Genomic DNA, 57671 nt, shown 5'->3' on the forward strand with positions numbered 1-57671 from the left:
TCCACAGGTCGGGGAAGTCCGGGAGGGTCTTCGCCGTCGTCGCCACGTTCTCGATCCGCACCCCCGCGACCGCGAGGCCGATGATCGCGCCGGCGGTGGCCATGCGGTGGTCCTCGTAGGTGTGGAAGACGCCGCCGTGCAGGGGGCGCGGGCGGATGTGCAGGCCGTCGGCGGTCTCCGTCACGTTGCCGCCGAGCTCGTTGATCTCCTTGGTGAGCGCGGCCAGGCGGTCCGTCTCGTGCAGGCGCAGGTGGGCCACGCCGCGCAGGGTCGAGGGGGAGTCCGCGAGGGCGGCGACGGCCGCGATGCCCGGGGTGAGCTCGCCGACCTCGCCCAGGTCGACGTCGATGCCGTGGATCGCGCCGGAGCCGGTGAAGACCAGGCCGTAGTCGGTCAGTTCGCAGGAACCGCCCATCTCGGTGAAGATCTCGCGCAGCCGGTCGCCGGGCTGGGTGGTCCGGGCCGGCCAGTCCGGGATCACGACCCGGCCGCCGGTCACCAGCGCCGCCGCCAGGAACGGCTGGGCGTTGGACAGGTCCGGCTCGATCGTCAGGTCCCGGCCGAGCAGGGCGCCCGGCGTCACTCGCCAGACGCCGGGCTCGCCGCCCGACTCCGGAGTGTCGACCTGGGCGCCGACCGCGCGCAGCATGTCCACCGTCATCCGGATGTGCGGCATCGACGGCAGGGTGGCGCCGGTGTGGCGGACCTCGACGCCCTGGTTGAAGCGCGGGCCGGACAGCAGCAGCGCGGAGACGAACTGCGAGGAGGAGGACGCGTCGACCGCCACCGGGCCGCCGTCCAGGGCGCCGCCGCCGTGCACGGTCATCGGCAGCGCGCCGCGCCCGTCGTCGTCGATGCGGGCGCCGAGGGCGCGCAGCGCGTCGATGACGCCGTGCAGGGGGCGCTCGTACGAACGGGGGTCGCCGTCGAAGCGGACCGGGCCGTCGGCGAGCGTGGCGACCGGCGGCAGGAAGCGCATCACCGTGCCGGCGTTGCCGACGTCGACCGTGGCCGGGCCGCGCAGACCGGACGGGATGACGCGCCAGAACTCGCCGGTGCCGTCCGCGCCGACACCCTCCTCGATCTCGACGCCCATCGCGCGCAGGGCACCGGCCATCAGCAGGGTGTCGCGGGAGCGCAGCGGGCGGCGCAGCCAGCCCGGCTCGGAGGCGAGGGCGGCCAGCACCAGGGCGCGGTTCGTCACCGATTTGGACCCCGGCACATGAACCGTCGCGTCGACGGCTCCGCTCGCGTGCGGGGCGGGCCAGAGGGCGGTGTCTGCGGGGTTCACGGTCATGGGCCCCACTTTAGTGGCTGGGGCCGACCGGAGATCTTGATCAAATGCGGCGAAACCAGAGCGAAACACCGGCGTGGAAAGTGCCGTGCATATATGCAGAGACCTGTCATCCGCTATGCGGAGATCTGTCGTCCGCCTCCGCAGGTGCCGGTTGCTTTCCGTCCGTGGGTGCTGGTCGCTTTCCGCCTGTGGGTGCCGGTTGTCTCCCGCCCGTGGGTGCCGGTCGCCTCCCGTTCGCGGGTACTGGTCGCCTCCCGTCCGCGGGTACTGGTCGCCTCCCGTCCGCGGGGCCCGGTCGCCGCGCCCCGCGCGTTCACAGCTCCAGCAGCCAGCGCCCCCCGCCCAGCAGCGAGCACAGCGACACCGCGTGGAACAGGAACAGCCACAGCCCCGCCGGGGCGTGCGTCAGCCGGGCCAGCTGGTCCGCGTCCGAGTCGCCGGCCTCTCCCCGGGCTCGCCTGACCTGGAGCTCGAACGCCGGGCGCACCCCGCCGAGCAGCAAAAACCACACCACCGCGTACGCGAACGCCGCCTGCACCTGCGGCCCGGTCAGCCAGGACACCAGGAGGAAGAGGGCGCCCGTGAGGACCACGGTGAGCGCCCCGTAGGCGTTGCGGATCATCACCAGCATCGCGGCGAGCAGCGCCGTCGCCAGCCACAGCAGCAGGGTGATCCGCCCGGTCGCCAGCAGGGCGGCGCCGCCCAGGCCGAGCAGCGGGGGAGCGGTGTAACCGGCCGCGGCGGTGAGGATCATGCCGAGGCCGTACGGCTTGCCGCGGCTGACGGTCAGGCCGCTGGTGTCGGAGTGCAGGCGGATCCCGGTCAGCGTGCGGCCGGTGAGCAGGGCCACCAGGCCGTGTCCGCCCTCGTGCGCGATGGTGACGGCGTTGCGCGCCACCCGCCACGGGCGGTGCGGTACGACGACGGCGAGCCCGGCGACGAGCGTCGCGATCACCACCCACAGCTCGGGACCGGGCTGAGTGCCCGTGAGCTCGTCCCAGAGGGAGGCGAGTGACGCCGATGCGGTGCTGTCCATCTGTGGTGCGGGCCCCTCCCGGTCGCGCGCGGTCCGGCGGTGTTGCGCGTCTGTGCGGACGGTAGGGAAGACGCCGGCGCGGCGGCGATCGTTCCCGGGGGACGGAGGCCGCGTCCACCGGACCGCCCCTGCTCCGCGGCCGCCAGGAACCGTTCGGTGACGTGGTCGCTGCCCTCCGGCCGGAAGCGGGACAGCCTGCGCGGCGGCACTTCGGCCGGCACCGGTACGGCGTCCCGTCCGAGCCGCGCGAAGAGGGGTCGGGCAGGGCAGGCGCCCGCACCTGTGCCACCGGGGCGCCGAACACCGCGTACAGGCGGGGCGTGCCCCTGATGTCCACAGCGTCCATCGCGTGACCGCCCTCCGCGGGGACGCCGAGCCGGGGAGACAGGACGACGACAGGACGACGACAGGACGACGACAGGAGGGCGCCGGACAACAGCCATCCCCTGATGTCCCCCTGACAGCGGTCTGCCACTCTTGGACGTGTCCAGCGGTTCGGACACGAGAGCATCGAAGGAAACGGCGGACACGTACGGGCATCTCGCCCCGGACCCGGCGGGCCGGGCGGCGGAGGTGACGGTCCTGGCGCTGACCGAAGCGGCATGATCCAGCGTTTCCGAAGGGCGGAAGGGAGGTTTCGGATGTGCGGACGGTATGCGGCGAGCCGCAGCCCGGAGGAGCTCGCGGGAATCTTCGGTATAGAGGTGGGGGTCCCTCCTGCCCGGGCGGAGTCGGGGGACCGGGGGCGGGAACCGGCGGAGACCCTGGCGGAGGCCGACTACCCCGACTACCCCGACTACCCCGACTACAACGTCGCGCCGACCAAGGAGGTCTTCGCCGTCCTGGACCGCCCCTTGAAGGACGTGCCCGACCCGCGGCCGGTCCGCCAGCTGCGCAGGCTGAAGTGGGGGCTCGTCCCCTCCTGGTCCAAGACGCCCGAGGGCGCCGCCCGCATGATCAACGCGCGCGCCGAGACCGTCCACGAGAAGCCCTCGTACCGCCGCGCCTTCGCCACCCGGCGCTGCATCCTGCCCGCCGACGGCTACTACGAGTGGGTCACCGGCCGGCAGGAGCGGGAGCTGGAAGCCGAGGGGAAGCGGAAGCGGCCCCGCAAGCAGCCGTACTTCGTCACCCCGGCCGACGGGTCGGTGTTCGCCATGGCGGGGCTGTACGAGTTCTGGCGCGACCGGACGCTGCCGGACGACCATCCGCAGGCCTGGTGGGCGACGTGCTCGGTGATCACCACCGAGGCGGAGACCACGCCGCTGGCCGGCGCCCCGGCCGAGGGGCCCGCCTCGCTCGCCGACATCCACCCCCGGATGCCGCTGATGCTCACCCCGGACCGCTGGGACGCCTGGCTGGACCCGGCCCGCACCGACCCGGACGACGTGCGGTCGCTGCTGGCGCCCCCGCCCCCCGGGCTGATGCGCGCCTACCCCGTCTCCACGGCCGTCAGCAACGTCCGCAACAACGGGCCCCAGCTGCTGGAGGAACTGGCGGCGCCCGAGGAGGGCACACTCTTCTGACGTGACCCCCGAGATCAGCGTGACCCCCGAGATCAGAGTGACTCCCGAGAACAGCGTGACCACCGAGACCGTCGACACCGGCGCCGGGACCGCCCGCGTCACCTGGCACCCCGCCCCCGGGGCCCGGCTCGTCCTCGCCCTGGGCCACGGCGCCGGCGGCGGCATCGAGGCCCGCGACCTGCGGGCGCTGGCCGCCGTACTGCCCGGCCACGGCGTCACCGTCGCCCTCGTCGAGCAGCCCTGGCGGGTGGCCGGGAAGAAGATGGCCCCGGCGCCGAAGACGCTGGACGCCGGCTGGCGCGGCCTGTGGCCCGCGCTCGCCGCTCCCGGCCTGCCGGTGATCTCCGGCGGACGCAGCGCCGGCGCCCGCGTCGCCTGCCGCACCGCCGCCGAGCTCGGCGCCCGCGCCGTCCTCGCCCTCGCCTTCCCGCTCCACCCGCCGGGCAGGCCGGAGAAGTCCCGCGCCGACGAGCTGCTCGGCACCGGCGTGCCCACCCTCGTCGTCCAGGGCGGCAGCGACCCGTTCGGCAGGCCCGGGGAGTTCCCCGGCGGGGCGTACGAGCTGGTCGAGGTGGCCCACGGCGATCACGGCTTCGCCGTGCCGAAGAGGGCGGCGACCACGCAGGAGGAGGCCCTCGCGGTCCTCACCGGAGCCGTCGCCGGGTGGACCGCGTCACTCGGGTGAGAGCCCGGGAATGACCGGCCGCCGGCGGCTGTTGTGGCGGACGTGTGTGCCGGGGCACCGGCACCGACGTCGTAGGAGAGGAAGTCCGCCGCATGGGTTCCACCTTCTGCCCCACCCGCGACAGTCGCGCCGGCCTGGACTGGACGGTGCTGACCGCGGCGAAGACCGCCCCCGCCCGGGCGGTGGGCGGACCGGATTGGCAAGCACCGTCGACCACGGGTCGTCTATCCTCCGAAACGAGTGGGACCGGACTCGGTCTCGCGACGGCTTTGGAGGAGGTGGGTCCGGTCACTGGGACCGACGCAGGGACCGACAACAACGGCCAGGCGGAGCAGCCCGAGGGCCGGGGCACGGGCGCGGAGACGACCGCCGAGCGCAGCGCGCGCTTCGAGCGGGACGCCCTCGAATTCCTCGACCAGATGTACTCGGCCGCCCTGCGCATGACGCGCAACCCGGCCGACGCCGAGGACCTGGTGCAGGAGACGTACGCCAAGGCGTACGCGTCCTTCCACCAGTTCCGCGAGGGCACCAACCTCAAGGCGTGGCTGTACCGCATCCTCACCAACACCTTCATCAACTCGTACCGCAAGAAGCAGCGCGAACCCCAGCGCAGCGCGGCCGAGGAGATCGAGGACTGGCAGCTCGCCCGCGCCGAGTCGCACATGTCGACGGGGCTGCGCTCCGCGGAGTCCCAGGCGCTCGACCACCTGCCCGACTCGGACGTGAAGCAGGCGCTCCAGGCGATCCCCGAGGAGTTCCGCATCGCCGTGTATCTCGCGGACGTCGAGGGCTTTGCCTACAAGGAGATCGCCGACATCATGGGGACACCCATCGGAACGGTGATGTCCCGGCTGCACCGGGGGCGGCGTCAGTTGCGCGGCATGCTCGAGGACTACGCCCGCGAGCGCGGGCTCGTCCCGGCCGGTGCCGGAGAGTCGAACGAAGCGAAAGGCTCGGGGTCATGAGCTGCGGAGAGCCGCACGAGACGGATTGCAGCGAAATCCTCGATCATCTCTACGAGTTCCTCGACCGTGAGATGCCGGATGTGGAGTGCTCGAAGTTCGAGCACCACTTCGAGGAGTGCTCGCCCTGTCTGGAGAAGTACGGGCTCGAGCAGGCCGTGAAGAAGCTGGTCAAGCGGTGCTGCGGCCATGACGACGTGCCGGGCGACCTGCGGGCCAAGGTCATGGGGCGGATCGAGCTGATCCGTTCCGGCCAGGCGGTGCCCGAGCACGACGTCACGGCGGCCCCGCCCGCGTCGGCGCCGCCCGCCCCGCAGGAGTCCTGACCCCCGCCGCACGGCGGGCTGTCACCTCGTCCCGCACGAGGGCCGTCCCTCCGTCCCGCACGAGGGCCGTCACCCGTACGTGCTAATGCGGGCCGTCGCTCCGCGTCGTCCCCTTCGGCCCCCCTAGGCTCCGGTGCCTGACGGACCCGGCCGGGGGAGGGACTCATGGAGGCGACACCGGCACGGGCGCACGCCTACGTCTGCGGTGTCGCCCTCGCCGCCTTGGCCTGTCTGCTCGGCCCGTGGCCGCTGCCCGCGGTCCCCGCCCCCTGGTGGGCGGTGGCCCTGCTCGCCGCGGTGTACGCCGGCTGCGAGTACGCCGCCCGGTCCCGCTTCCCCGGGCCCTGCCACCCGGTACTGCTCGCCGCGGCCTTCCTGCTGCCGCCGCCCGCCGCCGCCCTCGTCGCCCTGCCCGGGGCACTGCTGTCCCCCGTCGACCGGGGCCCCGCCGCCCCGCGCCGCGTCTGGCGGGCCGCCCGGCAGACGCTCGCGGTGTGGGCCGCCGCCCGGGTGCACTTGGAGCTCGGTGGGCGGGACGCGGTCGTGGCGCCCGACTTCCCGTACGCGCTCGTCCCGGCCGGAGCCGCGGTCCTCGCCTTCTGCCTGGTACTGACGCTGCTGGACGGCGGCATCCGCGTGGCGGCCGAGCGGGTACCGGCACGCAGGGCCTGGCGAGGACTGTTCCTCCGGTCGCTGGCGCCCTTGGCCGCGCACGGGCTCGCCGGGCTGATGATGGCCGTGCTGTGGCGCAGCCCCTACGGGCCCGTCGCCGCGCTGCTGGTGCTGCTGCCGATGGGCGTGTCGTGGTGGGCGTTCGCCCAGTACCACCGGGAGCGGGCCGCGCACCAGGCCACCATCCGCGCGCTCGTGCAGGCCGTCGACATCAAGGACGGGTACACGCGCGGGCACAGCGAGCGGGTCGGGCAGGCGTCCATGATGATCGCCCGCGAACTCGGCCTGGACGACGAGCGTGTGGAGGTGCTCCGCTTCGCGGGCATCCTGCACGACGTGGGCAAGCTCGGCGTGCCGACCCGGCTGCTCACCAAGGACGGCCCGCTCACCCCCGAGGAACGCCGGGTGATCGAGCTGCATCCCGAGTACGGCCACGAGATGGTGCGAGGGATCGGCTTCCTCGGGGAGGCGCTGGCCGCCGTGCTGCACCACCACGAACGGCTGGACGGCAGCGGCTATCCCTACGGGCTCGCCGGCGGCCAGATCCCGGAGAGCGCGCGGGTGGTGGCCGTCGCCGACGCCTTCGACGCGATGACGTCCACCCGCTCCTACCGCAGGGCCCGGCCGGTCGCCGCCGCGCTGGCGGAGCTGGAGCGGTGCGCGGGGTCCCAGTTCGACCCGCGGATGGTCGCCGCGCTGACGCGGGCGCTGGCGCACCACGGGTGGCATCCGGCGGTGACCGCGGACGAGCCCGCCGCGGCCCCGGACGCCCCGGAACGCTCAGACGCCCCGGATGCCCCGGAGCCCTCAGACGCCCCCGACCCCCCAAGCGCTCCGGACCTCCCAGGCGACCGGGACACCTCGGATGCCCCGGGCACCTCAACCGCCTCGGACGCCTCAAGCGGCCTGAGCACCTCAACCGCCCCGGACGCCTCAAGCGGCCTGAGCACCTCAACCGCCCCGGGCGCCCAGGCCGCGCCGCCCGCTCCGAGCCGCCCGGGGGCCCGCCCGTGAGACCGTCGGCGTGCCGGTCCTTCCGGTCCTTCGTGCTCCGGCCGGCCGCTCGGGGCTGCGCCCGTTCGGTCGCGGGCGCCGCCGGGCCGTCCGGCGGGTCGCCCGTGAAGCCGGCCGTGAGCCGGCCCCTCCGGCCCTGCCTGCTCCGGCCGGCCGTCCGGGGCAGTGCCGCCCTGGTCGCGGTGGTCTGTCTCGGCGCCACCCTGGCCGACGGACCGGCGGAACGGTCCGTCGCACTGGCGTTCGGCGTGCTCGTCGCGCTCGGGGAGCTCGCCCGACGGCCCACGGCCGGGGTCCGGGAGACCGCGCCGCTCGGCGCCGCCGGGGCGCTGTCGTACGCGCTGCTCGGGGACGACGCCGGGCAGCCCACCCAGCACGGCGTCGCCCAGACCGTCACCGTCGTGCTCGCCGCCACGCTGCTCGGCAGCGTGCCGCACGTCGCCCGCGGCGACAGGACCACTCTCGACCACCTGGCGCGGCGCGTGCTCACCGTCGCCTTCGCCGCCGTCTGCTTCCAGCCGCTGTTCAACCAGGGCACTTTCGACGGCTGGGGCGGTCCCGCCTACGCGCTGCTGCTGCTCGCGCTGCTCGCCCTGACCGCCCTGTGCGACGCCGTGCTCACCGCGGCGTCCGCGCACGGGCGCACCGGGTGGCCCTTCGGACCGCTGCTGCGGGAGGAGGTGCGCGGCATGGCCGGCATCACCTCCGCGGTGTGCGCGACGGGCGCGGTGATGGCGCTGGCGGTCGCCGTCGTGGGGCTGTGGGCGCTGCCCGTCTTCTCCGTGCCCCTGCTGCTCGCCCAGCTCTCCTTCCGGCGCTACGCCGCCGTCCGGGCCACCTACCGGCAGACGATCGCCTCCCTGGCGCGGGCCACCGAGATCGCCGGGTACACCCCGGCCGGGCACGCCCGGCGGGTCGCCGCGCTCGCGGTGGCGGTCGGCCGCGACCTGGGGCTGACCGGCCCCGGCCTGACGGTGCTGGAGTACGCGGCCCTCATGCACGACATCGGCCAGCTCAGCCTGGTCGACCCGGTCCCGGCCGGGGCCACCGCCTGTCTGCCCGCCGCCGAGCAGCGGCGGATCGCGCTGCTCGGCGGTGCCGTGGTCCGCCGCACCGGCGTCGACTCCGCGGTCGCCGTGGTCGTCGAGCGGCAGGCCGACCCCTGCCGGGAGCAGCCGCTCGCCGCCCGGATCGTGCGGGCCGTGAACGCCTACGAGGAGAAGGCGCGGGACGCCGGCCCGGGTGGCCCCTGGACGGCCCTGGAGGAGCTGCGGCTGGCGCCCGCCGGTGACTACGCCCCCGAGGTCGTCGAGTCCCTGGCCCGGGTGCTCTCCCGGCAGGAGCCGGGCAGAGGGAGCGGCCGGGGACCGCGACGGCGGGCAGCACGCGGGCTGTCTGATCCGGCCGGGGCTGGGTAACCCATGGGTAATGAGCGGCCCCGCATCCGTACGTGGTTGGATGCGAAGGAGAGGGCGTACGGGGGCACAGACGGGAACAGCCGGCCCACTCCACAAAACTGGCAGGCGGGAATCGTGAGGATCTTCGGCAAGGGACGGCACCGGCCCTCCGCCTCCTGGCGGCAGGCCACCGACCGCGCGTTCACGCTGATCGGCGACGGCCGGTACGAGGACGCGGGCGCGCTGCTGACGCGCGCCGCCGACCTGGAACCCTGGCTGTCGGAGTCCTGGTTCAACCTCGCCCTGCTGCACAAGTTCCGGCACGACTGGGAGCAGGCCAGGGCGGCCGGCCTGCGGGCCGTGGCCCTGCTGGAGCGGGACACCGGGGCACCGGACTGGTGGAACGTGGGCATCGCCGCGACCGCCCTGCAGGACTGGCCGCTGGCCCGCCGCGCCTGGCAGGCCTACGGGCTGCGGGTGCCGGGGGAGGCGACCGGCTCCGGCGAGCCGCTCGGCATGGACCTGGGCAGCGCGGCCGTACGGCTCTCCCCCGAGGGGGAGGCCGAGGTGGTGTGGGGACGGCGGCTGGACCCGGCCCGGATCGAGGTGCTGTCCATCCCGCTGCCGTCGTCCGGGCGGCGCTGGGGCGAGGTCGTCCTGCACGACGGCGTGCCCCACGGGGAGCGGACCACGTCCGCCGGGCACACCTATCCCGTCTTCGACGAGATCGAGCTGTGGGCGCCCTCGCCCGTCCCCACCTGGGTGGTCCTGCTGGAGGCCGCGACCGAGGCCGACCGGGACGCCCTGGAGCAGCTCGCCGCGGACGCCGGGTTCGCCGCCGAGGACTGGTCGTCCTCGGTGCGGCTGCTGTGCCGCATGTGCTCGGAGTCCCGGATGCCGTCCGACGAGGGCGACGGGGAGCACCTCGACCCGCACGACCACAGCGAGCCGGGGCACCCGGGGCCGCTCGGCCACCGCACCGACGGGCAGCTGTGGGTGCCGGAGCGGGAGTGCGGGGTGGCCGCGCCGGCCGCGCTGGTGCGGGGTCTGCTGGACGGGTGGGTCGCGGACAGCCCCGACTCCCGGGACTGGCGGGATCTCGAAGAGGTCTGCTGAAGGTCCGCCGGGGACCCCGGGCGACGGCGAGGGGCGGCCGGACGGACGCCGTACCCTGTATCAGCATCACCCCCTGTTTTCTAGGAAGGCGTACGTCGGTCATGGCTCAGCAGGACACCGATCAGCAGCGCGCGGGCGTGCTCCCCGTGGACGACGAGGGATACGTCATCGACACGGAGGACTGCGAGGAGCGCGAGACGGCCTGGCGCGAGCGCGGCACCTCCCGTCCGATCACCGTGGTCGGCAACCCGGTGCTGCACAAGGAGTGCAGGGACGTCACCGACTTCGGCGAGGAGTTCCAGCAGCTGGTCGCGGACATGTTCGCCAGCCAGCGCACCGCTGAGGGCGTGGGCCTGGCCGCCAACCAGATCGGCGTCGACCTGAAGGTGTTCGTCTACGACTGCCCCGACGACGAGGGCGTCCGGCACGTCGGCGTGGTCTGCAACCCCAAGCTCGTGGAGCTGCCCGCCGACAGGCGCCGCCTCGACGACAGCAACGAGGGCTGCCTGTCCGTGCCGACGGCGTACATGCCGCTCGCCCGGCCCGACTACGCCGAGGTGACCGGGCAGGACGAGAAGGGCAACCCGATCAAGGTGCGCGGCACCGGCTACTTCGCGCGGTGCCTCCAGCACGAGACGGATCACCTGTACGGCTACCTCTACATCGACCGGCTCTCCAAGCGCGAGCGCAAGGACGCGCTGCGGCAGATGGCCGAGAACGAGCCCCGCTACCCCGTGGTCGCCAACGACTGAGACCACCGGTCCGCCCCAGCGGACCCGCCAACTCCCTCGCGCACGGCGCCCGTTCAGGATTCCCTTCCTGGCCGGGCGCCGTTCGCGTACGCCCGCGCATCCGGCGCCGTTCGTCCGTGCGTCACCCGTTCCCTTCCTCCCGCTCCTCCAGTGATCCATAACATGTCACACAAGGGGAGAATTCCGGCACCTCGGGGCGATGAATTGAGCAAATCCGTTCCCATACCGGTCAGTTGTGGTGCTGAATGGGGAGGGCGGGGATACGCGACGGCGCACGCCCCGCACAGCGGGAGGGGTGCGCCGACCGGCGGCTGAGAGGGGTTTGTTCGTGCCTGCTTTCTCACACGGCTCCACAACGACACCGGCGGCGGTCGCAGTTCCACCCTCGCTCGCCCTCCCGGCGGTCGAGGCGGCATTTCCCCGGCGGCTGCATCCGTATTGGCCCAGGCTTCAGCGGAAGACCCGTGGCTGGCTGCTCGAAAAGCGGCTCATGTCGGCGGACAAGGTCGCGGAATATGCCGACGGCCTGTGCTACACCGATCTGATGGCCGGGTACTACCTCGGCGCGCCCGACGAGGTCCTCCAGGCGATAGCGGACTACAGCGCGTGGTTCTTCGTCTGGGACGACCGGCACGACCGCGACATCGTGCACGGCCGTCCCGGCGCCTGGCGGCGGCTGAAGGACCGGCTGCACACGGCTCTGGACTCCCCCGGGGACCATCTGCACCACGAGGACGCGCTGGTCGCCGGGTTCGCCGACAGTGTGCTGCGACTGTACTCGTTCCTGCCGCAGACGTGGAACGCCCGGTTCGCCCGGCACTTCCACGCGGTGATCGAGGCGTACGACCGGGAGTTCCACAACCGCACCCGCGGCGTCGTCCCCGGCGTCGAGGAGTACCTCGAACTGCGCCGGCTCACTTTCGCGCACTGGATCTGGACCGACCTGCTGGAGCCCAGCGCGGGCCTCGAACTGCCGGATTCGGTGCGGAAACACCCGGCATTTAGGCGGGCGGCGCTCCTCAGCCAGGAATTCGCCGCCTGGTACAACGACCTCTGCTCGCTGCCGAAGGAAATAGCGGGCGACGAGGTGCACAATCTCGGAATCAGTCTCATCACCCATGAGGGGCTGACGCTCGAAGAAGCGATCGTGGAAATCCGGCGGCGCGTCGAGGAATGCATCGACGAATTCATCCTCGCCGAACGGGATGCCTTGCGTCTCGCCGACGCATTGGCCGACGACGGAACGGTACGCGGAAAAGAACTCGGTGCCGCCGTGCACGCCTGCGTCGGCAACATGCGGAACTGGTTCAGCTCCGTCTACTGGTTCCACCACGAGTCCGGCCGGTACCGGGTCGACAGCTGGGACGACCGCTCCACGCCCCCGTACGTCAACAACGAAGCGGCAGGTGAGAAATGACCGTCGAATCCTCCCCCAAGTCCTCGGCCTCGCTCGGACGGGGGGTGCCCCCATCCCCTGATGCCCGGTCCCAGGCGGAGCTGCGCGAGCCGCCCGTGGCGGGCGGCGCCGTGCCGTTGCTCGGCCACGGCCTGAAACTGGCCCGCGACCCGCTGGCCTTCTTCTGCCGGCTGCGCGGCCACGGCGACGTCGTCCGCCTCCGGCTCGGCCCGAAGACCGTGTACGCGGTCACCACGCCCGCCCTCACCGGCGAGGTGGCGCTCAGCCCCGACTACATCATCGCCGGGCCGCTGTGGGAGTCCCTGGAGAGCCTGCTCGGCAAGGAGGGCGTGGCCACCGCCAACGGCCCCCTGCACCGGCGCCAGCGGCGCACCATCCAGCCGGCCTTCCGGCTCGACGCCATCCCCGCCTACGGGCCGATCATGGCCGAGGAGGCGCAGGCGCTGGTGGAGCGCTGGCGCTCCGGGAAGGTCCTCGACATCACCTCGGAGTCCTTCCGGGTGGCCGTCCGCGTCTCCGCCCGCTGCCTGATGCGCGGCAGCTACATGGACGACCGGGCCGACCGCATCTGCAGCGCGCTCGCCACGCTGTTCAGCGGCATGTACCAGCGCATGGTCCTGCCGCTCGGGCCGCTGTACCGCATTCCCGTTCCGTCGAACCTGGAATTCAACCGGGCCCTGGCCGATCTGCACCGCCTGGTCGACGAGATCGTCGCCGACCGCCGGGCAAGTGGTCAAAAGCCGGACGATTTGCTGACGGCTCTGCTGGAGGCGAAGGACGAGAATGGCGAGCCCATCGGGGAGCAGGAGATCCACGATCAGGTCATCGCCATCATCACCCCCGGCAGCGAAACCGTCGGCTCCATGCTCATGTCGTTGCTGCTGGTCCTCACCGAGCACCCGGAACTCGGGGACCGGATCCGCGACGAGGTGAAAAGCGTCGTGGGCGACCGCCCCGTCGCATTCGAGGACGCCCGAAAGCTGACGTACACCACGAATGTCATCGTGGAGACTATGCGTCTGTATCCTGCCGTATGGATATTGACGCGCCGCGCGGTGCGCGACACCGAGCTCGGCGGGTACCGCATTCCGGCCGGGGCGGACCTCGTCTACAGCCCGTACGCGATCCAGCGCGACCCGCTGTCCTACGAGCGGCACGAGGAATTCGACCCCGACCGCTGGCTCCCGGAACGGTCCAAGAACGTGCCCAAGTACGCGATGAGCCCGTTCAGCGTCGGCAACCGCAAGTGCCCGAGCGACCACTTCTCGATGGCCGAGCTCACGCTGATCACCGCGGCGATCGCGTCCGCCTACCGCTTCGAGCAGGCGCCCGGCTCCGACCCGAGGCCCCGCATCGGCATCACCCTGCGCCCGCGCCGCCTGCTGGTGCGGGCGCTGCCCCGGTGACGGGGGTGACGGGCTGACAGGGGGCGGGGTGACGGGCCGGCGGCGCTCCGGCGCGCGGCCGGGCGGCCTGCGGGCCCCGGAACGCGCGCCGGCCGGCGACGTCGTACACCGGTAGTCCTGCCGCGCCGGTCAGGAGCGACCGGCGCGGCAGCCGGGGAGGATCAGAAGTCCTCGTCCAGGTCGACGGTGCCCTCCACCGCCACCTGGTACGCCGACGGACGCCGCTCGAAGAAGTTGGTCAGCTCCTGGACGCCCTGGAGCTCCATGAAGGAGAAGGGGTTCTCGGAGCCGTACACCGGCGCGAAGCCGAGGCGGGTGAGCCGCTGGTCGGCGACGCACTCCAGGTACTGCCGCATCGAGTCGGTGTTCATGCCGGGCAGGCCGTCCCCGCACAGGTCGCGCGCGAACTGCAGCTCCGCCTCGACGGCCTCCCGCAGCATGTCGGTGACCTGCTCCCGGAGCCGGTCGTCGAAGAGGTCCGGTTCCTCCTTGCGGACGGTGTCGACCACGTCGAAGGCGAAGGACATGTGCATCGTCTCGTCGCGGAAGACCCAGTTGGTGCCGGTCGCCAGGCCGTGCAGCAGGCCCCGGCTGCGGAACCAGTAGACGTAGGCGAAGGCGCCGTAGAAGAACAGGCCCTCGATGCACGCGGCGAAGCAGATGAGGTTGAGGAGGAAACGGCGGCGGTCGGCCTTGGTCTCCAGCCGGTCGATCTCCTCCACCGAGTCCATCCACCGGAAGCAGAACTCGGCCTTCTCGCGGATGGACGGGATGTTCTCCACCGCGGCGAAGGCGGCGGCCCGGTCGTCCGGGTCGGGCAGGTAGGTGTCCAGCAGCGTCAGATAGAACTGGACGTGGACGGCCTCCTCGAAGAGCTGGCGCGACAGGTACAGGCGCGCCTCGGGGGAGTTGATGTGCTTGTACAGCGTCAGCACCAGGTTGTTCGCGACGATCGAGTCGCCCGTCGCGAAGAAGGCCACGAGCCGGCCGATGAGGTGCTGCTCACCGGGGGACAGCTTCGCGAGGTCGGCCACGTCCGAGTGGAGGTCGACCTCCTCCACGGTCCAGGTGTTCTTGATGGCGTCCCGGTAGCGCTCGTAGAAGTCGGGGTAGCGCATGGGGCGCAGGGTCAGCTCGAAGCCCGGGTCGAGCAGGTTCTTGGCGGGAGCGGTCGTCACTGGCATGCCTCGCAGGACTCGGGGTTCTCAAGGGAGCAGGCGACGGCCTCTTCGGGGGCCGCCTGCGGGACGGGGGTGGTGGCGCGGGCCGCGCGGGCGATCCGCGTCGCCGGGCGCGAGCGCAGGTAGTACGTCGTCTTCAGCCCGGACTTCCAGGCGTAGGCGTACATCGAGGAGAGCTTGCCGATGGTCGGCGTCTCCAGGAACAGGTTCAGCGACTGGGCCTGGTCGAGGAACGGGGTGCGGGCGGCGGCCATGTCGATCAGGCCGCGCTGCGGGATCTCCCACGCCGTGCGGTACAGCCGCCGTACGTCCTCGGGGATCCAGGAGAATCCCTGCACCGAGCCGTTCGCCTCGCGCAGCGCCTCCCGGGTGCGGGCGTCCCACACGCCGAGCCGCTTCAGGTCCTCGACCAGGTAGGAGTTGACCTGGAGGAACTCACCGGAGAGCGTCTCGCGCTTGAACAGGTTGGACACCTGCGGCTCGATGCACTCGTAGGCGCCCGCGATGGAGGCGATGGTCGCGGTCGGGGCGATGGCCAGGAGCAGGGAGTTGCGCAGGCCGACGGCGGCGATCCGCTCCCGCAGCGCCGCCCAGCGCTCGGGCCAGGTGAGCTCGGTGTCGTAGTGGTCGGGGTGCAGGACACCTCGGGCGGTACGGGTCTTCTCCCAGGCCGGGAGCGGGCCGTTGCGCTCGGCGAGGTCGGCGGAGGCCTCGTACGCGGCGAGCATGATCCGCTCGGCGATGCGCGTGGACAGCCGCCCGGCCTCGGGCGAGTCGAAGGGCAGGCGCAGCTTGAAGAAGACGTCCTGCAGGCCCATCGCGCCCAGGCCCACCGGGCGCCAGCGGGCGTTGGAGCGGCCCGCCTGTTCGGTCGGGTAGAAGTTGATGTCCACCACCCGGTCGAGGAAGGTGACGGCCGTGCGGACGGCGGCGTCCAGCCGCTCCCAGTCGATGTCGCGGGCGGCCGGATCGACGAAGGCGCCGAGGTTGATCGACCCCAGGTTGCACACGGCCGTCTCGCCGTCGCTGGTGACCTCCAGGATCTCCGTGCAGAGGTTGGAGGAGTGGATGACGTGGCCCGGCTCGGCGGTCTGGTTGGCGGTGCGGTTGGCGGCGTCCTTGAAGGTCATCCAGCCGTTGCCGGTCTGGGCGAGGGTGCGCATCATCCGGCCGTACAGCTCGCGGGCGGGGAGCGTCTTGCGCGCCAGCCCCGCGGCCTCCGCCTTCCGGTAGGCCGCGTCGAACTCCTCGCCCCACAGGTCGACCAGTTCGGGCACGTCGGAGGGGGAGAACAGCGACCACGGCGCGTCGGCCTCCACCCGGCGCATGAACTCGTCCGGCACCCAGTGTGCGAGGTTCAGGTTGTGGGTGCGGCGCGCGTCCTCGCCGGTGTTGTCGCGCAGCTCCAGGAACTCCTCGATGTCCGCGTGCCAGGTCTCCAGGTAGACCGCCGCGGCGCCCTTGCGCCGGCCGCCCTGGTTCACGGCGGCCACGGAGGCGTCGAGGGTCTTCAGGAACGGGACGATGCCGTTGGAGTGCCCGTTGGTGCCGCGGATCAGCGAACCCCGGGAGCGGATGCGGGAGTAGGCGATGCCGATGCCGCCGGCGTGCTTGGACAGGCGGGCGACCTGGTGGTAGCGGTCGTAGATCGAGTCCAGCTCGTCCTTGGGGGAGTCCAGGAGGTAGCAGGACGACATCTGGGGGTGGCGGGTGCCGGAGTTGAACAGGGTGGGGGAGGAGGGCAGGTAGTCCAGGCGGCTCATCAGCCCGTAGAGCGCGGCCACTTCGTCCAGCGCGCGGTCCGTGTCGTCCTCGGCGAGGCCGGCGGCGACGCGCAGCAGGAAGTGCTGGGGCGTCTCGATCACCTTGCGGGTGATCGGATGGCGCAGCAGGTAGCGGCTGTGCAGGGTGCGCAGGCCGAAGTAGCCGAAGCGGTCGTCGGCGTGCGGGTCGGCCAGCGCGTCCAGGCGGTCCGCGTGGCGGCGGACGAACGCGGCGGTGCGGTCGGCGATCAGGCCCTCGCGGTGGCCGGTGGCGACGGACTCGGTGAACGCGGTGACGCCCTGGGAGGCGGCCTCGGCGCGGATGCCGAGGGTCAGCAGCCGGGCGGCCAGCTTCGAGTAGGCGGGGTCCTCGGCGATCAGGCCGGCCGCCGCCTCCGTGGCCAGCTCGCGCAGCTCCGTCTCGTCCGCCCGCGCGGACCGGCCGCGCAGCGCCGCGGCGGCGACCCGGCCGGGGTCGGCGTCGGGAAGGTCGGCGGTCAGCTCGGTCAGGGTCCGCAGCAGCGCGGCACCGGGACCGTCGTGCTCCGGCTGGATCACTGAAGCCGGGTCTGCTGGCGCGATGGTCACGTGAGGCACTCCCTCGCTCGGCACGGGGCCTTGCGGAGGGCAGGAGGCAGCTCACGAGCGCACGCGGCGTCGCGTCCACCGGCCCATTCCGCGAGGCCCGGACGTCATGGCACACGGGCCGGACGGCCCGTGTGCACTGCCGGCAGGTCCTCGGACTGACGCTCGACGCCCGGATGCGGGTCTGCGGGTATGCAGGCATACGGGCATGAGTACACCGTTGCGGGACAGTTCCGGATTCACACCGGATTCCCCTGCGGCGACAGCGAGCATGAGCATACATCTTGTGCCGGGCCTCGGGACCACCCCCAGATGTTGTGTCGCCGCCGAGTCAGCGGAGGGTCAACGCGTAGGTGAGGAGAGTGATGTCGTCCACCTCCGGCAGCGGGTTCCAGTCCCGCTCGGGGGTGCGGACGAAGCCCAGGCGCTCGTAGAGGCGGTGGGCGGTGCGCATGGTGCGCTGGGTCGACAGGACGACCCGTACGCAGCCCTCGACGGCCCGTGCCCGCTCCACACAGGCGCGGACGAGGGCCTCGCCCGCGCCCCGGCCGCGGGCCGCGTGCGCGACCGCCAGCATCCGGATCTCGGCCTCGCCGGGCCGGGCTATGTCGGCCATGGGGCCGCCGGACGGCACGAACGTCACGCCGCCGACGACGCGTTCGCCCTCGACGGCCACCAGCACCTCGGCCGCGGCGGCCCGCCTCGCCACGTCCCGCAGCTCGCCGAGGTAGGCGTCCGACTCCCCGAAGTCGAGGAGTCCGTCCTGGAGATAGGCGCGCGCGGTGATCTCGCCGAGGACCGCGTGGTCGCCGGGCTCCGCTTTCCTGATCGTGATGTCCATGCGGGTGAGTGTGCCCGACGGGTACGACGACGGGCCGCCGGATTCCCCTCCGGCGGCCCGTGGACGGATACAGATACGGCGACGGCGTCAGTGCGCCGCGCCGGCGGTGGCCGGCGGCAGCTCCACCTGCACGCCGGGGTCGCCGGCGTCGGCCGTGTAGTCCTCCGGCCGGGTCTCGTCGACGCCGTCCGGCGCCTTGAACGCCCGGAGGACCACCGTCAGGACGACGGTGACCAGGACGTTCAGCACGAACGCGGTCAGGCCGATGTAACCGATCTCCCCGATGCCGGGGATCTCCTTCGACGAGCCGCCGAAGTGCTTCTGCGTCGGCGAGGCGACACCGTAGGCGGCGAGCGTGCCGTACACCATGCCGGCCGCCCAGCCCGCGAGCAGCGCCCAGCGGTGGAACCAGCGCGTGAACAGGCCGCCCACCAGGGCCGGGAAGGTCTGCAGGATCCAGATGCCGCCCAGCAGCTGGAAGTTGATGGCGACCGTCTTGTCCATGGTCAGGACGAAGACCAGCGCGCCCACCTTCACCAGCAGCGAGACCAGCTTGGAGACCTTGGTCTCCTGCTCGGCCGTCGCGTCCGGCTTGAGGAAGTCCTTGTAGATGTTGCGGGTGAACAGGTTCGCGGCGGCGATCGACATGATCGCCGCGGGGACGAGGGCGCCGATGCCGATGGCCGCGAACGCCACGCCCGCGAACCAGTCCGGGAACATGTCCTCGAACAGCTGCGGGATCGCCAGCTGCCCGTTGCTCACCTTGATCCCGGCCGCGATCGCCATGAAGCCGAGCAGCGCCAGCAGGCCCAGCATCAGCGAGTACAGCGGCAGGATCGTGGTGTTGCGGCGGATCACCTCACGGCTGCGCGAGGACAGCGTCGCGGTGATGGAGTGCGGGTACATGAACAGCGCGAGCGCCGAGCCCAGCGCCAGCGTGGCGTAGGTCCACTGGCCCGCCTCGCCCGGCGCCAGCGCGCCGCGCGGCTGGCCGGTGGCCGGGTTGGTCTGGCCGAACGCCTCGCCCGCCTTGGCGAAGATGTCGTCGAACCCGCCGAGCTTGATCGGGATGTAGATGATCGCCACCGCGATGACGATGTAGATGAGCGCGTCCTTCACGAACGCGATCAGCGCGGGGGCGCGCAGTCCCGACGAGTAGGTGTAGGCGGCCAGCACGCCGAAGGCGATCAGCAGCGGCAGGTCCTTGACGAACCAGTTGGTGTCCTCCCCGCCGCCGACGCCCATCACGTCCAGCACGGCCTGGATGCCGACCAGCTGGAGCGCGATGTACGGCATCGTCGCCAGGATGCCGGTCACGGCCACCGCCAGCGACAGCCCCTTGGAGCCGAACCGGCCGCGCACGAAGTCCGAGGTCGTCACGTAGCCGTGCTTGTGGGAGACCGACCACAGGCGCGGCAGGAAGGTGAAGATCAGCGGGTAGACGAGGATCGTGTACGGCACCGCGAAGAAGCCGGAGGCGCCCGCCGCGTAGATCGCCGCGGGTACGGCGACGAAGGTGTACGCCGTGTACAGGTCGCCGCCCAGCAGGAACCAGGTGATCCAGGTGCCGAACGACCGTCCGCCCAGGCCCCATTCGTCCAGGCTCTGCTCGTTCTCGGCCTTGCGCCAGCGCGCCGCCAGGAAGCCCATGACGGTGACGAGCAGGAAGAAGAAGATGAAGACGGCGAGCGCGACGCCGTTCACGCCGTCCTTCACGAGCCGGCACCTCCCCGGCGGGCGCGCTGGTCACGCTGCCACAGCTTGTAAGCGATCATGGTCAGCGCGGTGGAGATCAGCACCCACGCCATCTGGTACCAGTAGAAGAACGGGATGCCGATGAACGCCGGCTCCACCTTGGCGTACGAACCGACCCACAGCATCGCCACGAAGGGCGCGACGAGGCAGAGGGCGATGACGACGCGCACGGGCGTCACCACCGGCCCTCTGTTCACTTCCGGGGCTTGTGGCATCTGGCGGCTCCGTCCCTCGATGATCACCTGCGACAATGCGCAGGCAATCTAGGTGACGGTTACACGACAGCGGAAGCCCCCGTCCGCATATCGGTCGCCCGGCCGGGATGCGCTCAGCAGCAGCGGAAGCCCTGCCGCGGGTCCCGCTCCTGCCGCTCGGTGCGCATCCGCTCGAACTCCCGGCGGGTCGGCACCTTCGCCGCGGGGTGGTCGCGGCGCAGGTGCGCGACGTGGCGGTCGTACGCCGACTCGTCGGTCAGCTCCCGCAGGTACCAGCGCACGCCCCTAACCATCCGTCCGAGCACCGACGGCACCACGCGCCTCCTCCTTCTCCTCCTGCGTCGGGAAGAGCCCCGCCGGAGCCACGATCCGCGACTCCACGTACGGGGCCTCCTTGAGGGCCGACAGGGCGGGCCTGCGGACGTGCCGGACGCAGATCCGCAGCGCGTCGGCGATCACCACCACGATCAGCAGCGCGAGCAGCGCGGTGAGGACGCCGTCCACCGTGGAGTTGACGACGACGGTGCGCATGTCGTCCATGGTCTTGGCGGGCGGCAGGATCTCGCCCCGGTCGATGGCGTCCTGGAACACCTCGCGCTGCCGGAAGAAGCCGACCTTCGGGTCGCCCGAGAACACCTTCTGCCAACTCGCGGTCAGCGTCACGGTGGCGTCCCAGGCGAGCGGGACGCCGGTCACCCAGGCCCACTTCAGGCGGCCCGACTTCACCAGCAGGGTCGTGCACACCGCCAGCGCCACCGCCGCCAGCAGCTGGTTGGCGATGCCGAAGACCGGGAAGAGCTGGTTGATGCCGCCGAGGGGTTCGTGGACGCCCACCCACAGGAAGTACCCCCACAGCCCGCACACCAGCGCGCTGGTGAGGACCAGCCCCGGCTTCCAGCTGACGTTCCGGAACCGCCGGTGGACGTTGCCGAGCGTGTCCTGGAGCATGAACCGGCCCACGCGGGTGCCGGCGTCCAGCGCGGTCAGGATGAACAGCGCCTCGAACATGATGGCGAAGTGGTACCAGAACGCCTTCATGCCGCCGCCGGTCACCTGCGAGAAGATCTCCGACACGCCGACCGCGAGGGTGGGCGCCCCGCCGGTGCGGGACAGCAGGCTCGCCTCCTCCACGCTCCTGGCGGCCTGGGCGAGTTCGGCGGGCGTGATCGAGTAGCCCCAGCCGGTCACCACCTGCGAGGCGCTCTCCACGGTGGTGCCGATGACACCGGCCGGGGCGTTCATCGCGAAGTACAGACCCGGGTCGATGATGCTCGCCGCGATCAGCGCCATCACCGCGACCGACGACTCCATCAGCATGGAGCCGTAGCCGATCATGCGGACCTGCGTCTCCTTCTGGATCATCTTCGGCGTCGTGCCGGAGGAGATCAGCGCGTGGAAGCCGGACAGCGCGCCGCAGGCGATGGTGATGAAGACGAACGGGAAGAGGGAGCCTGCGAAGACCGGGCCGTCGCCGCGCGAGGCGAAGTCCGTCACCGCGTCCATCCTCAGCGCAGGCAGGGTGATCACCACACCGAGCGCGAGCAGCACGATCGTGCCGATCTTCATGAAGGTGGAGAGGTAGTCGCGCGGGGCGAGCAGCGTCCACACCGGCAGGATCGAGGCGATGAAGCCGTACGCCACCAGCCAGACGACCAGCGTGGAGGGCGCGAGGGTGAAGGTGTCCGCCCAGGACGACTCGGCCACCCAGCGGCCGGCCACCAGCGCGAGCAGCAGCAGCGCCACGCCGATCACGGAGACCTCGACGACCCGGCCGGGGCGCAGCACACGCAGGTAGAAGCCCATCAGCAGGGCGATCGGGACGGTCATGCCGATGGAGAAGGTGCCCCACGGCGACTGGGCGAGCGCGTTGACGATGACCAGCGCCAGCACCCCGAGCAGGATGATCATGATGACGAAGGCGGCGATCAGCGCCGCCGCCCCGCCCAGCGGGCCGATCTCCTCCCGCGCCATCTGGCCCAGCGACCGCCCGTCGCGGCGGGTGGAGAAGAACAGCACCACCATGTCCTGGACCGCGCCCGCGAAGACGACCCCGGCGATGATCCAGATGGTGCCCGGCAGATACCCCATCTGGGCGGCGAGGACGGGGCCGACCAGCGGCCCGGCGCCCGCGATCGCGGCGAAGTGGTGGCCGAGCAGGACGCGCCGGTCGGTGGGGTGGAAGTCGATGCCGTTGTCGAGCCGCTCGGCCGGGGTGGCCCGCCTCTTGTCGACCCTGAGGACCTTGTGGGCGATGAACCTCGCGTAGAAGCGGTAGGCGATCGCGTACGAGCCGAGGGCGGCGGCGACCATCCAGGCGGCCGAGACCTCCTCGCCCCGCGACAGCGCGAGCACGGTCCAGCCGGTCGCGCCGGCCAGCGCGACCAGGGTCCAGACGACGATGGTTCGGACGTTCGCGGTACGCACCGGGCAGCCCTCCCGTCCATGCGGCGACGGGAGGACGGTAGAGGAGGAACGGCCGTTCCGCCATACCGCCCGCACGGGGCGGGTGTCAGTCCCGGGGCCGCTTGAGGCGGGCGACGAACTTGTACCGGTCGCCCCGGTACACCGACCGCACCCACTCCACCGGCTGCCCGTCCCGGTCCAGCGAGTGCCGGGAGAGCATCAGCATCGGCAGGCCCACGTCGGTGCCGAGCAGGCCCGCCTCGCGCGGGGTGGCCAGCGAGGTCTCGATGGTCTCCTCGGCCTCGGCCAGATGGACGTCGTACACCTCGGCGAGGGCGGTGTAGAGGGAGGTGTACTTCGCCAGGCTGCGGCGCAGCGCCGGGAAGCGCTTGGCGGACAGGTGGGTGGTCTCGATGGCCATCGGCTCGCCGTTGGCCATGCGCAGGCGCTCGATGCGCAGCACCCGCCCGCCGGCGGTGATGTCGAGGAGCGCGGCGAGGCGGTCGTCGGCGGTGACGTAGCCGATGTCCAGCAGCTGCGAGGTGGGCTCCAGGCCCTGGGCGCGCATGTCCTCGGTGTAGGAGGTCAGTTGCAGCGCCTGCGACACCTTCGGCTTGGCGACGAAGGTGCCCTTGCCCTGGATGCGCTCCAGCCGGCCCTCGACGACCAGCTCCTGGAGGGCCTGGCGGACGGTGGTGCGCGAGGTGTCGAACTCCGCGGCCAGGGTGCGCTCGGGCGGCACGGGTGTGCCCGGCGGCAGCGTCCGGGTCATGTCGAGCAGGTGGCGCTTCAAGCGGTAGTACTTGGGCACGCGCGCCGTACGGACACTGGTCCCGTTGTCGTTCTCCGCACTGCTGACGTCGGTGCTCATGCTCTGCCTTCCCGGCTCCGAGTGCCGAAGCGACCGACGTGCTCATCGGCCACGGCTCACATCGTGGCACGGCTTCGCGCGGCGGGGACCCGCCCGCATGCTCCGTGATCTCCTCTGTATACCGCCGCGCCCCCTGTTGGTCTAGTCCACAGCGCCGCCGGCGCCGCGTGGTCCACCGTGTGCCGTGCCGCTCGCGGGACTCCTCGCGCAATGAAAGGTCCCTGCATATCGCGGTCCCATAACGGACCGCTGGAGCGTACTTGAGCACCCTTGACAGCCCTATTGGTCTGGGCCAAGCTCCCCGTACTGGTCTACACCATTGGTCCAGTCCCGGCCCCATGGGCGGTACCGCGTCGTCGAGCAACCGCGGGGAGGCAGGGGGGTTTGTGGCATCCCTGAGGAGGGTGGCGTGAAGCGCAAGCTGACAGCCGCGATCGGTATCGCGGGCATGATCTTCTCCATCGCGGCGTGCGGGGGCGGCGACGGCGGCAGCGAGGCCGAGGGACCCCAGACGCTCAAGGTCTGGATGATGGACGGCTCCACCCCGGACCAGTGGCAGAAGGACCTGGCCGCCGAGTTCGAGGCGAAGACCAAGGCCAAGGTCGAGTTCGAGACCCAGACGTGGAACGGCATCCAGCAGAAGCTGACCACCGCCCTGTCCGAGGAGAACCCCCCGGACGTCTTCGAGATCGGCAACACCCAGACCCCGGCCTATGCCAAGACCGGCGGCCTCGCCGACCTCACCGACCTCAAGAGCGAGATCGGCGCCGACTGGACCGCCTCCCTCAACAAGTCGGCCGTCTACGAGGGCAAGCAGTACGCGGCACCGTGGTTCGTCGTCAACCGCGTCGTCATCTACAACAAGAAGGTCTGGGCGGACGCCGGCATCAAGTCCACCCCCAAGACCCGGGACGAGTTCTACGCCGCCCTGAAGCAGATCGGCGAGAAGACCGACGCCGAGCCGATCTACCTGCCCGGCCAGAACTGGTACCACTTCGTCGGCCTGGTGATCGGGGAGGGCGGCGAACTGGTCAAGAAGGACGGCGACAAGTACGTCTCCAACCTCGCCGACCCGAAGGTCGCCGCCGCCGCGGAGACCTACAAGAAGTTCCAGGCGCTGTCCAAGGCGCCCAAGGACAAGGACGAGGCCACCCCGCAGCAGGGCGAGATCTTCGCCAAGGGCAAGGTCGGCGCGTTCATCGGCATGGGCTGGGAGGCCGCCACCGCCGTCAAGGCCAACCCGGCGATCGAGAAGGAGATCGGCTACTTCACCATCCCCGGTGAGACGGCCGCCAAGCCCGAGGGCTCCTTCCTCGGCGGTTCCAACCTCGCCGTGGCCGCGGGCAGCAAGAAGCAGGACCTCGCCAAGGAGTTCCTGAAGCTCGCCCTGTCGGACAAGTACGAGGGACAGCTGGCCAAGCTCAACGGCGTCATCCCCAACAAGGAGTCGCTCCAGACCAACCTCAAGGGCAACCTCGCCGCCGAGGCCGGCGCCCCGGCCGTCGCGGGGGGTGGCACCACGCCGCTGATCCCGGAGTGGGCCGCCGTCGAGAACGCCCCCAACCCGATCAAGACCTACCTGACCGCCGTGCTGAACGGGAAGTCCCCGGCTGAGGCCGCCAAGCAGGTCGAGGGCGAGTTCAACAAGCGCCTGGCGCAGCAGCAGTAAGGACGCGGCAGCACTGGGAGCAGCCCGCACGCCGGGGCGGGGGCCGTCGGGCACACGGCCCCCGCCCCGGCGCGGCGCAGGTCGAGAAGAGAGATGGCGAGCATGACCGTGCAGACCGAACGGCCGCCCTCCGGCCCGGCGGAAGGTCCGTCGGACGTCCGCAAGCCCGGCGGCGGGGGACCCGGCCGGACCACCCCGCGAGCCGCGTCGCGCGCCGGCGCGCTCGCCCCGTACCTGTTGCTGCTGCCGGCCTGCGCGGCCACCGTGCTGCTGCTGGGCTGGCCGCTGCTGAAGGACGTCCTGCTGTCCTTCCAGAACCTCAACATGGCGCAGCTGATCCAGCACGTCACCGAGTGGAACGGCGTCGAGAACTACAAGGAGATCCTCACCGGCGAGGACTTCTGGCGGGTCACCCTGCGCTCGATCCTGTTCACGGCGGCCAACGTCGCCCTGATCATGATCCTCGGCACCCTGGTCGGCCTGCTCCTCGCCCGCCTCGGCAAGCGGATGCGGGTGACGCTGCTGATCGGCCTGGTGCTGGCCTGGGCGATGCCCGTCGTCGCGGCCACCACCGTCTACCAGTGGCTGTTCGCCCAGCGCTTCGGCGTCGTCAACTGGGTCCTGGACAAGCTCGGCTGGCACTCCATGGCCGACTACAGCTGGACCAGCAGCCAGATGTCGACGTTCTTCGTCGTCACCGTGCTGATCGTCTGGCAGTCCATCCCGTTCGTCGCGATCAACCTCTACGCGGCGACCACCACCATCCCCGGCGAGCTGTACGAGGCCGCCGCCCTGGACGGCGCCGGCGCCTGGCGCAGCTTCACCACCGTGACCATGCCCTTCCTGCGGCCGTTCCTGTACGCGACGACGTTCCTGGAGATCATCTGGGTCTTCAAGGCGTTCGTGCAGGTCTTCACCATCAACGGCGGCGGCCCCGACCGGCTCACCGAGATCCTGCCCGTCTACGCCTACGTCGAGGGCGTCGGCAACCAGCACTACGGCATGGGCGCGGCCATCGCCGTCCTGACCATCCTGATCCTGCTCGGCCTGACCGCCTACTACCTCAGGATCGTGCTCAAGCAAGAGGAGGACGAGGCGTGAAGCGCTCGCTCTTCGGCCGCCTGTGGCCCAACCTCACGGCCGCCGTCCTGTTCGTCGGCTTCGTCTTCCCCGTCTACTGGATGTTCGCCACGGCCCTCAAACCGACCGGCGACATCATCACCGAGGACCCGGTCTGGTTCCCGACCGACGTCACCTTCGAGCACTTCAGGACGGCGACCGGCGTCGACCACTTCTGGACGTACGTCACCAACTCGCTGATCGTCACCGTCCTCGCGGTGGTCTTCTCCCTGATCATCGCGCTGGCCGGCTCCTTCGCCCTGGCCCGGATGCGGTTCCGGGGGCGGCGCGGCTTCATCGTCGGCTTCATGCTGGCCCAGATGGCGCCCTGGGAGGTCATGGTCATCGCGATGTACATGATCGTCCGGGACGCCTCGATGCTGAACAGCCTCGTGCCGCTCACCGTCTTCTACATGATGATGATCCTGCCCTTCACCATCCTGACGCTGCGCGGCTTCGTCGCCGCCGTGCCCAGGGAGCTGGAGGAGGCGGCGATGGTCGACGGCTGCACCCGCGTGACCGCCTTCCGCCGGGTCATCCTGCCGCTGCTCGCGCCCGGCCTGATGTCCACCTCCCTGTTCGGCTTCATCACCGCCTGGAACGAGTACGCCCTCGTCCTGGTCCTCAACAAGGACGCCGAGGCCAAGACGCTGCCGCTGTGGCTGTCCGGCTTCCAGACCGCCTTCGGCGACGACTGGGGCGCCACCATGGCCGCCTCCTCCCTCTTCGCCATCCCCATCCTGATCCTCTTCGTCTTCCTCCAGCGCCGGGCCGTCAACGGCCTGACCGCGGGCGCCGTGAAGGGATAACGCCACCCGATGACGACATTCGCCAGCGGCACCGACACCGTCACACGCGACGCGCTGACGGTCCTCCAGCCCGGCTTCACCGGCACCACCGCCCCCGACTGGCTGCTGCGCCGCCTGGGCGAGGGCCTGGCCACCGTCGGCCTGTTCGGCCGCAACATCGCCTCCCCCGAGCAGCTGGCCGCCCTGACCGCCCAGCTGCGCGCCGAACGCGACGACGTCCTCGTCGCCATCGACGAGGAGGGCGGCGACGTCACCCGCCTGGAGGTGCGCACCGGCTCCTCCTTCCCCGGCAACCACGCCCTGGGCGCGGTGGACGACGTGGAGCTGACCCGGGAGGTGGCCGCGGAACTGGGCCGCCGCCTCGCCGCCTGCGGCGTCAACTTCAACTGGGCCCCCTCCGCCGACGTCAACTCCAACCCGGGCAACCCGGTGATCGGCGTACGGTCCTTCGGCGCCGACCCCGCCCTGGTCGCCCGGCACACCGCCGCCTACGTCACCGGCCTGCAGTCGGCGGGCGTGGCGGCCTGCACCAAGCACTTCCCCGGCCACGGCGACACGGCCGTCGACTCCCACCTCGCCCTGCCCCGCATCGACGCGGACCCCGAGGTGCTGGCCGAGCGCGAACTGGCCCCGTTCCGCGCCGCCATCGCCGCCGGCACGCGGGCGGTGATGAGCGCCCACATCCTCGTCCCCGCCCTGGACCCGGACCACCCGGCGACCCTCTCCCGCCGCATCCTGACCGGCCTGCTGCGCGACGAACTCGGCTACGACGGCCTGATCGTCACCGACGGCATGGAGATGCAGGCCATCTCCGCCACGTACGGCATCGAACGCGGCAGCGTCCTCGCGCTCGCCGCCGGCGCCGACGCCATCTGCGTGGGCGGCGGACTCGCCGACGAGGAGACGGTGCGGCGGCTGCGCGACGCCCTGGTCGCGGCGGTCCGCGCGGGCGACCTCCCCGAGGAACGCCTGGCGGACGCGGCGGAGCGGATCCGCGCCCTGGCCCGCGCCACGGCGGCCACCCCGCAGCCGGCCGCCGGGGCCGCCTCCGGCGACGAGGCGGTGGGCCTGCGCGCCGCCCGCCGCGCCCTGAAGGCCACCGGCGCCGAGGGCTTCACCCCTCTCACCGAAGCGCCCTACGTCGCCGCCCTCACCCCCGTCGCGAACATCGCCGTCGGCGACGAGACCCCCTGGGGCGTCGCCGCCGAACTCGCCCGCCTGCTCCCCGGCACCGAGACCGGCGGCTTCACCGGCGCGGACACCGGCCGGGCCGTGCTGGAGGCGGCCGGCCGGCGCCGCATCGTGGCCGTCGTCCGCGACGAGCACCGCCACCCCTGGATGGCCGCCGCCCTCGACACCCTGCTGGCGGCCCGTCCCGACACCGTCGTGGTCGAGATGGGCGTCCCGGCGGAGCCGACCCCGTGGTGCGGTTCGGGGCTCTCATGCTGCATGCTGGGCAGTTCAGCAGGCCCTGACGGTCCAGAAGGCCCCAAGGTTTCCAAGGTCTCCAAGGTTACGGAGTGGCGCATGACGAGCACCTTCCCCGACATCTCCATCAGCACGGAGCGGTTGGTGCTGCGTCCCCTGGAGGCGGACGACGTCCCCGCCCTGGCCGCGATGATGAACGACGAGCAGGTCGCCGCCTGGACCGACGTCCCCCGGCCCTTCACCGAGGACGGCGCCCGCGCCTGGATCACCGAGCACGCTCCGGCCCGGCGCGCCGCCGGCCACGGACTCGACCTCGCCGTCACCGAGTTCCTCACCCAGCGCCTGGTCGGCGTCATCCAGCTCACCAGGACCAACTGGCACGTCCGCTCCACCGAGCTGTCGTACATCATCGCCCCCTGGGCACGCGGCGAGGGCTACGCCTCGGAGGCCGCGCTCGCCACCGCCCAATGGCTCTTCCGGGACCAGAAGTTCGAACGCATCGAACTGCGCACGGCCGCCGACAACACCGCCTCCCAGCAGGTCGCCCAGAAGATCGGCTGCATCAGCGAGGGCGTCCTGCGCAACGCCTGCATAGCGCACGTCCGCGCCGAGGACGGCACCTGGACCGACGTGCGCACCGACTTCATCGTGTGGAGTCTGCTGCCCGAGGACCTGGAGGGCGCGGGCGAGCACCTGGCCGACACCGGCTTCACCACCTTCACCGACTGGAGCTGACCGGCCTTTCGCCGGCTGGCATCGCCCGGAACCGGCCCCGCGGGCGGCGCCCCCGCCGCGCCCGGCCGCCGCACCGGGTACCCTCACCAAGCCCGCCTGCGGGCGGCTTCCGTAACGATCTGCGCAAAACACCTGGAGACTGACGACGATGGCCGACCGGGTCACGGTGATCGGCTGGGACGGTTCGCCGCTGACCGCCGCGGCACGCGCCGCGCTCGGCGCCGCCACCCTCGTGGCCGGTGCCGCCCACCACCTCGCCCTGCCCGAGGTGCCGCCCGCCGCCGAACGCGTCCGCCTCGGCAGCGTCGCCCTCGCCGCCCGCCGCATCGCCGCCCACCGCGGCACGGCGGTCGTGCTCGCCGACGGCGACCCCGGCTTCTTCGGTGTCGTACGGACCCTGCGCGTCCCCGAGTTCGGCCTGGAGGTCGAGGTCGTCCCGGCCGTCTCCTCCGTCGCCGCCGCCTTCGCCCGGGCCGGCATGCCCTGGGACGACGCCCAAGTGGTCGTCGCCCACCCCCGCACCCTGCGCCGCGCGGTGAACGTGTGCCGGGCCCACACCAAGGTGGCGGTCCTCACCGCACCGGGCGCCGGCCCCGCCGAACTCGGCCTGCTCCTGGAGGGCGTCCACCGCACCTTCGTCATCTGCGAGGAACTGGGCACCGCACGCGAGCGGGTCACCGTCGTCACCTCCGACAAGGCCGCCGACCACACCTGGCGCGACCCCAACGTCGTCATCGTCATCGGCGGCCCCAGCGGTCCCAGCAGTCTTGGCGGGCCCGGCACCGGCGCGGACGGCGGCTGGATCGCCGGACGCGACCCGGCCGCCGGTCCCCGCGGCTGGTCGCTGCCCGCCGAGGCGTACGGCGGCGGCCTCGGCGAGGGCGAGACCGACCTGCTCCGCACGGCCCAACTCGTCCGCCTCGGACCGCGCCTGGGCGACCTCGTGTGGGACATCGGCTGCGGCAGCGGCGCCTTCGCCACCGAGGCAGCCCGCGGCGGCGCCGCCGTCATCGCCGTCGACCGCGACCCGGACGCCTGCGCCCGCACCGAGGCCACCGCCCGCCACTTCGGCGTCCAGCTCCAGACGGTCCGCGGCACCGCCCCGCACGTCCTGGAAGACCTCCCCGAGCCCGACGTCGTCCGCGTCGGCGGCGGGGGAGCGGCCGTGGTCTCCGCGGTCGCCGACCGCCGCCCGCAGCGCATCGTCACGCACGCCGCCACCCGCGACGCCGCCGAACTCGTCGGCCGCGACCTGACCGAGCACGGTTACGTCGTCGAATGCGCCCTGCTGCAGTCCGTCGGCCTCGACACCCGGGCCTGGACGGAGAAGGAACGCAGCGTCGCCTTCCTGCTCAGCGGAGAGCTGCCACGGCGCTGAGCGGCCCGCCGAGGGGCGGTGGCCGAAGGGCGACGGACGGGCCCGCCGGACCGCGCCCCGTGATCCTGTTGTCGTACCGCGCGCGGTAGGCTGGCCGATCGTTGTACCGCACCGGGGCACCCGGCCGTCCGTCGGCCGGCGCCCCGAGAACATGCCTGTTCCGGGCGGGGTGCGGTACGGCACAACCGGAGGGCGCGCGCAACGTGGCGCAGTCCACAGCGGGCTGTCGCGGATCACGCTGTCGTGACGGGAAGACGACCGCGACAATGCCACAGAGTGGCTTTGTCGTCTTTTCCGGCGGGTCGTTCGTGCCGCTCGGCACGCACGCTCGTTCTTCACTGCGGGCGGTCGGTGCGCCGTTCCGGTGAGCCGGCCGTAGAAGGATTGACCGATGGGCGAGGGGTACGCATGACCGACACCGGCCAGATCCCGGGCGAGGGGCTGCCGGAGAACGCAGGCATGGTGGAACAGCCGGGCGTTCCCGCGCCCGACGCGTACACCTACCTCTCCGAGACCACCGCCGAGGACGAGGACCTGTTGCTGCCGGGCGCCCAGGGCGCCTGGGGCCACGAGGTCCCGCCGCCCCCGCCGGAGCCGGTCGTGGAGGCCGTGCACGAGCCGGGCCCGCACGAGATGTCCGGCCGCGACAGCGGCTCGGTCGACCTCGGCGCGGTCCGTCCGCCCGCCCCCGCGCCCGCCGCGCCGCGCCGGCCCCTGCACCTCGGGCCGCCGATCCCCGACACCTCCGCGAGCCCGGTCCGCTCCCTCGCCGACCGCGGCCCCGCCGACGCGCCGGTACGGCAGCCCGCCGCGCAGACCACCGCTCCCGAGCACCAGGACGCCCCCCACGCGGCGGCGCCCTGGGGCGCGCAGGTACCGGTGGGCTCCCCGGCACCGGCTGCCGAAACGGTTGTTCCGGCGCACGCCCCGGCCCCCGGGCCGGGCGGCGCGGCCCAGGCCGTCGTGGCCCGCGTGACGTCGGAGGCGGCCACCGCGACGGCGGAGCAGCCCGCGGAGGCCGACGGGGCCGCGCAGCCCCAGCCGGCGGAAGCCGGCTCCGTGGTGACGGCCGGGCAGCCGGCCGAGGAGACGGGCACGCACGCCACGGCCGCCGACGGCGCCGGGGAAGCGGCGACCGCGGACGCCGGCGGCGACGGGACCGGGCAGGCCGAGGGTGCCGAGGGCGCCGTGGGCCTGCCGTACGACGGTGCCGCTGCCGCGCCGGACGCCCAGGCGGCCGAGCCGGCCGGAGCCACCGAAGCCCCCGAGGCCGTCGAGGATGCCGCTGCCGTCGGTGCCGGTGCCGGTGCCGATGCGCCGGACGCCGCCGCGACCGGGCCGGCCGCGGACGCCGTCGATGGGCAGCCCGCGGACGCCGGTGCGACGGTGCCCGGGCAGCCCGCGGAACCCGAGGCCGCCGAGGCGGTGCAGCCGGCACCGTCCGGTGCCGTCGAGGCGGTGCCGCCCGTGGAGGCCGGGCCGGTCCCGCAGGCCGGGGACGGCGCGTACGAGGCAGAGGTCCCGCAGGCCGGGGACGGCGCCCCCGCCGGCGCCGGCGTCCCGGAGGGCGGTGTGACGGGCGGCCAGGAGGCCGACCGGGCCGCGCACGGCGCGACCGCTGCCGATGCCGGGGAGCCCGTCGCCGTCATGCCGGTTGCGGAGGCCGCGCATCAGCCCGCCGCTGCCGTCGGTGAGGGTCCCCAGTCCGTTCAGGCCGGTGAGGCCGGGTCCGTCGCCGAGGCGGTGCAAGGTCCCGAGGTGGCGCAGGGCCCCGAGGCGGCCGTGCACGAGCCGGTTGCCGCGCCGGGTGCCGGGACCGGTGCCCTGCCGGAGACCGTGACGCCCTCCGAGGCGACCACGCCGGCGGACGCGCAGGCCGCCGAGATGCCCGTGCCCGTGCCCGTGCCCGCTCAGGCCGGCCCGGCGGATGGCGAGGCTCCCGAGGCGGGCCGGCCGCACCAGGAAGCCGGGGCGCCGGACGCCGCCGTACCGGCCCCGGAGGGGGCACCGGCTCACGGGGCCGTCGAGGCGGCCGAGGGCGTCGCTCCCGCCGCCGATGCCGTCCAGGCACCCGAGGACGCTCCGGCCGCCGAGGCTCTGGAAGGGGGCGCTCCCGTCTCCGAGGCCGTGCAGGCTCCTGACGCCGCCTCGGCTCCGGAGTACGTACAGGTTTCCGAAGCCACCCATGCGCCCGAGCCCGCGCAGGCCCCCGAAGCCGTCCAGATGGCTGAGCCCGCGCAGGCCCCCGGTGCCACCGAGGACCAGCCCACCGCCGAGAACCCGGCTCCCGCGCAGGCCCCCCTGGACGCCGTACCCCAGGACGCTCCCGCGTCCGACGTACCCGGTCCCGGCCCCGAGGCCGTCCAGCCCGTGCCGTACGCGGTGGCCCCGTCGGAGCCGGCCGCCGTTGCCGGGTATGAGGACGCCGGCCAGGAAACGGCCCGGCCGTCCGGCACGGACCCGGTGCCGGCCGAGGGCGCGCCGCAGGCCCAGCCCGTTCCGCCCGCCCAGGGCCCGCAGTCCATCCCGGCCGCCCAGCCGGGCCACGTACTCCAGCCCGCCGTGGACGGGCAGGCGCCCCTCGCCGCGGCGCCGGCCGCGACCCCGGCCGCGGTCGCCGCCTCCCCGGCCCCCGCCGACCCGGCGACCGCTCACGCGGAGGCCGTCCACGCGGAGGCCGTCCACGCGGAGGCCGCTCACGCGGAGGCCGCTCACGCGGAGACTGCTCACGTCCCCGCGACGGCCCCGGCGGGCCCGCCGTCCCACCCGGACCGGCCGTTCGGGGAGTTCGTCCCGGTCGAGGGCCAGGCGCCGGCCGCCCCGCACCTCGCGCCCGCCCCGGAGGAGCAGCGGGCGGCGCACCCCGCCGTCACGGTCCCCGCCCCGCGCGAGGCCGACCCCGAACCCGTACAGTCCGTACAGAATGCAGACGACCTGGACACCCGGGCCGCCGACCAGGAAGACCAGGAAGACAGCGCAGTGAGCACGGCCGCAGGGGCGGAAGCACGACAGTCCACCGGCCCGGCCGCGCCCGCCTACGACGACGCCGAACGCGAGGCCGTCCTGAAGGTCATGCGCGAACGCCGCGACATCCGCAACGGCTTCCGCAGCGACCCCATCCCGCACGAGGTCCTCCTGCGCGTCCTGGAGGCGGCCCACACCGCCCCGTCCGTCGGCCACTCGCAGCCCTGGGACTTCGTCGTCATCCGCTCCGCCGACACCCGGCGCGCGATGCACGAACTGGCCATGCGCCAGCGCGAGGCGTACGCCCGGTCGCTGCCGAAGGGCCGGGCCAAGCAGTTCAAGGAACTGAAGATCGAGGCCATCCTCGACACCCCGGTGAACATCGTCGTCACCGCCGACCCGACCCGCGGCGGCCGCCACACCCTGGGCCGCCACACGCAGCCGAAGATGGCGCCGTACTCCGCCGCGCTCGCCGTGGAGAACCTCTGGCTCGCCGCCCGCGCCGAGGGCCTCGGCGTCGGCTGGGTCAGCTTCTTCGACGAGCGTGAGATGGTCCGCGCCCTCGGCCTGCCCGAGCACCTCGAAGTCATCGCCTACCTGTGCGTCGGCTATGTCGACGAATTCCCCGACGAGCCCGAGCTGATGCAGGCGGGCTGGTCCAAGCGCCGCCCGCTGTCCTGGGTCGTGCACGAAGAGACCTACGGCCGCCGCGCCCTGCCCGGGGAGGAGCCCCACGACCTGCTTGCCGAGACCGTCGCACAGATCCGCCCGCTGGACGCCAAGGCCCTCGGCGAGGCATGGGAGCGACAGAAGCGCATGACCAAGCCGGCCGGGGCACTCGGCATGCTGGAGATCATCTCCGCGCAGCTGTGCGGCCTGTCCCGGCAGTGCCCGCCGCCGATCCCGGAGCCCGCCGCCGTCGCGGTCTTCGCCGGCGACCACGGGGTGCACGCCCAGGGCGTCACCCCCTGGCCGCAGGAGGTCACGGGCCAGATGGTGGCCAACTTCCTGGGCGGGGGAGCGGTCTGCAACGCCTTCGCCACCCAGGTCGGCGCCGAGGTGTGCGTGGTCGACGTGGGCGTCGCGGCCGACCTGCCCGCCACGCCCGGTCTGCTGCCCCGCAAGGTCCGCGCGGGCACGGCCGACATGACCACCGGCCCCGCGATGACCCGCGAGGAGGCCAAGCAGGCCATCGAGGTGGGCATCGAGACCGCCCGCGACCTGGTCGCCGCCGGCAACAAGGCCCTCCTCACCGGCGAGATGGGCATCGCGAACACCACCGCGTCCGCCGCCCTGATCTCCGTCTTCACGGGCGCCGACCCGGCCGAGGTCACCGGCCGGGGCACCGGCATCAACGACGAGACGCTGGCCCGCAAGACCGAGGTCGTCCGCCGTGCCATCGAGCTCCACCGGCCCGACCCGGCCGACCCCATCGGCGTCCTCGCCGCGATCGGCGGCCTGGAGCACGCCGCCATGGTCGGCCTGCTCCTCGGCGGTGCCTCCCTGCGTACCCCGGTGATCCTGGACGGCGTCAGCGCCGGCGCCGCCGCGCTGGTCGCCCGCGCGATCGCCCCCGAGGTGCTGGCCGCGTGCATCGCGGGCCACCGCAGCGCCGAGCCCGGCCACGTGGCGGCCCTGAACAAGCTGGGCCTGCGCCCCCTGGTCGACCTCGACCTGCGGCTCGGGGAGGGCACGGGCGCGCTGCTGGCCCTGCCGATGGTCCAGAGCACCGCGCGGGCGATGCACGAGGTGGCGACGTTCGATTCGGCGGGAGTGACGGAGAAGTAGGCGGGGAGGGCGGCCACCGCCGCCCTCCCTCCCCGATCCGCGCAACGGCGCCCACCCACCGGTCACCCGGCCCACCACTCCCACCCGCGCCTTAAAATCGCACGTCAGCACCATCACCGTCAGTACCGCGCACGCCAGTACCGCGCACGCCGGTACCGCCGCACCGCCCCAGGCCACCGCACCGCCGTACAACAGGAGTCGCACCGCCATGGCCGAACACCCCGCCTACCCCGTAGGTCTCCGCCTCACCGGCCGCCGCGTGGTCGTCCTCGGCGGCGGCCAGGTGGCCCAGCGCCGCCTCCCGGCCCTCATCGCGGCGGGCGCGGACATCGTCCTCGTCTCCCCGGAGGCCACCCCCTCCGTCGAGGCGATGGCGGACGCGGGCGAGATCACCTGGCACAGGCGCCGGTACGAGGACGGCGACCTCGCCGACGCCTGGTACGCCCTCATCGCCACCAGCGACCGGCAGGCCAACGAGGCCGCCTCCGCCGAGGCCGAGCGCCACCGCGTGTGGTGCGTCCGCTCCGACGACGCCGACGCGGCCACCGCCTGGACCCCGGCGACGGGCCACAGCGAGGGCGTCACCGTCGCCGTCCTCACCACGGACGCCCGCGGACGCGACCCCCGCCACACCGCCGCCATCCGCGACGCCGTCGTCGAGGGGCTGCGCGACGGCACCCTCGTCGCCCCGCACCACCGCACCCGCACCCCGGGCGTCGCCCTGGTCGGCGGCGGCCCCGGCGACCCGGACCTGATCACCGTCCGCGGGCGCCGCCTCCTCGCCGAGGCCGACGTCGTCATCGCCGACCGCCTCGGCCCCCGCGACCTGCTCGCCGAGCTGCCCCCGCACGTCGAGGTGATCGACGCGGCGAAGATCCCGTACGGCCGTTTCATGGCCCAGGAGGCCATCAACAACGCGCTGATCGAACACGCCAAGCAGGGCAAGTCGGTCGTACGGCTCAAGGGCGGCGACCCCTTCGTCTTCGGCCGGGGCATGGAGGAGGCGCAGGCCCTCGCCGAGGCGGGCATCCCCTGCACGGTCGTCCCCGGCATCTCCAGCTCCGTCTCGGTCCCCGGCGCGGCCGGCATTCCCGTCACCCACCGGGGCGTCGCCCACGAGTTCACCGTGGTCAGCGGACATGTCGCACCCGACGACGAGCGTTCCCTCGTCGACTGGCCGTCCCTGGCGAAGCTGACCGGGACCCTGGTGATCCTCATGGGCGTCGACAAGATCGGCAGGATCGCCGAGACCCTCGTCGCGCACGGCAAGTCCCCCGACACCCCCGTCGCCCTCGTCCAGGAGGGCACGACGGCCGCCCAGCGCCGCGTCGACGCGACCCTCGCCACGGTCGCCGAGACGGTCCGGACGCAGGAGGTCAAGCCGCCGGCGGTCATCGTCGTCGGGGACGTCGTCCACGTGGGCCCGCAGGGACCGGCGTAACGGGCGGAACCGGCCCGGCCCGGCCGGTCCCACGAGGACCAGGACCGGGCCGGCACCGGGACCAGTACCAGTACCAGGACCAGGATCAAGACGAGGACAAGGCAGTACCACCCCGTGGCCGAACCGATCACCGTCGAGGACCCCGACGACCCGCGCCTGCGCGACTACACGGACCTGACCGACGTCGAACTGCGCCGCAGGCGCGAACCCGCCGAGGGCCTGTTCATCGCCGAGGGCGAGAAGGTCATCCGGCGGGCCCGCGACGCGGGCTACGCGATGCGGTCGATGCTGCTGTCGGCCAAGTGGGTCGACACCATGCGGGACGTCATCGACGCGAGCCAGGTCCCGGTGTACGTGGTCGACCCCCGGCTCGCCGAGCGGGTCACCGGCTACCACGTGCACCGCGGCGCGCTCGCCTCCATGCAGCGCAGGCCGCTGCCGGAGACCGCCGAGCTCCTGCGGACGGCCCGTCGTGTCGTCGTGATGGAGGCGGTCAACGACCACACCAACATCGGTGCGATCTTCCGTTCCGCCGCCGCCCTCGGCATGGACGCCGTCCTGCTCTCCCCGGACTGCGCGGACCCCCTGTACCGGCGCAGCGTCAAGGTCTCGATGGGCGCGGTGTTCTCCGTGCCGTACGCCCGTCTCGACCCCTGGCCCCAGGGGCTGGAGACGGTCCGGGAGGCGGGCTTCAGGCTGCTCGCCCTCACCCCCGACGAGAAGGCCACGGCGCTCGACGAGGCCGCTCCCCACCGGATGGACCGCGTCGCCCTCATGCTCGGCGCCGAGGGCGAGGGCCTGTCCCGCCGCGCGCTGGCGGCCGCCGACGAGTGGGTCCGCATCCCGATGTCCCACGGCGTCGACTCGCTGAACGTGGGCGCGGCGGCAGCGGTCGCCTTCTACGCGGTCGCCACGGGGCGGCCCGGGGACGGACAGCCCGAAACCTGAGCGCCGGACCCGCGGACGGCAGGCCGCTCCGGCACCCGGCCCGGACGGCGGCGTTCGGCCTGTCGGCCCGTCAGCCCATCAGCCCGTCCTGCTCGGACACCGGCTCCGCCTGCTCCGCCGGCTCCGGCGTGAGGGCACCGTGCGGCGGTGTACGGCCGTCCGGTACGAGCTTCTGCTGCCGTACGTCCTTCCGCTCGCCGCCGAGCCCGTGCGCCGGTCCCTGGCAGCCCTGGGCCGCCGCGATACCGAGGGCCACCAGCAGCGTGACGATCACGAACACGAACAGCCGCTGGCGCAGCAGCCGCGGATTGGCGGGCCGCAGCCCCGTTCCCGTGCCGCGGGGGGCCGGACGGCCGCTGCCGGAGCGTGTGGCGTTCCGCCCCGTGTTCCGCCCCGTGCTGCGCCCGGTGTTCCGTCCCGTGGTGCTGCGGGAGGCGGGTGTGGGCCTGGGCCGGGTACCAGGCCGTGCGGGCCGCGATCCCGTGCCTCCGCCGCGCGAGGCGTCACCGCTCCGGGAAGCCGCCCCGCCCCGTGGGGGGTTCCCGCCTCGCGAGGGTGTGCCCCGCGACGGCGTACCGCCTCGCGCGGGTGCGGTGCCCCGGGGCGGTGTGGAGCCCCGGGGAACGGGAGTGCCCTGCGCTCCCGGCCGGTTCTGGGGACGCCGTTGCTCCCGCTCCGGATACGTGTCGGCGAGCCGTCCCGTGGGCCGGTCCGTCTCGCCGACGCGCGGCGCGGGCGGCCGTACGTCGGCGAGTCCCTGCGCCTCGCGGGCCGCGATCTCCTTCAGCCGCAGCGACAGCTGGAGCGTGCTGGGCCGCTCCTCGGGGTCCTTCGCCAGACACGCCCGGATGAGGGGGGCGAGGGCGTCCGGGACACCGTTCAGCTGCGGCTCTTCGTGCACCACGCGGTACAGCATCACTTCGGAGCTGCCGTGCCCGAAGGGCGAGTCGCCCATCGACGCGTACGCGAGCGTGGCGCCGAGCGAGAACACGTCCGTGGCCGGGGTGACGGCGGCCCCGCGCACCTGCTCCGGGGCGAGGAACCCGGGGGAGCCGACCGCCGTGCCGACGTGCGTGAGCGTCGAGGCCCCCGTCGCCCAGGCGATGCCGAAGTCGATGATCCGGGGGCCCTTCGGGGACAGCAGGATGTTCGACGGCTTCAGGTCCCGGTGGACGACCCCGGCCTCGTGCACCGCGACCAGCCCCTCGGACAGGGCGGCGCCGACGGCCGCGACGTCCGCCGCGCCGAGCGGGCCCTCGTCGACGACCTTGTCGTGCAGCGAGGGCCCGGGTACGTACTGCGTGGCGAACCACGGCCGGTCCGCCTCCAGGTCGGCCGCGACCAGCCGGGCGGTGCAGCCGCCCCTGATCCGTCGTGCCGCCGAGACCTCACGCGCGAACCGCGAGCGGAACTCCTGGTCCTCCGCCAGGTCCGGCCGGATGACCTTCAGCGCGACCCGCTGCCCCTTCTTGTCGGAGCCCAGGTAGACCACGCCCATCCCGCCCGCGCCGAGCCGTCTGTGAAGCCTGAACGAGCCGACGACGCGCGGGTCCTCGCGCCTCAGGCGCATCATCGCCATGTTCATCCCCGCTGCCCGGTCCCTGTGACGAGCCACAGCTTACGTTTCCACGTCCGCTCGCGCGCAGAGGCCGCGCCCTCTCGGCCCGACGGATTGTCGGTGGCCGGCAGGAGACTTGAGGAAGGGTCAGGGCGGGCGCGCAGGAGATGCCGACGGGCCGGAGGCGTTCCCAATCGGCAGCCGAGGGCGGGGGATTGGCCCCGTGAGGGGGGATCGGGCGGAGGAGAGCAGGGCCGTGGGCGACGCGTGACGCACGGACGAGGCCGCGGTGGGCGGGGCCGGGCGCCGGGCGGTGACGGTGGCGAGGCGGGATGTGGTGGAAGTGACCGAAGTCACCCGTGAGGGGCGTGTGCGCCCTTCGGGCGGGGGCGGGCCTCCGGCGGCACGGCGCGCTCGGAGAAACCGGGGCACAGCGGGCGCCCCTTCCGGGAAGTCCCGGAGGCGGGGGACGGCGTCTCCACCCAGGGGAGTACTCCGCCGGTCATGGCTCATCCTCCGGGAGGCCCGGCAATCGGTACGAGGGCATGACGTCCGGTGCCCGCCCGACACCTAGATTTGAGGTCAAGCGGCGGACGCAGCACTCGTCCCCCGAGGTCGGACGTCCGCCGCTGCCAAGGACAACCGAGCACGGTCAGGAGAGGGGCCATGGCCCATACGGCACCGCGGACGCTGATCCGCGAGGAGGGGCGCAAGGCGTACGCCGCCGCGTTCCGTCCCCGCCGGCAGGGCCGCCGTCACCCGCTGGTGGCGACCGTGATGGCCCTCCCCCTGGCGGTCCTGCTCCTTCTCGTCTTCGACGGGTGGGAGACAGTGGCCACACAGGCGTCGTCCGTGGGTGTGATGCTGGGGCGCTGAGCGGTGACCCCAGGCCCGGAAGAGCGGTCCGGGCGGGGACATCCCATCCATGAAACCCCGTGGGGACGGGGGTGCGGCGGACGGCACAGATGCCGGCGCAGCTGGGGAGCTGCGCCGGCATTGCTCTTGCCGGAGACCCGGTGCCTGCGGTGGCCTGTGGGGTCCGGTGAGGGCTGGGGGTGCCCCCTGCTCGAAGAGCCTGGGGAAGGCACCCCGGCAGTGCCGGGCCGCGCGACCCACCCGACGGTCCCCCGGCACCGGACACCCCCGCACACCGGACAGAGAGCCCCCGTACCCTCACCCCCGTGACCACGCCGCCCCCGCTCCTCCCCGCCCTCGCCGAACAGGCCACCGCCGTCGCCCACACCCGCGCCTCGGCCTCGCCCTGTCCCTGCGGGGCGACCGTCACCCTCGCCGACCGGCCCGACGCCACCGTCGTCCAGCACGCCGGCACCGTCGCCAAGGCTCACGCCCCGGACACCGATCCCGCCGAGCTGGCGGCGCGGCTGGAGGCCGCCGCCCGTCTCCCCGGCATCCTCCTGCCCCCGCTCGGAACCGAGCCGGCCGGTCTGCACGGCCGGCTCGTGACGTTCTGGCCGTACGGCAGGCCCGTCGACCCGGCCGACCCCGGCGCCGCCCCGTGGGAGGACGCGGCCGTCCTCCTCGCCCGTCTCCACCGCAGCCCCGTGCCCGGCCGCCCGCTGCCGCCGATGCGCGGCCCGGTCAAGGCGGCCCGGGCCGTCGCCCGTCTCCGGGCCGCCGCTCCGCACCCCGGTACCGGCCCGGTGCTGCGCGCCTGGGCCGGTCTCCCGGCGTGGACCCGCGGCGAGGCCCCCCTGCCGGAGACCGCCGTTCTCTGTCACGGTGACCTTCATCTGGGGCAGCTCGTCCGCCACCCCGTCCCGGACGGGCCCTGGCTCCTCATCGACGTGGACGATCTCGGTCTCGGAGTCCCGGCGTGGGATCTGGCGCGCCCGGCGGCCTGGTACGCCTGCGGACTGCTCCCGCCCGAGGACTGGACCCGCTTCCTGGCCGCCTACCGGTCCGCGGCCGGCCCGGCCGTCCCGCCGGACGGCGACCCCTGGCCCGCCCTGGACGTCCCGGCCCGGACCCTCACCGTGCAGACCGCCGCCCGGGCCGTCACCAAGGCGGTGGCCCAGGAGCGGCCCCTGGACGAGGTGGAGCAGGCGCTGGTCGACGCCTGCGCGCGGATGGCCTCCCTCCCCCCGGAGCCGAGCCCGGGCGGCGCGAAGTAAGGTGCAACCGACCGCAGCCGGGCAGAGTCTGTCCTGGCAGTACGTGAAGCGGGACCTACCGGCGAGGAGTTGAGCCGACCATGCAGTGTCCGAAGTGCCATGGACCGATGCACACCTACAACCGCAACGGCATCCAGATAGAGCAGTGCAGCAGTTGCCGCGGGATCTTCCTGGACTACGGGGAGCTGGAGGCGCTGACCCGCCTGGAAGCCCAGTGGGCCCAGCCCGCGCCGCCGCCCGCCCCGCACGCCTATCCGGCCCCTCCGGTCCCGCCGCCGGCTCCCGCCTGGGGCGCCCCGCACGGCGGCGGCCACGGACACCACCGCCACAGGAGCTTCGGGCACATGCTCTTCTCGTCCTGAGGGAGCGGATACGGGGAAACCCCCGGTCGTCGGAGACGACCGGGGGTTTCGGTGTGTGGACGATACTGGGATTGAACCAGTGACCTCTTCCGTGTCAGGGAAGCGCTCTCCCGCTGAGCTAATCGTCCTCGGGACCATGATCGAGCGATCCGATCATGAGCACTGCGTGCGCGATACTGGGATTGAACCAGTGACCTCTTCCGTGTCAGGGAAGCGCTCTCCCGCTGAGCTAATCGCGCGGGGGATCCGAAGATCCAGTGGACGATACTGGGATTGAACCAGTGACCTCTTCCGTGTCAGGGAAGCGCTCTCCCGCTGAGCTAATCGTCCTTGGAGGTGGAGACGGGATTTGAACCCGTGTAGACGGCTTTGCAGGCCGTTGCCTCGCCTCTCGGCCACTCCACCAGGAGTGTAGGGGACCCGGGAGGACCCCTCTTCCTTCGAGCGGACGACGAGGCTCGAACTCGCGACCTCAACCTTGGCAAGGTTGCGCTCTACCAACTGAGCTACGTCCGCTTGTCGTTTCGGTCCGCTTCCGCGTCCCGGCGACGTGTTGAACTTTAGCGGATTCCCCGGCCAGGACAAAAACGCGTTTGCGCAGCGTGCTGCGCTGCCGCTGCTCACGGGGGTGGCCGAGGTGCCCGGAAGGGCGCGTCCGGGCCGCCCGCGGGCCACCGGTCATAGACTCGGCAGCGTGCTCGACCTCCCCCCTCTCGCCCGCTTCGGTGACCGTGTCGCCACCGGTCTCGTCGACGTCACGAGTGATCCCGCCGCCCTCGACTCCCGTGGCTTCTGGGCCGTGTGCGCGGACTTCGAGGGCCGTCTGACCTGCGCGCGCTTCGGTGACGTACGGCGGGAGCCGGTGCCCGCGCCCGTGCCGGGCCGGTGGCGGGGGCCTGCCGTCGGCGACTGGACGTCCTCGCTCGACCGCGCCGCGTACACCGCGGCCGTCCGGCGGATCCGCGAGCACATCGCGACCGGCGAGGTCTACCAGGCCAACCTCTGCCGGGTGCTGTCCGCGCCCGTCGGGCCCGGCGCCGACGTGGACGCCCTGACGGCCCTGCTGGCACGGGGCAACCCGGCGCCGTATGCAGGAACGATTCGGCTGCCGGGGCACGGGGTCGAGATATCCACTGCGTCCCCCGAGCTCTTCCTGCGGCGGGACGGGCGGGTCGTGGAGTCCGGCCCGATCAAGGGCACCGGCCGTACCGAGGCGGACCTGCTGGAGAAGGACTACGCCGAGAACGTGATGATCGTGGACCTGGTCCGCAACGACCTCGGGCGGGTCTGCGCCACCGGCAGTGTGACCGTGCCCGAGCTGTGCGTCGTCGAGAAGCACCCCGGGCTCGTCCACCTCGTCTCGACGGTGCGCGGCGAGCTGCGGGCCGGTGCCGGCTGGGCGGAGCTGCTCGGCGCCGCCTTCCCGCCCGGCTCCGTGACCGGGGCGCCCAAGGCGAGCGCCCTGGGGATCATCGAGGCGCTGGAGACCGTGCCCCGGGGCCCGTACTGCGGTGGCATCGGCTGGGTCGACGCCGACCGGGGGACCGGCGAGCTCGCCGTCGGCATCCGCACCTTCTGGATCGACCGGGCCGGCGACGGTGCGTGTCTGCTGCGCTTCGGCACCGGCGCCGGCATCACCTGGGGATCCGACCCCGAGGGGGAGTGGCGGGAGACCGAGCTGAAGGCGTCCCGGCTGCTCACGGTAGCGTCGGGGGCGTACGAGGTGAGTGAAGGGACCCTGAGGTGAAGATCTGGCTCGACGGCGGGCTGCAGGACATCGAGTCCGCCCGCGTCTCCGTCTTCGACCACGGCCTGACCGTGGGCGACGGCATCTTCGAGACGGTGAAGGCGGTGGGCGGCCGTCCGTTCGCACTCACCCGGCACCTCGACCGGCTGACCCGGTCGGCGCGGGGCCTCGGGCTGCCCGACCCGGACCTCGACGAGGTCCGCCGCGCCTGCGCCGCCGTCCTGGAGGCCAACCCGATGCCGCTCGGCCGGCTGCGCATCACCTACACCGGCGGCCACGGCCCGCTCGGCTCCGACCGCGGCGACCGCGGCCCGACCCTCGTGGTCGCCCTCGGCGAGACCGCCCGCCGCCCCGACTCCACCGCCGTGATCACCGTCCCCTGGACCCGCAACGAGCGCGGCGCGCTGACGGGCCTGAAGACGACGTCGTACGCCGAGAACGTCGTCGCCCTCGCCCGCGCCCGTGAACGCGGCGCGTCCGAGGCCCTCTTCGGCAACACGGTGGGGCAGCTGTGCGAGGGGACGGGGTCGAACGTCTTCGTCGTCCTCGACGGCGAGATCCACACCCCGCCGCTCGCCTCCGGCTGCCTGGCGGGGATCACCCGCGAGCTGACCGTCGAGTGGACCGGCGCGCGGGAGACGGACCTGCCGCTGGACGTCCTGGAGCGGGCCGACGAGGTGTTCCTCACCTCCACGCTGCGGGACGTCCAGGCCGTGCACCGGGTCGACGGCCGCGAACTGCCCGGCGCTCCCGGGCCGGTGACCGCCAAGGCCATGCGGGTCTTCGAGGAGCGGTCCGGGGACGACCTCGACCCCTGACGGCCGCGAATATGAGCTGCTTCCGGGTGCCGGGCCGGGTAGAACACTCCCGATGACCACGACCCTGCGGCCGGTGGAGCCGCTTCAGCGCGCGGCCGACGGGACGCGTTCACGCCACTACCAGGTGTGCGTGAACAGCCGTCCCGTCGGCGCGATACACCTGGGTACCTCTCCCGCCTTCGGCGACTCGGTGGCCCGGATCCTGGACCTGCGCATCGACGAACCCGACCGCAGGCGCGGCCGGGCCACGGTGGCCGTGCTCGCCGCCGAGGAGGTGGCGCGCGGCTGGGGCTGCCGCCAGATCGAGGCGACCGTCCCGGCCGCCGCCGGGGCGGCGCTGCACCTGGCGCAGGAGCTCGGCTACGTCCTGCGCAACCGAGCCATGGCCAAACGGCTCGGTGGCACGCCGCCGGAGCTGCCCGCGGGCAACCGGGTGCGGCCCATGACATGGGCCGAGTTCGAGGTGTGGCACGCGGAGGACGCGGAGCGCTTCGTGCGGGCCTGGACCGAGCGGGGCGTCCCCGAGGCCGCCGCGTCCGCCAAGGCGCGGCGCGACCACGAGATGCTCCTGCCGCAGGGACCGGACACCGAGGACATGCTGTTCAGCGTCCTGGAACACGAGGGGGCGCGGGTCGGCGTCCTGTGGCTGGCGCTGCGCGAGGACAGCGCCTGGGTCTTCGGCGTCGAGACCGACCCGGCCCATCGCGGCCGGGGGCACGGCCGCACGCTGATGCGGCTGGCGGAAGCGCAGGCGATCACCGCGGGCCGGCGCGCTCTCGGCCTCAACGTCTTCGCGGGGAACACCCCGGCCGAGCGGCTGTACGAGTCGCTCGGTTACGAGACCACGCAGTACATCTACTGCAAGACGTTGCTGTAGCGGTCCCGGGGCGGGCCCCGTGAGGAGGCGAGGGGCCGGGCTCGGAGCGGGGCACGTGGGCGGGGAGCGGTCCGGGCCGCGGACGGACGTCCTGTGTGTGGGGGAATGCGTGGGGAGGGAGGGGAGCGGCTCGGTTCCCGAGGTGCTTCGTCCTCACGGGCGATGCGGCCCGCGGACAGGGCCCTCCCCGGTGGAGAGCGGCCGGGGCCGCCGCCGCGGGCGGTTCCCCGCGCTCGGCGCGGTACCGCACCCGCGGACGGGAGCCCCGGGGCTCAGCTCCCCTGCGCAGCCAGCAGCCGGTCCGCGATCTCCTCGATGCGCGCGCGCAGGCCCTCCTGGCTCTTGCCGCCGTCGAGGCGCTCGCCGCCGATCACGTACGTCGGGGTCCCGGTCACGCCCATCGCCTTGCCCTCGGCCTGGTCGGCGTCGACGATCAGGATGTGCCGGCCGTCGATCAGCGCCGTGTCGAACTCCTCGGCGTCCAGGCCGAGTTCCAGGGCCACCTCGATCAGGAGAGGTTCCCCCTTGCGGTCCAGCTCCTCGACCCGGGCCAGCACGGCCTCCACGTACGGCCAGCCCTGCCCCTGCGCGGCCGCCTCCTCGGCGGCCTGCGCGGCGGCGAAGGCGTGCTTGTGCTTCTCCAGCGGGAAGTGCCGCAGCCGCAGCTCCAGGCGGTCGCCGTAGCGGGCACGCAGGGCGCGGACGTCGTCCAGCGCGGTACGGCAGTCCGGGCACTGGAGCTCGCACCAGACGTCGAGGACGGGCGCGGCGGGACGGTCGGGGGAGGTGTCGCTCATGGACCCAGTCTCCCAGCCCCCGCACCGGCGGCCCAACCGGACCTCGCCCGTCGCGGCCGTGCCGGCCGGGGACGTACGGCCACCACCGGCACCTGCGGAGGAGGTGACCCGGAGAAGTCCCTGATGTCCGCTCGGGGCGTGGCCCGGCGGGGCGCGGGCGGTGCAGGATGGAGGGACGAAGGGCCTGCCCGACCGCCCTGCCCGACCGCTCTGCCTGGAGGACCGGATGATTGCCGAGACCGTCTGTTCCGCCGTGTCCGCGGCCGGCCTGGGCATCGCGGCCATCACCGCGTACCGCAGGCGTTTCCTGACGGCCGCCCGCATCGCCGCCTACGCGCTGGTCCCCGTCGGCCTGGTGATGACCGGCATCGTCGACTGGCTCGCCGACACCGCGTTCAGCCCGATGGCCTGGGCCGGCTTCGGGGTGCTCGGCGCCTCCTGGCTGCTGTTCGCGACCACGCGGACGGTGGAGCGCCGCCGCGGCGGCACCCGCAAGGAGCGCAAGGCGGCCCGCGCCGCCGCCCGCCGGGAGGCGGTGGCGCCCACGGCCTCGGCGCCCTCCCTGGGGGCGAGCTCCCGTCCGGCGGCCGGGTCCGCGTCCCGGTCCGAGGACGACTTCAGCGACATCGAGGCCATCCTGAAGAAGCACGGCATATGAACGGCATGTGAGGGGCGGCGCGAGAGGTCCGCGGGCCTCTCGCGCCCGCGCGGAGGGCAGGGCGCGCGGCGCCCGCGGGCCGTGCGGAGCGAAGCGACACAGTGAGGCATCAGGTCGTCCTGAACCGATCACAACCTGAACCGAAGATCACGGGATCCGGCGGACTCCCGTTCTTTCCCCGCGTGTTGATCGCGCCGGGTGCGTGGGCTGCGTCATCATCGCCCGCGAGATGCTGGACACGCCCCAGAGGGACGCCGCGCCACCACAGGACGAACCGCGCGGCTGTCTCTTCGCTCTTTCCCAGCCACCGCTGATGATCTTCCTTGCGGTGATCGGCTGTCTGTTGCTCATGGCCGCGTTGCACGATCTGCTGCTGCTCTGAGCCGTACCCGCGCTCCCCGGCGCCACCCGCCGGGGGCCGCGTCGCCACCGGACGTGTCCCGGCCGAACCCGGCACGCCCCGGCCGGCGCCGTCAGCCCGCGGCTTCCTTCCGCCGCGCCCGGTAAGCGGCCACGTGCAGACGGTTCCCGCACGTGCGGCTGTCGCAGTAGCGCCGGGACCGGTTGCGGGAGAGGTCGACGAAGGCACGCCGGCAGTCGGGGGCCTCGCAGCGCCGCAGCCGCTCGCGCTCCCCGGCGACCACGAAGAACGCCAGGGCCATGCCGCAGTCGGCCGCCAGGTGGTCGGCGAGGGAGGCACCGGGAGCGAAGTAGTGCACGTGCCAGTCGTAGCCGTCGTGGTCGGTGAGCCGGGGCGTGGTGCCGGCGGCGGCGACCAGCTCGTTGATCAGTCCGGCGGCGGTCCGGGTGTCGGGGGCCGCGAAGACCGAGGCGAACCGGCCGCGGACCTCGCGCACCGCCGAGAGGTCGAACTCGGAGAGCGCGCCGACATCGCTGACCTCGTGGTTCCGTACGAACTCGTCGAGAGCGGCGACGTCCGGCAGCCCGTCCGGCGCCGCTTCGTCCTCCGGCGCGGTGTTGACCAGATCCACCACGGTGTCGAGGGCGCACCGGGTGTCGTGGGTGATCAGCACGTTTCGCTCCCTGGCCTGGGGGTCGGGCGGGCGCCCGCCGATGCTGGCCGATGGTAGTGGCTCCCGGCCGTGCCGCACCGGTGCCGTCCGGGGCCCGCGCCCGCGCTTGCCGGTACAACGGCGGCCGGCGGGACACGGTTCCCGCCTGCAGGCGCTCCGGGCCGTCGGTGCCCCCGAACGCGCCCCGGCACTCCCCGGCGGGCGCGGCGGCCCCGCGCGTCACCGCACCGTGCGCGCCCGCCCGCTCACCCTCCGTGCGGGAGTGCACGCAGCGGCGCCGCCCCGCGGTGGTCCGCGGCGACGGCGCCGTGTGTGCCGTATGCGGTTGTCCCGGCCGCCCGAGCCGTCACCCCGAGTCGACGGCGCCGGGCGGCTTCGCGGGGGCCTCGCCCTAGCTTTCGGCCAGGATGTGCGAGAGCTCCTGATCGAGATCGAAGTGCCGGTGTTCCGTGCCGGGGGGCACGGCGGCGTCGGTCCGCTTCAGGAAGGACTCCAGGGCCCGTGCCGGGGCCTCGAGCAGTGCCTCCCCCTCCGGGGAGCTCAGGGCGATGCACACGACGCCCTGACCGTGGCTGCGCGACGGCCAGACGCGGACGTCGCCGGTGCCCGTGGGGCGGTGAAGCCCCTCGGCGAGGAGGTCGCGGGCGAACACCCACTCGACGGTCTCCTCGGCTCCGGTGTGGAAGGTGGCGTGCACGGCGTAGGGGTCGGCCGTGTCGTACCGCAGGCCTGCGGGGACAGGCAGGGAGGACTCGCTCGACACAACGAGGCGCAGGTGCAGCTCGCAGCTGACCGTGGTGTTCATAAGCGCCAGGGCCTTTCGCTCAGTGTGCGCTCGGGGATTCGCACGTCGGCGAAATCGACATGCCACCTACGGTGCCGTTGTAAACCCCTCTGAGTGTTTTGCGTGCCTTTAGGTACCTCGTCCGGCCGAGAGATCGTTGTCGAGATGCGGCCATTTCGGTGACTGGTTAGCCTCGGGTAGGGTCTCCTTGTATGAATACGGGGAGTGACGAGCCGGGCGAGGTTGCCGTGGCATCGGAAAAAACCGGCGAGGCCAGAACGGACGGGACGCACGACGAGCGGGGGCTCGGTTCGCGTGCGCCGGAATACGTCAAGGCGCGCCGCGTACTGCATCTGAGCTGGCAGGTCGGCGTCTTCATCGTCGGCCTCGCGGTCGTCGCGGCCGGCGTGATCATGCTGCCGTTGCCCGGGCCGGGGTGGGTCGTGATCTTCGGTGGCATGGCCATCTGGGCGACCGAGTTCGTGTGGGCCCAGCTGGTGCTCCGCTGGACCAAACGCAAGGTGACCGAAGCGGCACAGCGGGCGCTCGACCCCAAGGTGCGCCGCCGGAACATCATCCTCACGGTGATCGGCCTGGTCGTCATCGCCGCGCTGGTCGGCATCTACGTCTGGAAGTTCGGTTTCGAGATGCCCTGGAAGATCAAGGATCAGTGATCTGCGCGCGGGCGGGCCGGGGTGTCCGGGCGGCGAGGTCCTGATCGCCGGGCAGGTGTGCCCGCCCTGCCGTGGCGGCGGGGAGGATCCGCGGTGCGGGCCGGAGGGCGGCGGTTTTCGCCGGCCTCCGGCCTCTTTGCCGTTCCGGGCCGGTCCAGGTCGCTCCGGGCCGGTCCAGGTCACTTCGGGCCGGTCCAGGTCACTTCGGGCCGGTCCAGGTCACTTCGGGCCAGTCCAAGTCGCTCCAGGTCGTTCCGGGCCGGTCTGAGTCGCTCCGGATCGGCCCAGGTCGCTCCGCTCTCGCCGCGGGTGCGGAAGGCCGCCTTCCCGGCGCCGTTCCGTGCGGGGATCCGCGTTCCGGTCGCGGCCGGCCGGGGCGAGCCCTGTCCGCCCGCTCGCCCGCCCGCGCAGGCGGCCGGCGGGCCGCCGTTCCGCGCAGGTGGGCGGATGGGCCGATGTTCCGGGCGGGCCCGGCGTCCGTCACGGCCCGGGGCGTGTTCCCGCCGTCCGGCGCCGGTCGCCCCCTTCGGGCGCGCTCGCCCTCGTGGCCCGGACCGCACCCCCACGCTGGTCACCAGCACCCCCTGACATGCGGTAATGTTCTTCCTGCGTCCGGGCGATTAGCTCAGTGGGAGAGCGCTTCGTTCACACCGAAGAGGTCACTGGTTCGAACCCAGTATCGCCCACCGGATCACCAAGCGGCCCGGCTCACCGATCGTGAGCCGGGCCGCTTCGTCGTGTGCGGGCGCCCGGCGTGCCCGCTCCGCGCCGCCGGGCCGGCCGCGCGGGCGTTCCGCTTCGGCCGTCTTCACTGAACCGTGACCTTCCGCGGACGGTGCCGCGCGGGGCCCGCCGCTGTTCGGTCCGTCGATCACGCCACGCCGACCTGGGTGTTTCTCTCCGTCCGCGCCGATGTGACCCGGGGCGCCGTCCGGGTGCCCCCCGCCGCCGCGCCCATCAATTCCTGTCCGAATCATTGACGTGCCCGTAGGCCCTCCGTACCTTGTGCCAGCAAGCGCTTACTTGAAACGATTCATGAGGCGGACGCAACGTCGCGGGGAGGCTCGTATGCAGCAGGGCAGGAATGTGGAGAGGCGGACGATCCTCAAAGCGGCGGGGGCCTCGCTGGCCGTCGCGGGGCTGGGGGCGACGGCCACGGCGTGCGGTGGCGGCAGCGGTTCGGGAGACGGAACGGTGACGATCCGTTACTCGTGGTGGGGGGCCGAGGACCGGGCCGAGCGCATCAACAAGACCATCGCGCTCTTCGAGAAGAAGTATCCGAAGATCAAGGTGAAGACCGACTTCCAGCCGTACCTCGATTTCTGGAAGAAGTTCAACACCCAGGCCTCCGGTGGAAATCCGCCGGATGTCTTCCAGAATGCCATCGGATTCCTGCGCAAATACGATGCGAAGAATGTGCTGCTCGATCTGAGCGAGCAGGTGAAGGCCGGCAACCTCTCCATGGACGGGTTCCGGGCGGGCCTGGAGAAGTTCGGCGAGGTCGACGGCAAGCTCCTCGGCGTGCCCGTCGGTTCGAACTCGATGGCCCTCGTCATCGACGAGCCCGTCTACACCCGGGCCGGCGTCACGCCCGAACAGGGCTGGACCTGGGACGACTTCGACAAGGCGATGGCGAGGATACGGGACAGGACGGGGCGCGCCGGGGACAGCGGCATGTACGGCGTCATGTACCTCTACGACCTGTACCTGCGTCAGCACGGCAAGGCGTTCTTCACCGAGGACGGACTCGGCTTCACCGAGGCGGACCTGACCGAGTGGTGGACCAAGGCCGAGAAGGGCGTGAAGTCCGGGCTGTACGCCGACCCGAAGAAGGTCGCCCAGATCAAGCCCAAGGCGGCGCTCTCCGCGGAACTCGCCGGCGGCGAGTTCACCTGGGACAACTTCACCGTCCGCTACACCTCCGAGGGCAAGAGCGAGTACGGCCTCGCGCCCATCCCCACCACGGACGGCAAGAAGACCGGCCAGTACCTCGGCTCCCTGATGCTCAGCGCCTCCAAGCGCACCCGGCACCCCAAGGAAGTCGCCCAGTTCATCCACTTCATGGTCCACGACCCCGAGGTCGCCAAGATCATGGGGTACGACCGCGGCGTGCCCGCGACGCAGGCCCAGTACGACGCGTACCAGCCCACCGACCCGGTCAACAAGGCGATCGCCGCCTACGAGGAGTCGCTCGTGAAGGCCGGTGTCCTGGAGCCCATCACCCCGCATCCGGGCGGCGCCGACATCTGCGAGAGCGCCTTCCTGCGCATCGCCGAGGAGATGGCCCTGGGCAAGCGGTCCGTGGACGAGGCCGTCCAGCAGTTCTTCACCGAGTCGAAGACGGCTCTCGCCGGCTGATGGGAAGCGCCGTGACACACGCCCCTGCGAGGGAGGGCCTGGCCCGGGACCCCGAGCCGCGGCACGGTCCGGTGAAGTCCCCGCACCCCGCCGCCCTCAAGCGGCGGGGCCGCCGGGAGAACCTGGCCGGCTACCTCTTCATGTCCCCCTGGATCGCCGGGTTCCTGCTGCTGACGGCAGGGCCGATGGCCGCCTCGCTCTACTTCGCCTTCACCGACTACAACCTGTTCGACGCCCCCCGGTGGATCGGCCTGGACAACTTCTCCGAGATGTTCGCCGACCCGCGCTGGCGCCACTCGGTCCAGGTCACGCTGTGGTACGTCGTCGTCGGCACCCCCATCAAGCTGCTCGCCGCCCTCGGTGTGGCGCTGCTGCTGGCCCAGAAGCGGCGCGGGCAGGCCTTCTACCGGGCCGCGTTCTACGCGCCGTCGCTGATCGGCGCGAGCGTGTCCGTCGCCATCGTCTGGAAGGCGATCTTCTCGGACGACGCGGTCGTCGACCGCACGCAGCAGCTCTTCGGGATCGACGTGGGCGGCTGGACCGGTGACCCGGACCTGATCATCTACAGCCTGGTGGCGCTCACCGTCTGGCAGTTCGGCGCCCCCATGGTCATCTTCCTGGCCGGGCTCAAGCAGGTGCCGCGCGAGCTGTACGAGGCGGCCGACGTCGACGGGGCGGGCAAGCTGCGGCAGTTCTGGAACATCACCCTGCCGATGATCTCCCCGGTCCTCTTCTTCAACGTCCTGCTGGAGACCATCCACTCCTTCCAGATCTTCAGCTCCGCCTACATCGTCGGCGGCGGCGCCGGAGGCAACGCCTGCGGACCCGCGGACGGCTCCATGGTCTACACCTGTTACCTGTACGTCCAGGGCTTCGAGAACAGCCGGATGGGCCTGGCCTCGGCCATGGCGTGGATGCTGCTGCTCGCGGTCGCCCTGGTCACCGCGGTGCTGTTCTGGTCCCAGAAGCGCTGGGTGCACTACGAGGAGGGCGGCCGATGAGCGCACAGGCCACCGACGTCACACCGGCCCGGACCCCGAAGGCGGCGGCGCTGCGGCGCCGGCTGCCGGGCTCGCTCGCCTGGCACCTCGGGTCGCTGGCGCTCCTCGCGGTGATCCTCTACCCGCTCGTCTGGGTCGTCGGCGGCTCCTTCAAGAAGAGCGAGGACATCGTCGGCAGCCTGGACCTCTTCCCGGGCGACCCGATCACGAGCAACTACACGCGCCTGACCGAGGGCATCGCCGACGTCCCGATCAGCACGTTCTTCCTGAACTCGCTGCTGCTCTCCGTGGGTTCGGTCATCGGCATCCTGGTGTCCTGCTCGCTGACGGCCTACGCCTTCGCGAAGATCAGGTTCGCCGGGCGGAACCTGCTGTTCACGCTGATGATCGGCACGCTCCTGCTGCCGTACCACGTGCTGCTGATCCCGCAGTACGTGCTGTTCCGCAACATGGACATGATCAACACGTACACGCCGCTGCTGCTGGGCAAGTACCTCGCCACGGAAGCGTTCTTCGTCTTCCTGATGGTGCAGTTCATGCGCAACCTGCCGAAGGAGCTGGACGAGGCGGCCCGCCTCGACGGCTGCGGGCACTTCCGCATCTACTGGTCGATCGTGCTCCCGCTGGCCCGCCCCGCCCTGATCACCAGCGCGATCTTCACCTTCATCAACGCCTGGAACGACTTCATGGGCCCGCTGATCTACCTCAACGAGCCCGACAAGTACACGGTCTCGCTGGGCCTGAAGATGTTCGTCGACCAGGAGGCCGTGGCCGACTACGGCGGCATGATCGCGATGTCGCTGGTCGCCCTGCTGCCCGTCCTCGCCTTCTTCCTGGCCTTCCAGCGCTATCTGATCGACGGCATGGCGACGTCCGGTCTGAAGGGCTGAGGTGGGTTCCGTCATGAGTCAGGCGCGTGCGAAAGCCCGTACCGGACCGGGGGAGTCACGGCCGGCGGAACGGTTCGCCCTGTTCGCCGAGTGCCTGCTCACCGGCGTGTGGATCGCGGTGGCCTCGCTGCCGCTGGTCACCTACCCCGCCGCGTTCGCGGCCGGCGCGCGGCACCTGCGGCGCCTGCTCGCCCACGAGCGCGGCACCTGGCGCGAGTTCGCGGCCGACTTCCGCTCCGCGCTGCGCGGCGGGTGGCTCGCCGGGCTCGCCGGCTGGGCCGCCCTCGCCGCGGTGTGGGCGGACGTCCAGGCCGTACGGGCCGGTCTGCCGGGCGGGCCGCTCGTGGGCGCCGTCGGCGTGTCCGCCCTGATCGGCGCCGTCGTGGCCGGGCTGCGCGCGGCGGCCCTGTGGCGGCCCGGCGCCTCCTGGCGGTCGCTGCTGGCGCGGGCCGGCCGCCACACCGTCCTCGACCCCGCCGGGTCCTTCCTGATCGTCGGCGGGCTGGCCGTGGTGGTGTGCTCCGCGTGGTTCAGCGCGCCGCTGGCGGTGCCCGTCCTCGGGGCCGTCGCGGCGGCGGCCGTCGCCGTGGAGGAGCGGTACCGGCACCGCTGAGCGTCCCTCCGCCGGGCCGGCGTCTTCCGGGCGCCGCGCCTTTCTCTGTCATGCCCCTGACCATCCGAGCCGTACGTCACTCTCCCCGCACGGAAAGGAAAGGCCATGTCCCCCATCCCCCGTGGCATCCCCCGCAGATCCCTCTTCAAGGCCGCCGCGGTCGCCGGAGCCGCCGCCCAGTTCAGCTGGGCGCTGGGCGCCGAGGACGCGCAGGCCGCGCCCGGAGCCGACGCGGCCGGCGCCGCCCCCGTCGTCCTGGACTGGCTGGAGGACGGCGGCCTGGGCGCCGCCCCCGGCTCCACCGTCGGCGTCCCCTGGCCGAAGGGCACCTACCGGGAGGACCAGACGTTCGCGGTGACGGACGCCGACGGCAGGGCCGTACCCGTGCAGTCCTGGCCGCTCGCCTACTGGCCCGACGGCTCCCTGAAGTGGACCGCGCACGCGGTCGCCTCGGGCGACGGCAAGCTCACCCTCACGGCCGGGACGCCCGCCGCGCCCGAGAAGAAGGTCACCGTCGACCGGCGCGGCGGCACCATCGACATCTCGACCGGCGTCATCACCGCGCGGATCGGCACCTCCGGCGCCACCCTCGTCAAATCCGTCACCCGCGGCTCCACCGAGATCGCCAGGAACGGCCGGCTCGTGCTGCTGCGCCAGCCCGAGATCGAGGACGGCGACCAGGGCACGGTCAAGACCGAACGCTTCGACGGCGCCATATCCGAGGTCACCGTCGAACAGGAAGGCCCGGTCCGCGCCGTCGTCCGCATCGACGGCAAGCACCGCAAGGGCGACCGCGGCTGGCTGCCGTTCTCCCTGCGCCTGTACTTCTACGCGGGCGCCGACTCCTTCCGCATGGTCCACACCATCACCTACGACGGCACCCAGGAACCGGGCAAGGCGAGCGGCGACTTCATCCGCGGCCTCGGCGTCCGCTTCACCGTCCCGATGCGCGACGAGAGCTACGACCGGCACATCCGCATCGGCGGCGAGGGCACCGGCCTGCTCCGCGAGGCCGTCAAGGGCATCACGGGCCTGCGGCGCGACCCCGGCGCGGCCGTCCAGACGGCCCAGTACGAGGGCAAGAAGCTGCCCGACCCCGCCACCTGGGACCAGCGCGTCACCACCCGCCTCCAGTACATCCCCGAATGGGGCGACTACACACTCTCCCAGCTCTCCGCCGACGGCTTCACCGTGCGCAAGCGCACCAAGAAGGGCCACGGCTGGATCGGCGCCGGCGGCGGACGGCGCGCCTCCGGCTTCGGGTACGTCGGCGGGGTGAGCGGCGGCCTCTCCTTCGGGCTGCGCGACTTCTGGGAGAAGTTCCCCGCCCAGCTCGACATCCGCGGCGCCCACACCGACGAGGCCGAGGTCACCCTCTGGCTCTGGTCGCCCGAGGCGCAGCCCATGGACCTGCGCTTCTACCACGACGGGCTGGGCCAGGACACCTACGCCGAACAGCTCGAGGGCCTCAACATCACCTACGAGGACTACGAGCCCGGCTTCGGCACCCCCTACGGCATCGCCCGCACCTCCGAGCTGCTGTTCTGGGCCAACGCCGCCACCCCGGACGCCGAGGAGCTCGCCCGGCAGATCGAGGCCGTCCGCGTACTGCCCCAGCTCGCCGCCCCGCCGAAGCAGCTCATCGAGGCGGGCGTCTTCGGCAAGGGCCTGTACGCCGAGCCCGACCGCTCCACCCCGGCCAAGGCGAAGATCGAGGACCACCTGGACTTCCTCTTCACCTACTACAAGGACCAGGTGGAGATGCGCCGCTGGTACGGCTTCTGGGACTACGGCGACATCATGCACACCTACGACACCGCCCGGCACCAGTGGCGCTACGACGTCGGCGGCTACGCCTGGGACAACTCCGAGCTCTCCCCGGACCTGTGGCTCTGGTACGCCTACCTGCGCTCCGGCCGCGCCGACCTCTTCCGCTTCGCCGAGGCCATGACCCGCCACACCGGCGAGGTCGACGTCTACCACCTCGGCACGTGGGCCGGCCTCGGCACCCGCCACGGCGTCCAGCACTACGCCGACAGCGCCAAGCAGCAGCGCATCGCCAACACCACCTACCGGCGCTACTACTACTTCCTCACCGCCGACGAACGCGTCGGCGACCTCATGCACGCCAACGTCGACTCCGACGAGACGTTCCTCGTGCTCGACCCCCAGCGCAAGGTCCGCCCCGACCCCGGCTACACGCCGGACCCGCACGCGCTGTCCATCGGCTTCGGCACCGACTGGAGCGGCCTGGTGTCGGCCTGGCTCACCGAGTGGGAGCGCAGGGGACCGAAGTGGGAGAAGGCACGCGCGCGCGTGCTGTCCACCATGGAGACCATCGCCGCCCAGCCCAACGGGTTCGTCCAGGGCAGCGGCCTGTACGACCTGGACACCGGGAAGTTCGCCGTCGCGGACAAGCCGGCCGTCTCCGTCTCCCACCTGTCGGCCGTCTTCGGCCTCAACGAGCTGTGCGCCGAACTCATCGACCTGGTCGACATGCCGAAGTTCAAGGAGGCCTACCTCGACTACTGCCGCTACTACAACGCCACCAAGGCCGAGCAGGCGGCGCGCTACGGCAGCAACTTCGGCTCCCTGATCCTCTTCCAAGGCCACTCGCGCCTCGACGCCTACGCGGCCGTCCAGACCGGCGACGAGAAGCTGGCCAGGCGCGCCTGGGACAAGTTCTACAACTCCGACGGCTACAAGGAGTCCGCGCCCTGGCGGACGGAGAAGCTCAGCGGCCCGGCCACCCTGGTGCCGGGCAGCGAGGCGCCCTGGGTGTCCACCAACGACACCGCCCTCTACGGCCTCGCCGCCATCGAGAACCTGGCGCTCCTCGGGGACAGGATGCCGTAACGGCGGATGCCGCGGCGGCACGGAACGGGCCCGCGCGGGAACACGGGACCCATGGACTGGAACCACTACCGCTTCCGCAGTCTGTGGGCCCTGCCCGCGCCCGCCCCGGCCGTCTACCGGGCCCTGGAACGGGTCGAGGACTACCCCCGCTGGTGGCACCAGGTGCGCCAGGTCACCCGGCTCGGCGCCGCCGGCGGGCTCGTCCGCATCCGGTCCCTGCTGCCGTACGACCTGACCACGACCCTGCGCGAGCGGCGGCGCGACCCGGCGGCCGGGGTCCTGGAGGTCGCCCTGTCCGGCGACGTCGAGGGCTGGGCGCGCTGGACGGTGATCCCGCGGGGGACCGGCACGCTCGCCCGCTACGAGCAGGTCGTCGAGGTGCGCAAGCCGCTGCTGCGGCGGCTGGCGGTCCCGGGCCGCCCGGTCTTCCGCGCCAACCACGCGCTGATGATGCGGTCCGGGCGGCGCGGACTGGCGGCGCATCTGGCGACGGTTTGAAGGAAGCGCGCCGGGACCTGTATTGTTCAGTGCGTTCCCGGGCGATTAGCTCAGCGGGAGAGCGCTTCGTTCACACCGAAGAGGTCACTGGTTCGATCCCAGTATCGCCCACCGGGAAAGCCGGTCCGTCCCCGACGGACCGGCTTCTTCGCGTTCACCGGCCGTTCGGCCTCCTGCCCACGGCCGCGCTCACGCCGCCGCCGACAGGTCCGGCCGCAGCGGCCAGGCCGGGTCCACCGGTTCCTCCGTGCCGTTCATCGCGAACCACGCCTGCAGGCCGCGCGCCTGTGCCGCGTGCCACACCGCCTGCAGGGTGTGCAGCTCGGCGGGGGACAGGCGCTCCAGCCGGGAGGCGAAGCGGCGCCCCACCGCCCGCACGACCTCCAGCGCGGCCTGCGCGTCCGCCGCCGCGTCGTGCGCGCCCTCCAGCGGGACGCCGTAGTGCGCGCACAGATCGGTGAGCGTGCGGCGGCCCTTGCGGTAGCGGTCCAGGTGCTTGTCGAGGACCCGCGGGT

At 72.7% G+C, this 57671-nt stretch carries 48 protein-coding genes, 7 tRNA genes, 1 pseudogene and 1 riboswitch (2 of these 57 cut by a window edge); of the genes and pseudogenes, 36 read left to right on the forward strand and 20 right to left on the reverse strand.

All coding sequences use genetic code 11. The features are described 5' to 3' along the window. A protein-coding gene (gene aroA / locus ABZ340_RS08985; protein WP_358781078.1) for a 3-phosphoshikimate 1-carboxyvinyltransferase crosses the window boundary here: on the reverse strand, positions 1-1297 show its 5' portion. It extends 29 nt beyond the left edge of the window; 1297 of the gene's 1326 nt are visible here — the first part of the coding sequence; it begins with the start codon at positions 1295-1297; its stop codon lies beyond the left edge, outside the window. Between the two features lie 313 nt (positions 1298-1610). Continuing rightward, on the reverse strand, positions 1611-2333 hold the full coding sequence (locus ABZ340_RS08990) for a M50 family metallopeptidase (RefSeq protein ID WP_358781079.1): 723 nt from the start codon (positions 2331-2333) through the stop codon (positions 1611-1613). A 641-nt stretch (positions 2334-2974) separates the two neighbouring features. On the opposite strand from ABZ340_RS08990, the gene ABZ340_RS08995 reads away from it, so the two are divergent. The 10 genes from ABZ340_RS08995 (at position 2975) to ABZ340_RS09040 (ending at position 13606) form a co-directional block, all read left to right on the forward strand. Further along, positions 2975-3859, forward strand: a complete 885-nt coding sequence (locus ABZ340_RS08995) for an SOS response-associated peptidase (protein ID WP_358781080.1) — start codon at positions 2975-2977, stop codon at positions 3857-3859. 1 nt (position 3860) lies between these two features. Further along, complete coding sequence (locus ABZ340_RS09000; RefSeq protein ID WP_358781081.1) at positions 3861-4544, forward strand: alpha/beta family hydrolase; 684 nt, start codon at positions 3861-3863, stop codon at positions 4542-4544. 278 nt (positions 4545-4822) lie between these two features. Next, a complete protein-coding gene (gene sigR, locus ABZ340_RS09005; protein WP_358781082.1) occupies positions 4823-5509 on the forward strand; it encodes an RNA polymerase sigma factor SigR in 687 nt (228 codons plus the stop codon). Beyond that, positions 5506-5832, forward strand: a complete 327-nt coding sequence (gene rsrA, locus ABZ340_RS09010; RefSeq protein ID WP_358781083.1) for a mycothiol system anti-sigma-R factor — start codon at positions 5506-5508, stop codon at positions 5830-5832. Before sigR ends, rsrA begins: the two co-directional genes overlap by 4 nt. A gap of 165 nt (positions 5833-5997) precedes the next feature. After that, a complete protein-coding gene (locus ABZ340_RS09015) occupies positions 5998-7518 on the forward strand; it encodes an HD domain-containing phosphohydrolase (protein ID WP_358781084.1) in 1521 nt (506 codons plus the stop codon). A 116-nt stretch (positions 7519-7634) separates the two neighbouring features. Continuing rightward, on the forward strand, positions 7635-8936 hold the full coding sequence (locus tag ABZ340_RS09020; RefSeq protein WP_358781085.1) for a metal-dependent phosphohydrolase: 1302 nt from the start codon (positions 7635-7637) through the stop codon (positions 8934-8936). Between the two features lie 114 nt (positions 8937-9050). After that, complete coding sequence (locus ABZ340_RS09025) at positions 9051-10031, forward strand: hypothetical protein (protein ID WP_358781086.1); 981 nt, start codon at positions 9051-9053, stop codon at positions 10029-10031. 101 nt (positions 10032-10132) lie between these two features. Then, positions 10133-10783: a peptide deformylase gene (def, locus tag ABZ340_RS09030; protein WP_358781087.1), complete on the forward strand. Its 651-nt coding sequence runs from the start codon at positions 10133-10135 to the stop codon at positions 10781-10783. Positions 10784-11111: 328 nt separating this feature from the next. Next, the gene (gene cyc1, locus ABZ340_RS09035; RefSeq protein ID WP_358781088.1) at positions 11112-12200 is read left to right on the forward strand and encodes an epi-isozizaene synthase; all 1089 of its coding nucleotides are present in this window, start codon (positions 11112-11114) and stop codon (positions 12198-12200) included. Next, positions 12197-13606, forward strand: a complete 1410-nt coding sequence (locus tag ABZ340_RS09040; RefSeq protein WP_358781089.1) for a cytochrome P450 — start codon at positions 12197-12199, stop codon at positions 13604-13606. Before cyc1 ends, ABZ340_RS09040 begins: the two co-directional genes overlap by 4 nt. 161 nt (positions 13607-13767) lie before the next feature. Here the strand turns inward: ABZ340_RS09040 and ABZ340_RS09045 are convergent, their stop codons facing one another. From ABZ340_RS09045 to ABZ340_RS09080, 8 genes are all read right to left on the reverse strand, one after another. Continuing rightward, complete coding sequence (locus tag ABZ340_RS09045) at positions 13768-14790, reverse strand: ribonucleotide-diphosphate reductase subunit beta (protein ID WP_358781090.1); 1023 nt, start codon at positions 14788-14790, stop codon at positions 13768-13770. Then, entirely contained in the window at positions 14781-17138 is a 2358-nt protein-coding gene (locus ABZ340_RS09050; RefSeq protein ID WP_358781091.1) for a ribonucleoside-diphosphate reductase subunit alpha, read from the reverse strand. The genes ABZ340_RS09045 and ABZ340_RS09050 overlap by 10 nt, the downstream gene beginning before the upstream one ends. 123 nt (positions 17139-17261) lie before the next feature. After that, positions 17262-17421, reverse strand: a riboswitch (cobalamin riboswitch). Between the two features lie 45 nt (positions 17422-17466). Beyond that, on the reverse strand, positions 17467-17976 hold the full coding sequence (locus ABZ340_RS09055; RefSeq protein ID WP_358781092.1) for a GNAT family N-acetyltransferase: 510 nt from the start codon (positions 17974-17976) through the stop codon (positions 17467-17469). 87 nt (positions 17977-18063) lie between these two features. Next, on the reverse strand, positions 18064-19692 hold the full coding sequence (gene mctP / locus ABZ340_RS09060; RefSeq protein WP_358781093.1) for a monocarboxylate uptake permease MctP: 1629 nt from the start codon (positions 19690-19692) through the stop codon (positions 18064-18066). Continuing rightward, positions 19689-19946 (reverse strand): DUF3311 domain-containing protein, encoded by a 258-nt coding sequence (locus ABZ340_RS09065; protein ID WP_358781094.1) that lies wholly within the window; start codon positions 19944-19946, stop codon positions 19689-19691. Before ABZ340_RS09065 ends, mctP begins: the two co-directional genes overlap by 4 nt. Positions 19947-20059: 113 nt before the next feature. Next, positions 20060-20239 (reverse strand): YbdD/YjiX family protein, encoded by a 180-nt coding sequence (locus ABZ340_RS09070; RefSeq protein ID WP_358781165.1) that lies wholly within the window; start codon positions 20237-20239, stop codon positions 20060-20062. Next, entirely contained in the window at positions 20232-22370 is a 2139-nt protein-coding gene (locus tag ABZ340_RS09075) for a carbon starvation CstA family protein (protein ID WP_358781095.1), read from the reverse strand. Before ABZ340_RS09075 ends, ABZ340_RS09070 begins: the two co-directional genes overlap by 8 nt. A gap of 85 nt (positions 22371-22455) precedes the next feature. Then, positions 22456-23220, reverse strand: coding sequence for a GntR family transcriptional regulator (locus tag ABZ340_RS09080; RefSeq protein ID WP_358781096.1), 765 nt, complete (start codon positions 23218-23220; stop codon positions 22456-22458). A 409-nt stretch (positions 23221-23629) separates the two neighbouring features. Here ABZ340_RS09080 and ABZ340_RS09085 point away from each other — a divergent pair, with 409 nt between their 5' ends. The 9 genes and pseudogenes from ABZ340_RS09085 to ABZ340_RS09125 all read left to right on the forward strand — a co-directional run bounded on the left by ABZ340_RS09085 (position 23630) and on the right by ABZ340_RS09125 (position 37499). Further along, the gene (locus tag ABZ340_RS09085) at positions 23630-24889 is read left to right on the forward strand and encodes an extracellular solute-binding protein (RefSeq protein WP_358781097.1); all 1260 of its coding nucleotides are present in this window, start codon (positions 23630-23632) and stop codon (positions 24887-24889) included. Between the two features lie 102 nt (positions 24890-24991). Beyond that, a complete protein-coding gene (locus ABZ340_RS09090; RefSeq protein ID WP_358781098.1) occupies positions 24992-25990 on the forward strand; it encodes a sugar ABC transporter permease in 999 nt (332 codons plus the stop codon). After that, positions 25987-26817 carry a carbohydrate ABC transporter permease gene (locus ABZ340_RS09095; RefSeq protein WP_358781099.1) on the forward strand — a complete coding sequence of 277 codons (831 nt, stop codon included), beginning with the start codon at positions 25987-25989 and terminating at the stop codon, positions 26815-26817. The genes ABZ340_RS09090 and ABZ340_RS09095 overlap by 4 nt, the downstream gene beginning before the upstream one ends. A 9-nt stretch (positions 26818-26826) precedes the next feature. Then, positions 26827-28224 (forward strand): annotated as a pseudogene (locus ABZ340_RS09100) (glycoside hydrolase family 3 protein); the annotation flags it as partial. A gap of 120 nt (positions 28225-28344) precedes the next feature. Beyond that, positions 28345-28980 carry a GNAT family N-acetyltransferase gene (locus tag ABZ340_RS09105; RefSeq protein ID WP_358781166.1) on the forward strand — a complete coding sequence of 212 codons (636 nt, stop codon included), beginning with the start codon at positions 28345-28347 and terminating at the stop codon, positions 28978-28980. Positions 28981-29128: 148 nt separating this feature from the next. Further along, a complete protein-coding gene (gene cbiE, locus ABZ340_RS09110) occupies positions 29129-30358 on the forward strand; it encodes a precorrin-6y C5,15-methyltransferase (decarboxylating) subunit CbiE (RefSeq protein ID WP_358781100.1) in 1230 nt (409 codons plus the stop codon). A gap of 408 nt (positions 30359-30766) precedes the next feature. Next, positions 30767-35110: a nicotinate-nucleotide--dimethylbenzimidazole phosphoribosyltransferase gene (gene cobT / locus ABZ340_RS09115; RefSeq protein WP_358781101.1), complete on the forward strand. Its 4344-nt coding sequence runs from the start codon at positions 30767-30769 to the stop codon at positions 35108-35110. A 208-nt stretch (positions 35111-35318) separates the two neighbouring features. Beyond that, positions 35319-36551, forward strand: a complete 1233-nt coding sequence (gene cobA / locus ABZ340_RS09120; RefSeq protein ID WP_358781102.1) for a uroporphyrinogen-III C-methyltransferase — start codon at positions 35319-35321, stop codon at positions 36549-36551. A 114-nt stretch (positions 36552-36665) separates the two neighbouring features. Next, positions 36666-37499: an RNA methyltransferase gene (locus ABZ340_RS09125; protein WP_358781103.1), complete on the forward strand. Its 834-nt coding sequence runs from the start codon at positions 36666-36668 to the stop codon at positions 37497-37499. A 70-nt stretch (positions 37500-37569) separates the two neighbouring features. Here ABZ340_RS09125 and ABZ340_RS09130 read toward each other — a convergent pair whose 3' ends face one another. After that, entirely contained in the window at positions 37570-39084 is a 1515-nt protein-coding gene (locus ABZ340_RS09130; protein WP_358781104.1) for a protein kinase, read from the reverse strand. Positions 39085-39723: 639 nt separating this feature from the next. On the opposite strand from ABZ340_RS09130, the gene ABZ340_RS09135 reads away from it, so the two are divergent. From ABZ340_RS09135 to ABZ340_RS09145, 3 genes are all read left to right on the forward strand, one after another. After that, complete coding sequence (locus ABZ340_RS09135) at positions 39724-39933, forward strand: hypothetical protein (RefSeq protein WP_358781105.1); 210 nt, start codon at positions 39724-39726, stop codon at positions 39931-39933. Between the two features lie 305 nt (positions 39934-40238). Further along, on the forward strand, positions 40239-41189 hold the full coding sequence (locus tag ABZ340_RS09140) for an aminoglycoside phosphotransferase family protein (RefSeq protein ID WP_358781106.1): 951 nt from the start codon (positions 40239-40241) through the stop codon (positions 41187-41189). An 80-nt stretch (positions 41190-41269) separates the two neighbouring features. Then, positions 41270-41551, forward strand: a complete 282-nt coding sequence (locus tag ABZ340_RS09145) for a zf-TFIIB domain-containing protein (protein WP_358781107.1) — start codon at positions 41270-41272, stop codon at positions 41549-41551. Between the two features lie 56 nt (positions 41552-41607). Here the strand turns inward: ABZ340_RS09145 and ABZ340_RS09150 are convergent. From ABZ340_RS09150 to ABZ340_RS09170, 5 genes are all read right to left on the reverse strand, one after another. Continuing rightward, positions 41608-41679: transfer RNA gene (locus ABZ340_RS09150), tRNA-Val, on the reverse strand. A 39-nt stretch (positions 41680-41718) separates the two neighbouring features. Continuing rightward, positions 41719-41790 (reverse strand) — tRNA-Val (locus ABZ340_RS09155). 19 nt (positions 41791-41809) lie between these two features. Beyond that, positions 41810-41881: transfer RNA gene (locus ABZ340_RS09160), tRNA-Val, on the reverse strand. A gap of 1 nt (position 41882) precedes the next feature. Beyond that, positions 41883-41956, reverse strand: a tRNA-Cys gene (locus tag ABZ340_RS09165). Between the two features lie 38 nt (positions 41957-41994). Further along, positions 41995-42067, reverse strand: a tRNA-Gly gene (locus ABZ340_RS09170). Between the two features lie 178 nt (positions 42068-42245). On the opposite strand from ABZ340_RS09170, the gene ABZ340_RS09175 reads away from it, so the two are divergent. The 3 genes from ABZ340_RS09175 to ABZ340_RS09185 are packed head-to-tail and all read left to right on the forward strand — an operon-like array spanning position 42246 to position 44993. Further along, positions 42246-43298, forward strand: coding sequence for a chorismate-binding protein (locus ABZ340_RS09175; RefSeq protein WP_358781108.1), 1053 nt, complete (start codon positions 42246-42248; stop codon positions 43296-43298). Further along, on the forward strand, positions 43295-44116 hold the full coding sequence (locus tag ABZ340_RS09180; RefSeq protein ID WP_358781109.1) for an aminodeoxychorismate lyase: 822 nt from the start codon (positions 43295-43297) through the stop codon (positions 44114-44116). Before ABZ340_RS09175 ends, ABZ340_RS09180 begins: the two co-directional genes overlap by 4 nt. Before the next feature lie 52 nt (positions 44117-44168). Beyond that, positions 44169-44993 (forward strand): GNAT family N-acetyltransferase, encoded by an 825-nt coding sequence (locus ABZ340_RS09185; RefSeq protein ID WP_358781110.1) that lies wholly within the window; start codon positions 44169-44171, stop codon positions 44991-44993. Between the two features lie 272 nt (positions 44994-45265). On the opposite strand, the gene ABZ340_RS09190 is transcribed toward ABZ340_RS09185, so the two are convergent. Continuing rightward, a complete protein-coding gene (locus tag ABZ340_RS09190) occupies positions 45266-45790 on the reverse strand; it encodes a DsbA family protein (protein ID WP_358781111.1) in 525 nt (174 codons plus the stop codon). A gap of 226 nt (positions 45791-46016) precedes the next feature. Here ABZ340_RS09190 and ABZ340_RS09195 point away from each other — a divergent pair, with 226 nt between their 5' ends. After that, positions 46017-46448, forward strand: coding sequence for a hypothetical protein (locus ABZ340_RS09195; protein ID WP_358781112.1), 432 nt, complete (start codon positions 46017-46019; stop codon positions 46446-46448). A gap of 229 nt (positions 46449-46677) precedes the next feature. Further along, the gene (locus ABZ340_RS09200) at positions 46678-46830 is read left to right on the forward strand and encodes a hypothetical protein (RefSeq protein ID WP_358781113.1); all 153 of its coding nucleotides are present in this window, start codon (positions 46678-46680) and stop codon (positions 46828-46830) included. Between the two features lie 91 nt (positions 46831-46921). On the opposite strand, the gene ABZ340_RS09205 is transcribed toward ABZ340_RS09200, so the two are convergent. Together ABZ340_RS09205 and ABZ340_RS09210 are read right to left on the reverse strand one after the other, a co-directional pair. Then, complete coding sequence (locus ABZ340_RS09205; RefSeq protein ID WP_358781114.1) at positions 46922-47482, reverse strand: CGNR zinc finger domain-containing protein; 561 nt, start codon at positions 47480-47482, stop codon at positions 46922-46924. A 391-nt stretch (positions 47483-47873) separates the two neighbouring features. Next, positions 47874-48287 carry an SsgA family sporulation/cell division regulator gene (locus ABZ340_RS09210; RefSeq protein ID WP_004002642.1) on the reverse strand — a complete coding sequence of 138 codons (414 nt, stop codon included), beginning with the start codon at positions 48285-48287 and terminating at the stop codon, positions 47874-47876. A 191-nt stretch (positions 48288-48478) separates the two neighbouring features. Here ABZ340_RS09210 and ABZ340_RS09215 point away from each other — a divergent pair, with 191 nt between their 5' ends. The 9 genes from ABZ340_RS09215 to ABZ340_RS09255 all read left to right on the forward strand — a co-directional run bounded on the left by ABZ340_RS09215 (position 48479) and on the right by ABZ340_RS09255 (position 57267). Then, a complete protein-coding gene (locus tag ABZ340_RS09215) occupies positions 48479-48940 on the forward strand; it encodes a TIGR02611 family protein (RefSeq protein ID WP_358781115.1) in 462 nt (153 codons plus the stop codon). 614 nt (positions 48941-49554) lie between these two features. Next, a tRNA-Val gene (locus ABZ340_RS09220) sits at positions 49555-49626 on the forward strand. A 382-nt stretch (positions 49627-50008) separates the two neighbouring features. Further along, on the forward strand, positions 50009-51298 hold the full coding sequence (locus ABZ340_RS09225; RefSeq protein ID WP_358781116.1) for an extracellular solute-binding protein: 1290 nt from the start codon (positions 50009-50011) through the stop codon (positions 51296-51298). Further along, a complete protein-coding gene (locus ABZ340_RS09230) occupies positions 51298-52299 on the forward strand; it encodes a sugar ABC transporter permease (protein WP_358781117.1) in 1002 nt (333 codons plus the stop codon). Before ABZ340_RS09225 ends, ABZ340_RS09230 begins: the two co-directional genes overlap by 1 nt. Next, a complete protein-coding gene (locus ABZ340_RS09235) occupies positions 52296-53189 on the forward strand; it encodes a carbohydrate ABC transporter permease (RefSeq protein WP_358781118.1) in 894 nt (297 codons plus the stop codon). Before ABZ340_RS09230 ends, ABZ340_RS09235 begins: the two co-directional genes overlap by 4 nt. Before the next feature lie 13 nt (positions 53190-53202). Continuing rightward, positions 53203-53802, forward strand: a complete 600-nt coding sequence (locus ABZ340_RS09240) for a hypothetical protein (protein WP_358781119.1) — start codon at positions 53203-53205, stop codon at positions 53800-53802. 105 nt (positions 53803-53907) lie between these two features. Further along, a complete protein-coding gene (locus ABZ340_RS09245) occupies positions 53908-56658 on the forward strand; it encodes a Tat pathway signal sequence domain protein (RefSeq protein WP_358781120.1) in 2751 nt (916 codons plus the stop codon). A 51-nt stretch (positions 56659-56709) separates the two neighbouring features. Next, positions 56710-57156 (forward strand): SRPBCC family protein, encoded by a 447-nt coding sequence (locus ABZ340_RS09250; RefSeq protein ID WP_358781121.1) that lies wholly within the window; start codon positions 56710-56712, stop codon positions 57154-57156. A 39-nt stretch (positions 57157-57195) separates the two neighbouring features. Further along, positions 57196-57267, forward strand: a tRNA-Val gene (locus ABZ340_RS09255). A 78-nt stretch (positions 57268-57345) separates the two neighbouring features. Here ABZ340_RS09255 and ABZ340_RS09260 read toward each other — a convergent pair. Then, positions 57346-57671, reverse strand: the 3' portion of a protein-coding gene (locus tag ABZ340_RS09260) for a 3'-5' exonuclease (RefSeq protein WP_358781122.1). It continues 400 nt past the right edge of the window; 326 of the gene's 726 nt are visible here — the last part of the coding sequence; its start codon lies off the right edge, out of view — the gene reads right to left on this strand; the stop codon is at positions 57346-57348.

The organism is Streptomyces sp. NPDC006134, assembly GCF_040628835.1.
GTDB lineage: Bacteria > Actinomycetota > Actinomycetes > Streptomycetales > Streptomycetaceae > Streptomyces.

Bases quoted from the DNA above. Each gene is read 5' to 3' on its own strand.
- ABZ340_RS08990 (WP_358781079.1), bottom strand. From the start codon at position 2,333: ATGGACAGCACCGCATCGGCGTCACTCGCCTCCCTCTGGGACGAGCTC.
- ABZ340_RS08995 (WP_358781080.1), top strand. From the start codon at position 2,975: ATGTGCGGACGGTATGCGGCGAGCCGCAGCCCGGAGGAGCTCGCGGGA.
- rsrA (WP_358781083.1), top strand. From the start codon at position 5,506: ATGAGCTGCGGAGAGCCGCACGAGACGGATTGCAGCGAAATCCTCGAT.
- ABZ340_RS09015 (WP_358781084.1), top strand. From the start codon at position 5,998: ATGGAGGCGACACCGGCACGGGCGCACGCCTACGTCTGCGGTGTCGCC.
- def (WP_358781087.1), top strand. From the start codon at position 10,133: ATGGCTCAGCAGGACACCGATCAGCAGCGCGCGGGCGTGCTCCCCGTG.
- ABZ340_RS09040 (WP_358781089.1), top strand. From the start codon at position 12,197: ATGACCGTCGAATCCTCCCCCAAGTCCTCGGCCTCGCTCGGACGGGGG.
- ABZ340_RS09045 (WP_358781090.1), bottom strand. From the start codon at position 14,790: ATGCCAGTGACGACCGCTCCCGCCAAGAACCTGCTCGACCCGGGCTTC.
- ABZ340_RS09055 (WP_358781092.1), bottom strand. From the start codon at position 17,976: ATGGACATCACGATCAGGAAAGCGGAGCCCGGCGACCACGCGGTCCTC.
- ABZ340_RS09065 (WP_358781094.1), bottom strand. From the start codon at position 19,946: ATGCCACAAGCCCCGGAAGTGAACAGAGGGCCGGTGGTGACGCCCGTG.
- ABZ340_RS09070 (WP_358781165.1), bottom strand. From the start codon at position 20,239: ATGGTTAGGGGCGTGCGCTGGTACCTGCGGGAGCTGACCGACGAGTCG.
- ABZ340_RS09080 (WP_358781096.1), bottom strand. From the start codon at position 23,220: ATGAGCACCGACGTCAGCAGTGCGGAGAACGACAACGGGACCAGTGTC.
- ABZ340_RS09090 (WP_358781098.1), top strand. From the start codon at position 24,992: ATGACCGTGCAGACCGAACGGCCGCCCTCCGGCCCGGCGGAAGGTCCG.
- ABZ340_RS09105 (WP_358781166.1), top strand. From the start codon at position 28,345: ATGACGAGCACCTTCCCCGACATCTCCATCAGCACGGAGCGGTTGGTG.
- cbiE (WP_358781100.1), top strand. From the start codon at position 29,129: ATGGCCGACCGGGTCACGGTGATCGGCTGGGACGGTTCGCCGCTGACC.
- cobT (WP_358781101.1), top strand. From the start codon at position 30,767: ATGACCGACACCGGCCAGATCCCGGGCGAGGGGCTGCCGGAGAACGCA.
- cobA (WP_358781102.1), top strand. From the start codon at position 35,319: ATGGCCGAACACCCCGCCTACCCCGTAGGTCTCCGCCTCACCGGCCGC.
- ABZ340_RS09130 (WP_358781104.1), bottom strand. From the start codon at position 39,084: ATGAACATGGCGATGATGCGCCTGAGGCGCGAGGACCCGCGCGTCGTC.
- ABZ340_RS09135 (WP_358781105.1), top strand. From the start codon at position 39,724: ATGGCCCATACGGCACCGCGGACGCTGATCCGCGAGGAGGGGCGCAAG.
- ABZ340_RS09145 (WP_358781107.1), top strand. From the start codon at position 41,270: ATGCAGTGTCCGAAGTGCCATGGACCGATGCACACCTACAACCGCAAC.
- ABZ340_RS09185 (WP_358781110.1), top strand. From the start codon at position 44,169: ATGACCACGACCCTGCGGCCGGTGGAGCCGCTTCAGCGCGCGGCCGAC.
- ABZ340_RS09190 (WP_358781111.1), bottom strand. From the start codon at position 45,790: ATGAGCGACACCTCCCCCGACCGTCCCGCCGCGCCCGTCCTCGACGTC.
- ABZ340_RS09195 (WP_358781112.1), top strand. From the start codon at position 46,017: ATGATTGCCGAGACCGTCTGTTCCGCCGTGTCCGCGGCCGGCCTGGGC.
- ABZ340_RS09200 (WP_358781113.1), top strand. From the start codon at position 46,678: ATGCTGGACACGCCCCAGAGGGACGCCGCGCCACCACAGGACGAACCG.
- ABZ340_RS09210 (WP_004002642.1), bottom strand. From the start codon at position 48,287: ATGAACACCACGGTCAGCTGCGAGCTGCACCTGCGCCTCGTTGTGTCG.
- ABZ340_RS09215 (WP_358781115.1), top strand. From the start codon at position 48,479: ATGAATACGGGGAGTGACGAGCCGGGCGAGGTTGCCGTGGCATCGGAA.
- ABZ340_RS09225 (WP_358781116.1), top strand. From the start codon at position 50,009: ATGCAGCAGGGCAGGAATGTGGAGAGGCGGACGATCCTCAAAGCGGCG.
- ABZ340_RS09230 (WP_358781117.1), top strand. From the start codon at position 51,298: ATGGGAAGCGCCGTGACACACGCCCCTGCGAGGGAGGGCCTGGCCCGG.
- ABZ340_RS09235 (WP_358781118.1), top strand. From the start codon at position 52,296: ATGAGCGCACAGGCCACCGACGTCACACCGGCCCGGACCCCGAAGGCG.
- ABZ340_RS09240 (WP_358781119.1), top strand. From the start codon at position 53,203: ATGAGTCAGGCGCGTGCGAAAGCCCGTACCGGACCGGGGGAGTCACGG.
- ABZ340_RS09245 (WP_358781120.1), top strand. From the start codon at position 53,908: ATGTCCCCCATCCCCCGTGGCATCCCCCGCAGATCCCTCTTCAAGGCC.
- ABZ340_RS09250 (WP_358781121.1), top strand. From the start codon at position 56,710: ATGGACTGGAACCACTACCGCTTCCGCAGTCTGTGGGCCCTGCCCGCG.